We start from the raw sequence: 55026 nt of genomic DNA, 5'->3' as shown, positions 1-55026 counted from the left end.
ATGTGCGAAGGTGGCGGAATTGGTAGACGCGCTAGCTTCAGGTGTTAGTGCCCCCCGGGTGTGAGGGTTCGAGTCCCTCTCTTCGCACCATGCTTTTGTCAGACAGCATGTAAATCCAGACTGATAACCCGATGTGCGAAGGTGGCGGAATTGGTAGACGCGCTAGCTTCAGGTGTTAGTGCCCCCCGGGTGTGAGGGTTCGAGTCCCTCTCTTCGCACCATGCTTCTGGCATGTAAAACGCAGAAAATGCGCTCCAACCGCATTTAAAAACCAGCTGGAGAAAATCAGTGTGCGAAGGTGGCGGAATTGGTAGACGCGCTAGCTTCAGGTGTTAGTGTCCCACGGATGTGAGGGTTCGAGTCCCTCTCTTCGCACCATCATTCTGCAAAGGCCCGTTACGAGAGTAACGGGCCTTTTGTGTTTTCATGCCCCATGGCTATGCTGTTGAAGATGCTGCGCCACCACGGGGGTTTTCCCATGATCCTGGATACCGATATTCACAACTTCTATGAGCATCTGGTGCTCAAGGAGATAGAAAAACAGGGGTTGGCTCGAACATTGACCCCCTATCAGCTGGCAGACCTCTGCTGCCTGACACTCAACCAGCTTCCTTCCCACTACATCCGTCACGATGTCGACATGATCTACTTCACGACAGACGCCGAACGCAGCGAGATGGAGAAGAAGGTCATCGCCTCCCTGCGCCAGGCCTACGACAAGATCCAGGCCGTCCCCACTCGCCAGGCTTAATGCCAGCCCTGCTGCCAGAGCAGAGTGACGACCCCTGTCATTCCCGCAACCGGCAGCAGGATCAACACCGGTCTCAGCCTGGGTTCCAGCATGACCCAGGCAGCCAGCAAGAATCCCAGGCTCCAGAACCCGTATTCCTTCTCCTGACCCCAGACCAGCACCGCCAGAAGGGCGGCCAAGAGCAGAGCGCGTGCTATCCAGTTCATTGGCATTGGTCCGAAAAAGATTAATGATAACCATTATCATCCTTGGTGTTGTCATCTGCAATCGAACTTACCTATGGATCTCCGGCTATCAAACGGTGTCGATTGAACAGTGAAAAATGCCGATCAGATCAACTATTTTGTGGGATTTTAAAATTTTAAAGCTGTTTTGCCGAATGAGCAGGGATTTTACACCTCCGCTTTATGGTAGATTGCGCCCTCTTTTGGTAAGCCTCTCGGGATCGACGCATCCGCAGGACGAGAGGGGCTGACCTTGGCGAGCAAGAGTTTAGGGAGCGTCTATGCAAAACCAACAACACCACATCCGATTGCCGGGTATGTCGCAAGTATTTGCCTGCCTGGCCATTTTCCTGGCCCTGGCCTTCTCCTTCACCAGCGTGCTGGATCTGCCAATCCAGCTGGCACTGTTCATCGCCTGGTTCGTCATCATGGGGCTCGGCATCAAGCTCGGCCACGATTACAAATCCCTGGAGCAGGCGGCAGTCGACGGCGTCGCCAAGGGGATGGGGGCCATCCTGATACTGATCTCCGTCGGTGCCCTGGTGGGCACCTGGATTGCCGGCGGTATCGTCCCCAGCATCATCTACTTCGGCCTCAAGGTGATACACCCCTCCATCTTCCTGCTGGCGACCCTGATCATCTGCTCTCTCACCTCGCTGGCCACCGGCACCTCCTGGGGCTCGGCGGCCACCGCCGGCATCGCCATGATGGGTATAGGCCACAGCCTGGGGGTACCCGCGCCGCTGGTAGCCGGTGCCGTGCTCTCCGGCGTCTACTTCGGTGACAAGCTCTCCCCGCTCTCCGACTCCGTGGTGCTGGCCTCGACCATGTCCAACGTCGACGTGATGGAACACATCAAGGGGATGCTGCCCATCAGCCTGTTCTCCTACGTCATCACCGCCGCCCTGTTTACCGTGGTCGGCATGCAGTACTCCGGCAACGTCAGCCTGGAGCAGGTCAATCTGGTGATGGACGCCCTCGACAAGCAGTTCAACATCACCCCCATGGCCATAGTGCCCGTGGTGCTGGTGCTGGGCCTGTTGGCCAACCGCAAGCCCGCCTTCCCGGTGATCAGCTTCGGCGCCTTGCTGGGTCTTGTCTGGGCCATCGTCTTCCAGGACATGGATCCGGTGAAGGCAATGCACTCCGCCTACAGCCCGTTTGCCATCACCTCCGGCGTCGACTTCATCGACAACATCCTGGGCCGCGGCGGTATGGAGTCCATGCTGGGTTCCGTGGCCGTCATCATCTTCGGCTTGGGCTTCGGCGGTCTGCTGGAGAAGGTCGGCATCCTGGAAGTGATCGCCAGCGCCTTCGAGAAGCGCATCAACAGCGCCGGCAGCCTGACCAGCCACACCATCGGCACCGCCTTCCTGGCCAACGTGTTCGGTTCCGCCATGTATGTGTCCCTGATCCTGACCCCTAAGATCATGGCCAAGAACTACGACAGACTGGGGCTTGCGCGCAAGAACCTCTCCCGCAACGCCGAGTTTGGCGGCACCCTCACCTGCGGCATGGTGCCCTGGAGCGACAACGGCATCTTCATGGCTGGTGTCCTCGGGGTGGCGACCCTCGACTACCTGCCCTACATGTGGCTCAGCTTCACCTGCATCATAGTGACCATCACCCTCGCCTATCTGGGCAAGGGAGTGAACCGTGTACCGGTCACAGAGGCAGTGACAGCCCGCTAATTTCCGTAAAAACAACGACAAAGGCGCCATCACGGCGCCTTTTGTCTGGGCGCGATTCGAGGTTAAGCTGGCACTCACCTTGATCGCACGTGGCAGGACGCCCAGATGAACTTCACCTTTCGCCAGATCCGCTATTTCGTGGCGGTGGCCGACAGCTTCTCGGTCAGCCGCGCCGCCGCCGAGCTGCACATCTCCCAGTCGGCTGTCACCAGCGCCATCCGCGAGCTGGAGACCGAGCTCGGCGCCGCCCTGTTCGAGCGCAATCCGCGCGGGGTCAGCCTCACCACCCAGGGCCACCAGTTTCTGCTGCACGCCCGTCGCATCCTAAGCGCCATGACCGAAGCCAGCCAGTCCCTCAAGGCGGTAGCCCAGCAGGATCAGGGGCGGCTTACCATAGGCGTAACCACGCTGGTGGCAGGCTACTACCTCTCGGAGGCCCTCGGCCGCTTTCGCCGCGCCTTCCCGGCGGTACAGATCGAGGTGAAGGAGGATGAGCAGCCCTATCTCGAACACCAGATCGTCAACGGCGAGGTGGATGTGGGGATCCTGATGACCAACCGCACCATCCGCCAGGAGGCGTTCGATACCGAGCTGCTGACCCGCTCGCCGCTGCGGGTCTGGCTCGCCGCCAACCACCCGCTCTGCGCCGAGTCTACCCTCTCCCTCAAGGCGCTCGGCGAGGAGCCCATGATCTCGCTGACCGCCGACCAGCTGGACCAGATCATCGGCGGCGGCCTGCGCCGCTACGGTATCTCGCCGCGCATCGTGCTGCGTACCGCCTCGGTGGAAGCGGTGCGCAGCCTGGTGGCGAGCCAGCTCGGGCTCGCCCTGCTGCCGGACTTTGCCTACCGCCCCTGGTCGCTGGAGCAAGAGCGGGTCGAGGCCCGCGCCATCAAGGAGCCCATCCCCGCCATCGACATCGGTCTGGTGTGGCGGCGCGGCTCGCGCCTTGACTGGGCCGCACGCGAGTTCATCGACATCGCCAGAGATCAGAGCCGGCTACGGGCCCGCCAGCACCTCCCCCGCTAGGACTGAGCCTGAACAGCCGTGACTCCGGCAAAAAAATCAGATTCATCCGCACTCGATATCGATTTTACAGATACCCAAGCCGTTAAAAATTGAAATTCTCATTGCTCCCGGCTTCTCCTACGCTCATGACTGGTTAACAGGATGTTAATGCCTACTGTGGCGCCGCCACGGTTGCCAATCATGCAAGGAGAGCAAGATGAAATTGACCCCTCTGACCCTGGCCCTGATCCCGGCGCTGCTGGCAAGCCAGGTCCAGGCTGCCCCCACCACCCTCGGCAAGGGTGAAGGCCAGCTCAACATCGTGGCCTGGGCCGGCTACGTGGAGCGCGGCGAGACCGACAAGAACTACGACTGGGTCACCGGCTTCGAAAAAGAGACCGGCTGCAAGGTCAACGTCAAGACGGCCGCCACCTCGGACGAGATGGTGGCGCTGATGAACGAGGGGGGCTTCGATCTGGTGACCGCCTCCGGCGACGCCAGCCTGCGTCTGATTGCCGGTGGCAAGGTGCAGGCACTCAACCTGGCGCTCATCCCGAGCTACGGCAAGATAGACCCCCGCCTGCAGAATGCCCCCTGGCACACGGTAGACGGCAAGCACTATGGCGTGCCCTACCAGTGGGGCGGCAACATCTTGATGTACAACACCAAGGTGTTCCCCAAGGCGCCCGACTCCTGGAGCGTGGTGTTCGAGGAGCAGACCCTGCCGGACGGCAAGTCCAACAAGGGGCGGGTGCAGGCGTTCGACGGCCCCATTCACATCGCCGATGCCGCCCTCTATCTGATGAGCCACCAGCCGGCGCTCGACATCAAGGATCCCTATGAGCTGAACGAGGATCAGTACAAGGCCGCCCTCGACCTCCTGCGCCAGCAGCGCAAGCTGGTGGGACGCTACTGGCACGATGCCTTCGTCCAGATCGACGACTTCAAGAACGAGGGGGTGGTGGCCTCCGGCTCCTGGCCGTTCCAGGCCAATACCCTGATCGCCGACAAGCAGCCCATCGCCACGACGGTGCCCAAGGAAGGGGTCACCGGCTGGGCCGACACCAGCATGGTGCACAGCGAAGCGAAGAACCTCACCTGTGCCTATCAGTGGCTGGAGCACTCCCTCAACAACAAGCTGCAGGGGGATCTCGCCTCCTGGTTCGGGTCCGTGCCCGTGGTGCCGGCCGCCTGCGAGGGCAATGCCCTGCTCGGGAAAGAGGGGTGCAAGATCAACGGCATCGACAACTTCGATCGGGTTCACTTCTGGCGTACTCCCGTCTCCCAGTGCAAGAGCCAGGGAACCTGCGTGCCGTATTACCGCTGGGTCTCGGACTATATCGCTATTCTGGGTGGCCGCTGATGCTGGTAGAACAAGGCCATATCCCAGCGGCAGGGGACCTGCGTGTCCTCTGTGCTACCGCTGGGTTTCGGACTATATCGCCATCCTGGGTGGCCGCCAAGACCGGATAACCAGATGGGGCCGGACAGGAGTCCGGCCCGCTTCCCACACAGACAAGGACGTCCCATGAACGCCGTACAATTTGACCGGGTCAGCCGCCACTATGGCGAGGTGAAGGCGGTCGACGACATCTCCTTCCAGATCCCGGCTGGCGAGTTTTTCACCCTGCTGGGGCCAAGCGGTTCCGGCAAGACCACCTGCCTGCGGATGATCGCGGGCTTCGAGTACCCGAGCGAGGGGGAGATCCGGCTGTTCGGCGAGCCCTGCTCCACCGTGCCCCCCTACGACCGCAACCTCAATACCGTGTTTCAGGACTACGCCCTGTTTCCCAACATGGATGTGCGCGACAACATCGGCTACGGCCTGATGCTCAAGGGCGTCGCCAAGGCGGAGCGTTACCGCAAGGTGGACGAGATGCTGGAGCTGGTGCGCCTGCCCGGCGTCGGCAACCGCAAGCCGGGCCAGCTCTCCGGCGGCCAGCGCCAGCGCATCGCCATCGCCCGGGCACTGATCAACCAGCCGCGCATCCTGCTGCTGGACGAGCCGCTGGGGGCCCTCGACCTCAAGCTGCGCGAGCAGATGCAGCTCGAACTCAAAGCCTTGCAGCGCCAGCTCGGCATCACCTTCATCTTCGTCACCCACGATCAGCAGGAGGCGCTCTCCATGAGCGACCGCATCTGCATCTTCAATCAGGGCAAGATCGAGCAGATCGCCGCGCCGGATACTGTCTATGACGCCCCCGCCACCCCCTTCGTCGCCCGCTTTGTCGGCACCGTCAACCTGTTCGATGGGGAGCAGGCCCGCCGGCTGTGCGGCGATGCTCACCAGATGATGGTCCGCCCTGAGCGGATCCGCCTCGCCGAGGCCGGCACGCCCGGCTGGTCAGGGGAAGTGCGCGAAGTGGAGTACCTCGGCCCCTTCGTGCGCTATCGGGTCGATCTCGGCGAGCAGCTCGAGCTTATCGTCAACCACCCCAACGAGGGCCAGGCCCGCCTGCCCCGTGGCGCCCGGGTCAGCCTCAGCTGGCCGGAGCAGGCGATCCATCGCCTGCACACCGCCCCTCAGGGAGCTCAACCATGAGCGCCCCCCACAGTGCGAGCCTTGCCATGAGCCAACCCACTGCCCCCCTCTCCTATCGGCCGCTGCGGCGCCTCTCCACCCTGCTCTATGGCCGCTCCGGCCTGCTGCTGGCTATTCTGCTCGGGCCGCCCCTGCTGTGGCTCGGCATCATCTATGTCGGCTCCCTGCTGATGCTGCTCTCCAACGCCTTCTTCGGGCTGGACGAGTTCAGCGGCCAGATCCGCCACGAACTGGGGCTGCAGAACTTCGTCGCCCTGCTGCGGGCTGAGAACCTGGACGTGATCCTGCGCACCGTAGGCATGTCGCTGCTGGTGACCCTGGCCTGCGCCCTGCTCGGCTTTCCGGTGGCCTACTACATGGCGCGCTACACCAGCGGCAAGACCCGGGCCCTGTTCTACGTCGGCATCATGCTGCCGCTCTGGTCCAGCTATCTGGTGCGGGTCTACGCCTGGAAGCTGATCCTGGCCAAGGAGGGGGTCATCAGCTGGCTGGCAGATACTCTGGGACTGGACTGGCTGCTGGACGCCATCCTCTCGCTGCCGGTGATCGGGGGGCCGTCGCTGTCGTTCTCGCGCATCGGCACCTTCATCGTGTTCGTCTACGTCTGGCTGCCTTTCATGATCCTGCCCATCCAGGCGGCGGTGGAGCGGATCCCGCGCTCCCTGCTGGAAGCGAGCGGCGATCTCGGCGCCACCCCGGCCCAGACCTTTCGTACCCTGATCCTGCCGCTGGCCCTACCCGGCGTGGTGGCGGGCTCCATCTTCACCTTCTCCCTGACGCTGGGGGACTACATCATCCCCGGCATCATAGGCAACTCCACCATGTACATAGGTCAGGTGGTCTACATGCAGCAGGGCACGGCGGGCAACCTGCCCTTCGCTGCCGCCTTCTCGCTGGTGCCGATCCTCATCATCGCCATCTACCTCACCATCGCGAAACGCTTGGGGGCTTTCGATGCGCTTTGATACCCATATGTCACTCATCCACACACGTTCGCAGGTGCCCATCCTGATCATGGCTATTCACCTGACGACAGCGAAACGTCTGGGGGCTTTCGATGCGCTCTAATACCTCCATGAAACGGGACCATGGCAGCCAGGCCTCCGGCCTGCTCAAGTACGCGGCCATCGGCGGCCTCCTGTTCCTGCACTTTCCGATCCTGTTCATCTTCCTCTACGCCTTCACCAGCGAGAGCAAGAGCTACCAGTTCCCGCCCCCCGGGCTCACCTTCAAGTGGTTCGAAGTGACCCTCAACCGCCCCGACGTGTGGCGCGCCATCCAGCTGTCGCTGGAGGTAGCGGGGCTGGCGACGCTGGCCGCCATGGTGCTCGGCACCCTGGCGGCGGGGGCCATCGCCCGCAGCCGCTTCTTCGGCCAGGAGGTGGTGTCGCTCTTGCTGGTGCTGCCCATCGCCCTGCCCGGCATCGTCACCGGCATCGCGCTGCGCTCAGCCTACGGGGTGATGGAGATCCCCTTCAGCTTCTGGACCATCGTCATCGGCCACGCCACCTTCTGCGTGGTGGTGGTCTACAACAATGCCCTGGCACGCTTTCGCCGCACCAACCAGAGCCTCATCGAGGCGTCGATGGATCTCGGTGCCGACGGCTTCCAGACCCTGCGCTACGTGATCCTGCCCAACCTCGCCACCGCGCTGCTGGCGGGGGGCATGCTGGCGTTTGCGCTGAGCTTTGACGAGGTGATTGTCACCACCTTCACCGCCGGCCAGCAGACCACGCTGCCGATCTGGATGTATCAGGAGCTGATCCGGCCACGGGACAGGCCGGTCACCAACGTGGTGGCGCTCATCATAGTAGCCTTCACCACCATTCCCATTCTGCTTGCCTACTACCTCACCCGCGACGGCCAGGACGTCGCCGGCAGCGGCAAATAACGACTCAACGCGTGCGCAAGGATGCAACCATGAAACTCTCTACCCAACTCTTGATCGACGGCCAGTTCGTCACCGGTGACGGCCCGGCCGAGCCCATCCTCAACCCGGCCACCGGGGAGCTTCTCGCCTCGGTGCCCGAAGCCTCGTTCGAGCAGGTGAACCGGGCGGTGAACGGCGCCCAGCGCGCCTTCGCCCAGTGGAGCCGCACCACGCCAGCCCAGCGCAGTACCCTGCTGCTGCGCCTGGCCGATGCCATCGAACGCCACGCCGAGGAGTTTGCGGCGCTGGAATCCCTCAACTGCGGCAAGCCCTATCTGGCGGTGCTCAATGACGAGCTGCCCGCGGTAGTGGACTGCTTCCGCTTCTTCGCCGGTGCGGCCCGCTGCCTGCAGGGGCCGCTGGCGGGGGAGTATATCGAGGGGCACACCAGCATGATCCGCCGCGATCCCATCGGGGTGGTGGGCAGTATCGCCCCCTGGAACTATCCGTTGATGATGGCGGCCTGGAAGATGGCCCCCGTGCTCGCCGCCGGCAATACGGTGGTGCTCAAGCCCTCCGAGCAGACCCCGCTCACCGCCCTGCGCCTGGCGGAGCTGGCCAGCGAGCTCTTCCCGCGCGGCGTCATCAACATCGTCTGCGGCCGGGGCGAGAGCGTGGGGGCGCCGCTGGTGGAGCACCCGCTGGTACGCATGGTGTCGCTCACCGGTGACATCGCCACCGGCCAGAAGATCCTGCAGAGCGCCGCCCGCACCATGAAGCGCACCCACCTGGAGCTGGGCGGCAAGGCACCGGTCATCATCTTTGACGATGCGGATCTGGAGGCCGTGGTGGCGGGCATCCGCACCTTCGGCTTCTACAACGCTGGCCAGGATTGCACCGCCGCCTGCCGCATCTACGCCCAGGGCAAGATCTACGACAAGTTTGTCGCCGCCATGACAGATGCGGTCGCCTCCATCAAGGTGGGCGGTCCGCACGAGGAGGGGGTGGAGATGGGACCGCTCATCTCGGACCGGCAGCGCAACCGGGTGGCCAGCTTCGTGGAGCGGGCCCAGAGCAGCGGTCACGTGGAGGTGACGGCGGGGGGCAAGATCCGCCCCGGCAACGGCTTCTTCTTCGAGCCGACCCTGATCGCCCACGCCCGTCAGGAGGATGAAATCGTGCGCCGGGAGGTGTTCGGCCCGGTGGTGTCGGTGACCCGCTTCAGCGACGCCGAGCAGGTGGTGCAGTGGGCCAACGACTCCGACTACGGCCTCGCCAGCTCGGTCTGGACCCGGGATCTCGGCCTTGCCAGCAAGGTGGCCAGCCACCTGCAGTACGGCTGTACCTGGATCAACACCCACTTCATGCTCACCTCCGAGATGCCCCACGGCGGCATGAAGATGTCAGGCTACGGCAAGGATCTCTCCCTCTATGCGCTGGAGGACTACACGGTGCCGCGCCATATCATGGTCAAGCTCTAGGCTCCCGTCCCCCTGAAAACAAGATGGCCCCAAGGGGCCATCTTGTTTTGCATCAGGTCTGTGCATCCCTGCTGTGCACCAACGCAGCGTCACCATTCACCCAACCGCGACCCGCGTCAACGTCATGACAACCGCCACAGCCAGTGGTGATCCAGAATCAGCAGACCAAACAGCAGCATCAGGTGATAGACGGAGAAACGGAAGGTGCGCATCGCCTGGCCGGGGCGCTCCTCATATTTCAACAACCAGCCATGCCAGCAGAATCCAAGGTTCAGCCCCAGACTGCCGATCAGGTAGACAAGCCCCGACATACCGATCAGATAGGGCAGCAGGCAGACGAGCATCAGGATCAGCAGATAGAGCAGGATGGCTGTCTTGGTGAAATCGGTGCCGTGGGTGACCGGCAGCATGGGAATGTCGGCACCGGCATAGTCATCGCGCCGGTGGATGGCCAGGGACCAGAAATGGGGCGGCGTCCAGGTAAAGATGATCATCACCAGCAGCCAGGGCTCGGCCGAGAGCTGCCCCGTGATGCTGGTCCAGCCCAAGAGCGGTGGCATGGCTCCCGCCAATCCGCCGATGACGATATTCTGCGGAGTGGCCCGCTTCAGCAGCAGGGTATAGACGACCGCATAGCCGAACAGGCTGGCCAAAGTCAGCCAGGCAGTCAGGGGATTCACGCCCCAATGGAGCAGAACAAACCCCGACAGTGCCAGACAGATCGCGAAACTCATCGCCTGCCCCGGCGTGATCCGTCCCATGGCGACCGGGCGCCAGCGCGTTCTGCGCATCCGGGAATCGATGCCGCTATCCAGAGAATGGTTCATGGCCGCCGCCCCGGCAGCGAGCAGTCCAATCCCCGCCAGGCCCAGTATCATCTCGTCCAGAGAGGCGCGTGTCGGCTCGGCCAGCAGCATGCCCACCCAGGCGGTCAGGAGCAGCAGGGCGACCACCTTTGGTTTGGTCAATTGGCAATAATCGCGCACCCGGCGGAGGGCAAAGCGCTGTGCCCGCACTCTCCCATTCATGTCCGGCTCCTGACCATCCCAGGGGGTCGCAAGGGGTTGTGATGAGGCATAGAGAGTCTCCCGCGCGCCAGCACACAGCAGGCCAGCAGGTGGGCGGCCATCAGATTATGCGCAAGGGCGTTGGCCAGTGGCAGGGCCAGATGGACGTTCGCCAATCCCAAGGCAATCTGCACGGTCAGCAGACCCAGCAACAGCCAGCCAAATCCTCTCAGAGGCGTCCGCTGGCGGAGCAGCGCGAGGGCGAAAGCCCCCACCAGCAAGGCCGTGGTCAGCGCTCCCAGGCGATGGGCGATGTGAATGGTCTGGCGCGCCTCCTTGCCCAGCACGCCGAACTCATAGCTGGCGTGCCCCATAGGGAGATGAAAGGCTTGCGCCCAATTCAGCTCTGCCTGCCAGTTGCCCTGGCACAAGGGAAACTCCACACACGCCATGGCCGCATAGTTCGCCGATGTCCAGCCCCCCAACGCGATCTGCAGCAGCAGCACGCCACAGGCCATGCTGCCAAGCCAGGACACCCCCTGGTGTACGGGCGGGGATACAGTGAAGCCTGCCAATTCGGCCCGATAGAGCCAAAGCAAGGTCAGGATGGCGAAGCCACCCAGCAGATGAGTGGTCACCACCAGGGGATGCAGGGCCAGGGTCACCGTCCACATACCCAGCGCCGCCTGACCCGCAACCAGCACCAGCAAGATAAGCGAGAGGTGGCGCAGTCGGCCGCCTGTACGCCAGCCCAAGCCGGACAGGAGCACAATCACGCCTCCCAGCACCCCGGCGAAGTAGCGATGCACCATCTCGCTGCGCGCCTTGTGAGGAACAAGCGGGCTGGCCGGATAGCGCTGTGCCGCCAGTTCCGCATGCTCGGCGCGGGGAATGGCAAGGGAACCATAGCAACCTGGCCAATCGGGGCAAGCCAGCCCGGCATCCGTCAACCGGGTATAAGCACCGAGCGCGATGACCAGAACTGCCAGCGCAATGGCCGCGGAGGCCAGCCTCTTGTGCATCTTCATATGCCGCCTCGCTGACCGTGCAGTAACCAGAAGATGCGAGTCCCATGCCGGCTGCATCGTCACTGCACCCCACGCTGATACTTGAGCAGTTGCTGCAGATCCGACAGTACCGCCTTGCCAAGCAACGGCCAGGTCGTCGTGCTGCCGGGTACCTCGTAACGCAAGATGGCCAGCCCGCGGGCGTCTACCAGCAGTATATCCCCCTCCCTCATTTCACTGTTTGCCTCGTGAGGTGGCGTCAACTGGACCAGCTCCAGCTTGTCCAGATTACGGCCAAGTGCGGCCTGGATACGTGCCATCAGCGCGGGGACCTGCCGGCATTGCCCCTCGCAGCGAGGGGCCACCAGATAGACCAGTCGCCATTGGTGCTGATGGGCAGGAAGCGGTTGCAGCAGGTAGATCTCCTGGTGCAGCCAGTGCCCCTTGCTGCGCGTGCCGGGCTCATACCAGCCCTGGTGAAGAGTCAGAGCCGCCAGCACCACAGGCAGCAGGATCACCACAGCAAAGAGCGCTGGCACCCGCCAGCGTCGCCATCCGCTCATGGGGAGCACCTCCTCGTCAGCATGACCCCCCCTGACAGAACCACCAGCGCCAAGCCGAGCCATTGCACCGCATAGGCCCGGTGTTTTTCAGGAGGCATGACATTGTGCTGGTAGTGATAGAGGAATGGGGTTCGTCTTTGATACAACACGGCGTCTGCAAGCGGGGCTCCGATTGCCTGTCGCAGGGTCTCGACCCTGATGGATTGCAGCCGGTTCGGGTAGGGGCCTGGTTCTATGTTCTGTCCCAGCAGGAAGCTGCCGGGAGCCATGCGCAGAACACCTTCAAGGGTCATTGCGGCGGGGATGGCGGGATTGGGCAATTGCGACCTGTCGGATGGCGCGGGCACCCATCCCAGGTTGACCAGCAACAGTGAGGATCCCCCCTCTGCGCGTACCGGGATGAGCACGTCATAGCCAACCTCCCCGTTAACGATCTGGTTGTCCAGCAACCAGACATAAGGGCTGACCCACTCGGCTTTCCCTTGCAGAGGCTGGCCATCCAGTGACTCCGGGTGTTGCCAGTCGATCTGGGCCAATGTCCTTGGCCCGGCCTGCTGCATCTTTGCCATCTGCGCCAGCCAGGCCGTTTTTTCCATTCCGCGCTGCCACTGCCAGAACGCCAGCTTGCACAAACCGGCCGTCACCACCAGAGTGAACAACAAGACGAACCAGCGTCTGTGATGCCATGGTCGTCGCTTGTCTCGTGCAGCCGAATCGCGCATATCGAGGAGGATCCCAAGATGTTGATCAAGGTCGTTCTGGTACTCATGCTGCTGCTCATCATCGGTCAGCTGTTTCACGCCCTCTGGCTGATGCTCAGTGCAGGCAATACGCAAAAGATGTCGGTACCTCTGGGCCGGCGCGTCTTCTTCTCCCTGCTGGTGGTCATCATACTGCTGCTCTCTCTCGCGATGGGCTGGCTGGAGCCCAACCCGCGCCCCTACTGAGCACGGCATCAAAGCAGGTAGACAAAGACGAACAGACAAAGCCAGACCACATCGACGAAGTGCCAGTACCAGGCCGCAGCCTGGAAAGCAAAATGACGCTGTGGAGTGAAATGATCCCTCAGCATGATGCGCAGCCAGATGATGGTCAGGAAAAGGGTGCCCAGCAGCACGTGCAGTCCATGGAACCCGGTCAGAATGAAGAAGGTATTGCCATAGATGCCGGAATCCAGCCGCAGCCCGAGATCCCGATAGGCATGCAGATACTCATAGCCTTGAAACCACAGGAATGTCAGCCCGAGCACCACGGTGGCCAGCAACATCCCCTTGAGCCGCATGCGTCTGCCGTTTTCCAGACTCATGTGTGCAAACAGCAGGGTCACGGAGGAGCCAAGCAGGATCAAGGTATTGATGAGGGGGATCCCCTGCCAGGGCATGGCCTGGGTCGTGGCCCCGCCGGGCGTCTTGAGCAGGGGCCAGTGAGCGGTGAAATCCGGCCACAGCAGCTGGCCCGTCATCACCCTGTGGCCCGCACCATCCAGCCAGGGCACCGCAAGCTGGCGGGCATAGAACAGCACTCCGAAAAAAGCCAGAAAGAACATCACTTCGGAGAAGATGAACCAGACCATGCCCTGCCTGAAGGATCTGTCCATCTGGGCGCTGTAGAGCCCGGTCATTGACTCCCGGATGATGTGACGGAACCAGCCAAACAACATGAATGCCAGCAGGGCAACACCGGCCATCATCAGATACCGGCCGAAACCGGTCTGCCCACTCGCCACTTCATTGACCAGATGTCCCGCCCCCAACGCCAGGAAAAACAGTGCAATGGCACCAATGATGGGCCAGCGACTCTGGTCCGGGACATAATAGGTCTGGTTCACCTTGGCCATGGTCATTTCCTCTGTGCGAGTGCCGGTGCAGGTACGGACTCCGTGATGTCATAGAGCGAGTAGGAGATCGTGATGGTATTGATGCTGTCCGGTAGTGCCGGATCGATATAGAACTTGAGCGGCATCAGCTTGCTCTGCCCTGCCCTCAGCTCCTGGCGATTGAAACAGAAACACTCCACTTTCTTCAGATAGGCTGCGGCGGGACCGGGAGAGACCGACGGGACCGCCTGACCCACCATGGTCCGCTCCGTGGGATTGAACACCCGAAAGTTGACCATCTTCACCTCCCCCGGCCGCACCGACAGCCGAGCCGTCTCACCGTTGAACTCCCACGGCATCCGGGTATCCGCATGAGCAAGAAACTCGATCTGGATGCTCCGCTTGCTGTCGATCACCGCCCGCTCCGTACTGGCCGCTTGATCAGACGTCTTGCCATTGAGGCCGGTGATCCGGCAGAAGACGTCATAAAGCGGCACCAGCGCAAAGGCAAAACCAAACATGACGAGCACGACCAGAGCCAGTTTTCTGAGCAAGGGGGCATGACTGACCTGGGTCATATGACCTCCCTAACGCTCTTCCGACCGGATATCCGGCGGAGTCTGGAAACTGTGATAGGGAGGGGGAGAAGAGAGCGTCCATTCCAGCCCCTCGGCCCCCTCCCATACCCGATCGCTCGCCTTGGCTCCGCCTCTGATGCATTTGACCACGCCCCAGACAAACAGCAGTTGGGACAGGCCGAAGGCAAAGCCCCCCAGGCTGATCAGCATGTTGAAGTCGGCAAATTGCAGGGCGTAATCGGGAATGCGGCGAGGCATGCCCGCCAGCCCGACAAAATGCATGGGGAAAAACAGCACATTGACCGAGACGAGCGAACACCAGAAATGCCATTGGCCGAGCCGCTCGTCATACATGTGCCCCGTCCATTTCGGCAACCAGTAGTAGGCAGCGGCCAGGATCGAGAAGACGGCACCGGTCACCAGCACATAGTGGAAATGGGCCACTACGAAATAGGTGTCGTGATACTGAAAATCAGCCGGCGTCATGGCCAGCATCAGCCCGGAGAAACCGCCAATGGTGAACAGGGTGATGAAGGCGATGGCAAACAGCATGGGGGTCTCGAATGTCAGAGAACCACGCCACATGGTGGCAAGCCAGTTGAATACCTTTACCCCTGTCGGCACCGCGATCAGCATGGTGGTGTACATGAAGAACAGCTCCGCCACCACGGGCAATCCGGTGGTGAACATGTGGTGAGCCCAGACCATGAAGGAGAGCAAGGCGATGCTGCTGGTGGCATAGACCATGGAGCGATAACCGAACAGCTTCTTGCGGGAGAAGGTCGGAATGATGCTGGAGACGATGCCGAAAGCCGGCAATATCATGATGTAGACTTCCGGGTGCCCGAAGAACCAGAAAATGTGCTGAAACAGGACAGGATCCCCCCCACCTGCCGCATCGAAGAAACTGGTCCCGAAATACTTGTCCGTCAGCACCATGGTCACCGCAGCCGCCAGCACCGGCATGACAGCGATGAGCAGAAACGCCGTGATGAGCCAGGTCCAGACAAACAGCGGCATCTCCATCCAGCCCATGCCCGGCGCCCGCAGGTTGAAGATGGTCACGATGACGTTGATGGCCCCCATGATGGAGGAGATCCCCATGATGTGAATGGCAAAGACAAACAGGGCCGTGCTGTTGCCGCTGTACTGGGTGGACAGGGGGGCATAGAAGGTCCAGCCAGAACTGGGGCCGCCTCCCTCCATAAACAGGCTCGACAGGAGGATGAGGAAAGCAAACGGCAGGATCCAGAAGCTCCAGTTGTTCATGCGGGGCAGCGCCATGTCAGGGGCCCCAATCATGATGGGGATCAGCCAGTTGGCGAGGCCGGTGAAGGCGGGCATGACGGCACCAAAGACCATGATGAGGCCGTGTACCGTGGTCATCTGGTTGAAAAACAGGGGTTCCACCAGTTGCAGTCCGGGCTGGAACAGTTCTGCCCGGATCACCATGGCCATGGCGCCACCGGTAAAGAACATGGTGAGGGCAAAGCACAGATAGAGGGTACCGATGTCCTTGTGGTTGGTGGTGTAGAGCCAGCGCCTCAGACCGGCCGCCGGCTGGTGGACATGTTCGCTGTGCGGGGTATCCGTGATTCCATCACTCATGCCGACGCCTCACTTGTCCTTGTCCGGATTGGCCGGGTTGAGAAGGGACTGCACCTCGGCTGGCTGCACAAGGTCGCCGGTCTTGTTATCCCAGGCATTGCGTTCATAGGTGATGACGGCGGCGAGTTCCTGTGCCGTCAACTGTTTGCCAAAAGGTTGCATCGCCGTACCACTCCGGCCGTGCAACACCGTATACAGATGCTGGGCACGATGCTCCGCCTGTGTGGTCACCTTGCTGCCATTGAGCGCCGGGAAGATGCCGGGCAATCCGGTACCCGCGGGCTGATGACAGGCCGCACAGTGCCCCAGATAGACTTTCTCCCCCAGCGCCATGGCTTGTGGCAACGTCATGGTCTCCGCTGCCTGCGCCTGTTGTTGTGCCTTGGCGGTTGCCTGCTCGTCTCCCTTTCTGGCAATCCACGCCTCGAACTCCTCTGCGGATTTGGCCACCACAACCACGGGCATGAAACCGTGATCCTTTCCGCACAGCTCGGCGCACTGCCCACGATAGGTGCCCGGCTTGTCGATCCGCGTCCAGGATTCGTTGATGTAGCCAGGATTGGCATCTTTTTTCACGGCGAAGGCGGGAACCCACCAGGAGTGGATGACATCGTCCGAGGTCATCAGGAAACGGATCTTCTTGCCGACCGGCAACACCAGAGGGTTATCCACCTCCAGCAGATAATGGCCGCCCTTGGGGGCATCACCGGAGATCTGCTGTTTGCTGGTCGCCAGCAGGGAATAAAACGCCACCGGATACTCGAGGTATTTGTAATGCCATTTCCATTGCGAGCCCGTGACGAGGACGGTGAGATCGGCCTTGGAGGTATCCTCCATCTTCAACAGGGTCGAGGTTGCCGGTGCCGCCATCGCGATCAGTATCAACACGGGGATGGCCGTCCACAGCAACTCGATGCGGGTGCTTTCGTGAAACTGGGCGGCTTTGGCACCGCGCGATTTTCGATGGTGCACGATGGACCAGAACATGATGCCGAAGACGAGCAGACCGATGACGCAACAGATATAGAAAATCGTCATGTGCAGGTCATAGACCTGCTGGCTGATGGCGGTCGCCCCGCGCGTCATGTTGAACCGGATCTCATTGGCAAAGGCGCTGCTGCTGATGAACCACATCATCATTCCGGCACCTGCCTGAGCTGCATCGTTTCTCACATTGCACTCCCTGTGCACGTTGAAGAAGATGGCCTGCATTCCATACACCCAACGCTAACCATCTGAAAATAATGCATTTATTAAAATTCATTTCACATTCAAGTATTAGTCCATATTCAGAAAAAACCAAAATGCAGACAGCCCTGACCAGGCTCATCAGAGCAGTGGCAATAGGCAAAACGCGAGCAGGGAAGAGGGAGAAACGGGTCCCGGGGTGGCCACGTCTTGAACGGGGAGAGCTTTAGCCATGGTGAGTCGAATCGATGTGCAGAACCCGGGAGGGGCCATGGGTTCCTCCCGGGCTCCGCGGTTTTCTGCCGTGCCAGAGGCGGGTGTCAGCCCGCTGGTGCTTGCTGAGCCAGCAGTCTGGCCAGCAGGGAGCGCAATGCTTTTATCAGGGCGGGTTTGCCCGCGACACCCTGTCGGGCAGCCAGCTCGGACCAGGACGCATATTGCCAGATGGTGGCGATCAGCAACCGTCGTTCATCCTGACTCAACGCATCCAGCATCATCACTTGCCGGAGCAGCCAGCGTTGCAGTGTCGCCTGGCACAATTCGAATGGCTTGTGATGGTGGGCAAAGCAATCGAGTTCCTGATGCTCGAATTCATCCAGATCCGGCACATGAGTGACAGGTCCGCCCCTGAGGGATAGCCAGACCAGTTCGGTATCCAGCCTCTTGAGTTCACCCGCCAGCAGGGCCGGCAACTGGCTCATGAAACGCTGTCGCCATTGCGCCAGCTCGGCGTGATATTCCGATTGCAACGGCATCAGCAGCAAAGCTGCATGACTGCCGCTGGCCGCATCGCGCTGCAGACCAAGACGCAGCACCTTCAATCCCGCCTTGAGCCAGAATGGCAGCAGATCTGGACTGGCGGAGAAGGCAGATCCCAGATAATCGACCCCTAATGCCCGGTAATGTGATACCAGCTTGTCCAGCAACCTGGACCCCAGCCCGAGACGATGAAGGGCAGGATGGATGGCGATGCGCATCACCCTGGCATAAGAGCGCTCCCCCGCCGTCACGAAACCGGCGTGGGCCAGCAGCGACTGGGGCAGCAGATGTCCACGAGGGCGCCTTCGTCCGGCCCAGATCGCATGCGCCAGATCAGGGGGTATATTGCCCTCCCGCGCGACCAGCGCCACCCCGAGCAACTCCTGTCCCTGCTCCATCAGATGAATGTCGAGATCCGGCCCCTCCAGCAAATACCGCAGATCACTGGGGCTGGTCTGGTAGTGAGCCAGCACGAGCAGGCCGAACACCCGATTGAGCAGCGCGTCATCACGGGCCAGCTCATCTTGTCCGACCAGGCGCCAGGTCGGTGATGTCGGGGGATGAGGTGCCGATATGTCAGCATTCAGACCAAGGAGCCGGAAGATCAGAGGCTCCAGCGGATCGCTCAGGCTCCAGCGAATGGGCTCCACCAGGCGCAGCTCCTGCCAATCCGGGGTTTGCTCATCGAGTATCCGCTTGAAGCGCAGATGAAAGCCGCGCCCCGTCCCCTCATAGCCGTGCTCCGTTGTAGCGAAGACAATGCGACTGTGACGGGCCAGCATGGCCTCCAGCAGTGGGGTCGGGATGGCGGCGGCTTCATCTACCAGCAGCAGATCCGCCAGCACGTCTCCTTGAGCCACCCGATCAGGGGACACATAGCTCAGACCGGCCAGCCGCTCAGGCATCTCTGCCAGCGCGCGCTCTGCATGGGCAAAAAGTGTCGCCACTGTAGCGTGGGAAGGGGCTGTCACCGCTATCCTCAAGGCCGGATCCCGACTCAGCAAGTCGGCGCTCGCCAGCCCCAGCACGGCGCTCTTGCCACGACCGCGATCGGCGCTCAGCACCAGGGGGCGACGGCGATGGCCGTGCAACACGTTGTGGATGGCGGGTAGCGCACGGGCCTGATCCGCGCTCAGCGGCCGGTCCCCGTCGAGAGGCTGCCAGGTCATATCACAAGAGGCAGGCGTCAGATCTCGCGCCGGATCTTCTGCCAGCAACCGTACCAGACGGGAGATGAACCCCTGCCCGGCACGATCGGCCTCCTCTGGCTGAGCGACCAGCCTCTGACGATCAGGGTCTGGGTAGGTCGGCCATACCTCCCGCGGCGGGGTCAGCAGAAGCAAGAGCCCCCCAGCCCTCAATGTCCCCGCCAAGGCACCGAATGCATCGGGATGAAAGCCGCTGAAGGCATTGAATACCAGGGTGTCGCACTCCTGACCGAGCCGTTGAAGCGCCTTGGCGGCAGGCTGCGGAGCATGACGCTCAGGACCCTGCCCCAGCCAGAACACCGCCCCCCACAGCAAGGATTCGGCACGAACGATGCAGTCATCCTCCTCCCCTTCCAGCCAGATCAGACGCCGCTCGCCGGCAGAAGCGATAGCGTGGCGCAAGGCGAGCAGCTCGGCTGACATCATGGAGCTGGACTGGCGTCTGGCTTCACGCGGGGTTCAAACATGCGCTCCCCCATCTGGTCGATGAAGGTATGGGCCTTTTGCACCATGAAGCGCTCGGCATCCGCCGGGCTGGCAAAGAGATCGGAGCGGATGAAGCGATGGGTCTGTAATTGCCCGTCGATCTCCCTGGTGATGCGACCGGCCAGCCTGTATTGCCCCCCTTCCGCCATGGGCTCGGGATAGATGAGATAGCCCATGTATTCGATGGGCTCAACCTCGGGGCTCTGGGCGATCTCTCCCTTGAACAGGGCATTGAATAGATTTTTGAACATGTTCGCATCCTCTCTGATGAAGGCATTCTCCCCAAGGGTGGAATCACTGGCAAGCACGGGATCTTATTACCATTCGTTCTTTGCACTACGAACCATTCTCATTTAGATTTCATCTCATTCCAGCATGAGGTCCAGATTATGTACGTGTGTTTGTGCCGCGGCATCACAGATAACCAGATCCGCAAGGCGGTACAGGCAGGCAAGACTGAATTCCGACAGTTGAAACAGTCGCTGGAAGTCGGTGCTCAATGTGGTAAATGTGTGCGCATGGCGATGGAGATCATCGCTACCGAAATCGACAAGATGGAGTCAGAGCAGGCACCGCTCTATTACGAAGTGGCGTAAAACCGCCGACTTCTCGTCTTCATCTCTCCTTCTGCCCTCCAGGGGACGACTTTCCCCATCACGTTATGGTCATGTTTCTGGACTAAGCTCTAGTGATCGTTGCCTAGGCTCGAACACGAGGAGTAATGTCGATGAAAGGAGATCCCAAAATCATTGCCCACCTCAACAAGGTGCTGGCCAATGAGCTGGTTGCCATCAACCAATACTTCCTGCATGCCCGCATCTATGATGACTGGGGCCTCAAGGGGCTGGGGCACAAGGAGTATCACGAATCCATCGATGAGATGAAACATGCCGACGAGCTGGTCAAGCGGGTGCTGTTTCTGGAAGGGCTGCCCAACTTGCAGGATCTGGGCAAGCTGCGCATCGGTGAGACGGTGGAAGAGATGCTGCGCTGTGACTTGTCTCTGGAGATGGACGCCATCCCAGACCTGAAAGTCGCCATCACCTATGCCGAGTCCGTGCAGGACTACGTCAGCCGCGACCTGTTCCAGGAGATCCTGGAGGATGAAGAGGAGCATGTGGACTGGCTGGAAACCCAGCTCGATCTCATCGCCCGCATCGGTCTGGAAAACTACCAGCAATCCCAGCTCCATGCCGAGTCATCCTGAATCGCGATGACATCAAGAGACAATCCCAACCCGCCCAGGCGGGTTTTTTCATGGCGCCAGCGGCAGAGATCTTGCCCAACGATACGGTGGCCAACCTGGCTGCTGACAAGGCAGGCCAGAGTCTGTCAGGATGGCAGGCGCCAGATTGAACCACCTCAGGGATCACAGTTACGATGCATGGGGCAGCGGCAGGCGCCGCTTTCGATTAGGATACGACCCCATTCCCATCATTTTGCTACGGATGACCTCCATGGAACTGATTGCACGCGAGATGGCGCCCCACAAACGGGTTGCCCTGGTGGCTCACGACAACATGAAAGCCCCTCTGCTGAACTGGGTGCTGCGCCGCAAGGAGGAGCTCAAGCTCCACCACCTCTATGCGACCGGCACCACGGGCACCCTGCTCGGCAAGAAGGCGCAGCTGCCCATTACCTGCCTCTTCTCCGGCCCCATGGGAGGGGATCAGCAGCTCGGCGCCCTCATCGCCGAAGGGAAGATAGACGTGATGATCTTCTTCTGGGATCCCCTCAATCCCGCCGCCCACGATCCTGACGTCAAGGCCCTGCTGCGCCTCGCGGCCGTCTGGAACATCCCGGTCGCCACCAACGAGGCGACGGCGGACTTCATCATGGACAGCCCGCACATGCAGCAGGCATTCAGCGTCCAGGTGCCCGACTACGCCGGCTACCTCAAGGCCAGAACCGAATAAGCAACGCCAGACAGCAAAGAGCCGGAACAGATGTCCGGCTCTTTTCTTTCATGGGGGGAGAAGGTCAGCGCTGGAGGCTTTTCTGCGCGAATTTGGGCCTGGCATTCATGATCTGCTCCACCTGCTCGTCGCTCATCTTGCCCCGCGACAGCCCCAGAACCTTGTAGGTCAGCAGAGGGCGCGCTGGCAGGGCGATCATCAGGGCGCGGATCTGGTTCTCGTCCTCCTTCTCTCGCGTCGGCTTGCCGTAGGCGTAGGTGAGCACGCCGGCATCCATCAGGTTTTTGACGGCGGGTTCGGTGATCGGCAGGTTTATGACGCTTTTCCGTTGCAGTACGAACTCCCGCAGCACCGCCTTCTCGTTGAAGTCGAGGAAGCCAATCATCTGGGCCAGCTGATCCTGCTGGCGGCGGGACTGCCACTCGTCACAGGCCCACTCCCAGGCGATCAGGAAGCCCTGACTGCAGAAATAGGAGATGGCGATCAACATGCCGACTCCAAGCCAGGCCGCATGAGCCGTGGCCCACTGGCTCACGGCACCTTTCATCAATCCGGCCGGAAACAGCAGGATGATGCTGCAGCAGAGCAGCAGCCAGACCATCAGCCAGTTGAGGCGATTAAGCTGGTAAAAATGTTGGATCCACCGTTTCATCGTTCACCCTTCCCAAGTCAATGTGGACAGTAGCCAACTCGTAGCAATCGCTGTGCCAGCACAAGGATCCCCGTAAAAAGATCAGGATCCCGGACGGGAGAGTCGAGGGGGTTGTCACATCCTTTTACAACTTGTCGCGCGGATCATCCCCTGTTGGCCTTGCGCCTCACCGAGCCACTTGGTAAAAAGCCCGCACTGTCACTGGGGAGTAGCAACCCGCCCGAAATCCGGGCAGGGCCCATGCCAACACTCTTGGATCCGCAGATCCATGGCATGGGCGGCGATAGCACCTGTCGTCCTGCAAGACCTTTGGCCTCGATATGCACGCCAGCCGGGCGAGCCGTATCGGGTCCATCGGTTGTTCTGCTCGCCTGGCGGTTACTCATCATGCTGATCACCCTGCTGTTATTTCTGATCTCTGCCGTCACCATCTATCTGGCCTGCGGATACTTCGTCAACGGCATCGAATGGACCGGCCATCATTTCAAACTGTCCCAAAGCGCCACCGGTTCTCTGCTGGCCGCCCTCGGCACGGCCCTGCCCGAATGTATCGTTACCCTGACCGCCCTGCTGATGGGGGATGCCCCCGCCCAGCAGCAGATAGGCATAGGTGCGGCCCTCGGCGGCCCGCTGGTGCTGGCTACCATAGGCTATGCTGCCGTCGGCGTGACCCTGCTGCTGTGCATGAGCCGGGAGCACAGAGCCATCAATGGCGAGGTGCAGCGCGAAATAGGCCGCGATCAGACCTGGTTTGCTGGCATCTTCCTGCTGGCCGTGCTGCTTGGCATGGTGGCCTTCACCGGTAAAACCTGGCTGGCCCCCCTGTTCGTGCTGATCTACCTCCTCTATGTGCGACGTGAGCTGAAACAGACCGACAGCCACGATGCCGAATTGCCCTCCCCCCTCAAGCTGGATCCGCACGCCAGGATCCCGGCGCTCGGCAAGGTGCTGCTGCAAACCCTGGTGGCGCTCGGTGTGGTGGCGCTGGCGGCTCAGCTGTTCGTTCACCAGCTGGAGAGCATGGGCGAGCTGCTTGGCCTCTCCCCGGTGCTGGCGGCCCTGCTGCTGAGCCCGGTGGCCACCGAAATGCCCGAGCTGATGAACGTGCTAATCTGGGTGCGGCAGGGCAAACACCGGCTGGCGCTGGCGAATATCTCCGGGGCCATGATGATCCAGGGCACCATTCCCAAGGCGTTCTGCCTGCTGTTCACCCCCTGGCTGCTGGACAGCACCATGATGTTCTCCTCGCTGGTGACGCTGCTGGCGGTCGCGCTGCTGTGGTGGGGGTTCAGTCGGGAGCGGATGACGGCGGGCAGGCTCGCCCTGGTGGGACTGGTTTACCTGGGTTTCTGCGGCTGGCTGATGATGAGCTGAGGGCCGGCCTCTGGCGCAACAAGAAAGGGCAGGATCCCATCCTGCCCTTCATCTCACGGGGTAGTGTCAATCAGGCCGAGCCGAGGTCTTAGAACTGCTGGAACCAGCGCTGGATCTGGGCCGGATCCTTGCTCTGGGTCAGGGCGAGCATCAGCAGCACCCGCGCCTTCTGCGGGTTGAGGGTCTCGGCGGCGACGAAGCCGTACTTGGCGTCATCGATCTCCGCATCCAGGGTGGTGGAACCGGTCGGCACGCGGGCGGAACGCACCACGCGAATGCCGTCCTTGCTCGCCTTGGCCAGGGTGTCGAACAGGGTGTGGTAGAGGTTGCCGTTGCCCACCCCGGCACTGACGATGCCGTCAAACTTGGCATCCACCAGGGCCTTGGCCGGCAGGTCCGAGGCGTTGGCGTAGCTGTAGACGATGCCGACCTGGGGCAACTTGTCGAGCTTGCTCACGTCGAACGGGGTCTTGCTGGTATGCAGACGGGCCGGGCTGCGCTGGTAGTCGATCTTGCCGTTGTGGATGTAGCCGAGCGGGCCGAAGTTGGGGGAGGCGAAGGTCTGCACTCCTGTGGTGTTGGTCTTGGTGACGTCGCGGGCATCCAGCACGGTGTCGTTCATCGCTACCATGACGCCACGTCCCTTTGAGGCGGGGTCGGAGGCGGTCACCACGGCGTTGTAGAGGTTCATCGGGCCGTCGGCGCTCATGGCGGTGGAGGGGCGCATGGCGCCCACCAGCACCACCGGCTTGTCGCTCTTGACGGTCAGATTGAGGAAGTAGGCGGTCTCCTCCATGGTGTCGGTGCCGTGGGTGATGACGATGCCGTCCACATCATCCCTGGCCAGCAGCGCGTTGACCCGCTTGGCGAGCGTGAGCCACACCTCGTCGTTCATGTCCTGGGAGCCGATCTTGACCACCTGCTCACCCTGCACGTCGGCCACGTTTTTCATCTCGGGCACGGCGGCGATCAGCGTCTCGATGGCCACCTTGCCGGCCTCGTAGTTGGACTGGGTGGCGGACTGGCCCGCCCCGGCGATGGTGCCGCCGGTGGCCAGAATGTGCACGCTGGGCAGCGCCATGGCCATAGGGGAGAGGGTCAGGCCGAGCACGGCGGCGATCAGGGTCTTGCGAATGGGAAGGGTCATGCTGCAATCCTTTTGGATGAGGGAATTGCAGCATTTTTATTCTTTTTAAACGGGATTTAAGTGATCATTCTCACCAATAAAAAGAAGTAAACAGAATATTAGTCTGATTTATACCAATTAAGTGATAATTCACTCTACCTGAAAGCCTCTCGCCTCGATCAGGGCGATCAACTCGGCTTTGCTCAGCTCGCTCTCGATGACGGCCTGGCGGCTGGCAAAGTCGACCGTGGCGGTGCGGACTGCTGGCTGGGCCATCAGGGCCTTTTGCAGGCTGGCAGCGCAGCCGCCGCAAGACATGCCGGTAACGGTGAGTTCGATGGTCATGGGCTCTCTCCTCTGTCGATGTGCAATCAGCCTAAAGCTGCCGCCTCCGGCAAGGTCAAGGGTGAATGCCGATCCCGTCAACCCCGGGTCGTGCATCATGGCGGCGCCCCATCACCCCATCAGTCCCAGGTAGTTCATCAGGGCGGCCCCCAGGCTGGTGGTGACGAGCGAGCCCAGGGTGGTGGTGGCGATGATGTTGGCCGCGAGGGCACTGTCACCCCCCATGGCACGGGTCATCACATAGCTGGCGGCGGCGGTGGGGGTAGAGCTGATGAGAAACAGGATGCCGAGGGCCTGCGGGTTGAAGCCGAGCGCCCAGGCCCCCAGCACCAGCAGCACGGGGATGCAGCACAGCCGGTTGACCGTGGCCCAGCCGGTCAGCATGGCGCCGCCGCGCAGGGCCTTGAGGTTGAGGCTGGCGCCGGTGCACAGCAGGGCCAGCGGCAGGGTCATGTTGGCGAAATAGTTGCCCGTGGTAATGACCAGTTGGGGCAGTTCGATGCCGAGCAGACCGAAGGGCAGGGCCGCCAGAATGGCGATGATGAGGGGGTTTTTGACGATCCCCTTGAGTATGGGTGTGAGCCCCTTTCCGCCCCCCAGGCTGCGGGTCAGGGTGATCACCGCGAGCACGTTGTAGAGCACTGTGATGGAGCCCACCAGCAGGGCGGCGGCCCCTATCCCCTCCGGGCCGTAGGCGTTTTGCACATAGGCCAGCCCCATGATCCCCATGTTGCCGCGAAAGCTGCCCTGCACGAAGATGCCCCGCAATTTCTGCTCGCTGATGAAACGGGCCGCCAGCACCTCCAGCACCAGGAAACCGGCGAGGGTGCCGAGCAGGCCGTAGAGGATGAGCCAGGGGCTCGGCATGGTGGAAAAATCGGTGCGCACCATGCTTAGAAACAAGAGAGCTGGCAGGGTGACCTGGAACACCAGACGGGAGGCGGACTCGACGAAGCTGTCGGGCAAGAGACCCAGCCGCTTGAGCCAGATGCCGAGTACCAGCACCAGACAGATGGGGCCCGTGATGGAGAGAGAGAAGTGCAGACTTGCCAACAGATCCATGATGCGCGTCCTGTGCAACGGCGAAGAAAGTCGCCTGGGAAAGGGCATTCTAACGCCATGGGCTTGTATTCACAGGAGTTAATCACAACAATGTCTGCATCCCGGTTGTCGCCCTCCCCTGTCACGGATCCCCCATGGAAAAGAAACTGACCATCCTCGATATCGCTCGCCTCAGCGGGGTCGGCAAGTCGACCGTCTCCCGGGTGCTCAATCAGGATCCCAAGGTCAATGCCCAGACCAGGGCCAGGGTCGAATCGGTGATCGCCCAGCACGGTTTCGTCCCGAGCAAATCGGCGCGGGCCATGCGCAGCCAGAGCCAGCAGGTGGTCGGCATCGTGGTGTCGCGCCTCGACTCCAGCTCCGAGAACCAGGCGGTGCGCGGCATGCTGGAGACCCTCTACCAGCGTGGCTACGACGCCGTGCTGATGGAGAGCAAGTTCTCCCCCGCCAAGGTGAGCGAGCACCTGGCGGTGCTGGAGCGACGCGGAGTGGATGGCATCATCCTGTTTGCCTTCAACGATCTGGACTATGCCGCCATGGCGCCGCTCAGGGAGAAACTGGTGCTGATGGCCCGCGAGCGCCCCGGCTTCTCGTCGGTCTGCTTCGACGATGACGGGGCGGTGCGCGCCGTGCTCGCCCACCTCGGGGAGCGTGGCCTGACCGAGGTCGCCTATCTCGGGGTGGAACGCAGCGATCTCACCACCGGGCTGCGTCGGCATCAGGCTTACCTCGACTACTGTCGGGAACAGGGGCGCACGCCCCGCAGCGCCCTCGGGGATCTCGGTCTGCAAAGCGGCTATCGGCTCGCGGCCGAGCTGCTCACCCCCACCACCCAGGCCATGGTCTGTGCCAGCGACACCCTGGCCATCGGCGCCGCCAAATACCTGCAGGAGCAGGGTCGCACCGACATCCTGGTGAGCGGCCTTGGCAGCAATCCCATGCTGACGTTCCTCTTTGCCAACACCCTCAGCCTGGATTTCGGCTACAAGGATGCCGGCATCCTGGCCGCCAGACAGCTGCTCGACCAGATTGAAGAGGGGCAACCCCCCAGAGCGACCATCGCCCCCTGTCAGCCTCTGTAGTCTATCTTTTCCTCCATTCCCGGCGTTTTGCGCTTTTTGTGACCAGCGCCACGAATTGGGAACGTTCCCATTGCCGATGCCAGCCACTGGCTTCATGCTGATTGGGAACGATACCAATAAACGGGCGGTCCTTGGCCAGCCGGTAAAGACACGACCATTATTCATGGAGTCACAGAGGGAAGGCTCATGTCAAAAGTCAACACACAGCATCTGGCGCAGCTGATCGAGCGGATCGGCGGCAAAGAGAACATCACCACTGTCAGCCACTGCCTGACCCGGCTCAGGTTCGTGCTGGCCGATCCGGCCAAGGCCGATCCCAAGGCCATCGAGACCATCCCTTCGGTGAAGGGAAGCTTCACCCAGGGCGGCCAGTTCCAGGTGGTGATCGGCAACGAGGTGGATCAGTGGTACAAGGCGCTCACCCAGGAGATCGGCGTGAGCGGCGGCAGCAAGGAGGCCGCCAAGCAGGCCGCCCGCCACAACATGAATCCGTTGGAGCGCGGCATCTCCCACCTGGCGGAGATCTTCGTCCCCCTGCTGCCCGCCATCATCACCGGTGGTCTGATCCTGGGCTTTCGCAACGTCATCGGCGATATCAAGATGTTCGACGACGGCACCCACACCCTCACCGAGATCAGCCAGTTCTGGGCCCAGGTGCACGCTTTCCTCTGGCTGCTGGGTGAAGCCATCTTCCACTTCCTGCCGGTGGGTGTCTGCTGGTCTGCGGTGAAGAAGATGGGCGGCTCCGAGATCCTCGGCATCGTGCTGGGTATCACGCTGGTGTCGCCGCAACTGATGAACGCCTATGGCATCGGCCAGCAGACCCCGGAAGTGTGGGACTTCGGCCTCTTCGTCATCCAGAAGGTGGGGTATCAGGCCCAGGTCATTCCGGCCCTGCTGGCGGGTGTCTTCCTCGCCTGGGTGGAGACCAGCCTCAAGCGCATCATCCCGGCCTATCTCTACCTGGTGATTGTGCCCTTCATCTCCCTGCTGCTGGCGGTGATCGTGGCCCACGCCCTGATCGGTCCGTTCGGCCGCTGGATTGGTGACGGCGTCGGCTTTGCCGCCAAGGCGGCCATGACGGGTTCGTTTGCCCCCATCGGCGCCGCCCTGTTCGGCTTCCTCTATGCGCCCCTGGTCATCACCGGCATCCACCACACCACCAACGCGGTGGACCTGCAACTGATGCAGAGCATGGGCGGCACCCCCATCTGGCCGCTGATCGCCCTCTCCAACATCGCCCAGGCGTCTGCGGTCGTCGGCATCATCCTGATCAGCCGCAAGGAGAACGAGCGGGAGATCTCGGTCCCGGCCGCCATCTCCGCCTATCTCGGGGTGACCGAGCCGGCCATGTACGGCATCAACCTCAAGTACAAGTTCCCCATGCTGTGCGCCATGGTGGGCTCAAGCTGTGCGGCTCTCATCTGCGGCTTCGCCGGTGTGATGGCCAATGGCATCGGGGTGGGCGGCCTGCCGGGCATCCTCTCCATCCAGCCGCAATACTGGGGCATCTACGCCATCGCCATGCTGGTGGCCATCGTGGTCCCCGCCCTGCTGACCCTGCTGGTCTACAAGCGCCAGCAGGCTGCCGGCAAGCTGGATCTGGCCACGGCCTGATCCACACAACCTCGGCGGAGCCCTGGCTCCGCCCTTTATCGTTGCCCTGTTCCAACTAATCCGGTTTCAACCAATGAGCGAACCAACCATGACACAGACACCCTGGTGGCAAAGCGCCGTGATTTACCAGATCTACCCCAAAAGCTTTCAGGATTCCGGCGCCCGTGGCACCGGTGATCTCAAGGGGATCATGGCCCGCCTCGACTATCTCAAGACCCTCGGCGTCGATGCCCTCTGGCTGACCCCGGTCTATGTCTCCCCCCAGGTGGACAACGGCTACGACATCGCCGACTACCTGAATATTGATCCGGCCTACGGCACCATGAGCGATTTCGAAGCGCTCCTGGCCGCCGCCCATGATCGCGGCATCCGCATCGTGATGGATATCGTGGTCAACCACACCTCCACCGAGCACGCCTGGTTCAAGTCGGCGCTGGGGGACAAGCACAGCCCCTATCGCGACTACTACATCTGGAAAGATTCGGTGGACGGCGGCGTGCCCAACAACTGGCAATCCAAGTTTGGCGGCAGCGCCTGGGAGCTGGACCCGGCCACCGGCCAGTACTACCTGCACCTCTTTGCCCGCGAGCAGGCGGATCTCAACTGGGAAAACCCGGCCGTGCGCGCCGAGGTGAAGAAGATCATCCATTTCTGGGCGAAGAAAGGAGTCGACGGTTTCCGCCTCGACGTCATCAACCTCATCTCCAAGGATCAGGCATTCCCTGACGACGAGGTGGGGGATGGCCGCCGCTTCTACACCGACGGGCCGCGCATCCACGAATTTTTGCAGGATGTGAGCCGCGACGTCTTCGCCCCCGTGGGGGCCATGACGGTGGGCGAGATGTCTTCCACCAGCCTGGAACACTGCCAGCGCTATGGCGCGCTGGATGGTTCCGAGCTCTCCATGGTGTTCAACTTCCATCACCTCAAGGTGGATTACCCAGGCGGCGACAAGTGGACCAAGGCCCCGTTCGATTTCCTCGAACTCAAGCGCATCTTCAACCACTGGCAGAGCGGTATGCATGGCAAGGGGTGGTCGGCGCTCTTCTGGTGCAACCACGATCAGCCGCGCATCGTCTCCCGTTTCGGCGATGAGGGCGAGCATAGGGTGGTCGCCGCCAAGATGCTGGCCAGCACGCTGCACGGCCTGCAGGGGACGCCCTACATCTATCAGGGGGAGGAGATCGGCATGACCAACCCCGGCTATCAGTGCATCAACGACTATCAGGATGTGGAGAGCCGCAACATCTTCGCCATCAAGCAGGCGGAAGGGATGAGCGAGACCGAGATCCTCGCCATTCTCGGCGCCAAGTCCCGGGACAACTCGCGCACCCCGATGCAGTGGAGCGCCGCCTCCAACGCCGGTTTCACCAGCGGGACGCCCTGGCTCAAGCCTGCCGCCAACTACCCCGAGATCAACGCCGAAGCGGCGCTCGCCGACCAGCACTCGGTGTTCTGGCACTATCGGGATCTCATCGCCCTTCGCAAGGCGCACCCCATCTTCACTCAGGGGGATTATCAGGAGCTGCTGGCAGGGCACCCGCAGATCTGGGCCTATGTCCGCCGCGCCGACGGTCAGACCCTGCTGGTGGTGAGCAACTTCTACGGCGAGCCGGTGGAGTTTGCCCTGCCTGCCGAGCAGCAAAGCGGGGAGGGGCGACTGCTGCTTGGCAACTACCCGGATAGCCCGGTCCGCCCGCAATCCTGCAAGCTGCGCCCTTACGAATCCCTGATCTGGCTGATGGAGCAATGATGACTGACGCAACAACAGTGCAGCGGCCCGCCGTGCGTGGCCCCGAGTGGCAGAAGATGGTGGCGGGAGCGCCCTATGATGCAGGGGACCCCGAACTGCGGGCTGCGCGGGAGCAGTGCCGCGCCCTGCTGGGAGAACTGAACCGGGAGCGAACCGATGCCCCTGGTTGGGATGAGCGCCTCACCCGCCTGCTGGGTGGCCGCGCAGAACGCTGTTTCATCACGCCCCCCTTCTTCTGCGACTATGGCGCCAACATCTTTGTCGGCGAGAATTTCTACGCCAATTTCAACTGCACCATCCTGGATGTGTGCGAGGTACACATAGGCGACAACGTGCTGCTGGCCCCCGGAGTGCAGATCTACACCGCTACCCACCCGGTGGCGGTAGCGCCGCGCATCAAGGGGGTGGAGTTCGGCAAGCCGGTGCGCATCGGCAACAACGTCTGGATTGGGGGCAGCGTCGTCATCTGCCCGGGCGTCACCATAGGGGACAACAGCGTCATCGGGGCGGGGTCAGTTGTCACCAGAGACATTCCGGCAGGCGTGGTGGCGGTCGGCAATCCCTGCCGGGTCTTGCGCCCCATGACGGCAGAGGAGCTGGCGCCCGGGGAACCTGGCTGACACAGAAGGGGCAGGCCGTACCTGCCCCTGTTCCTTTCCCTGACGGCGCTCCCGCAATGCCGGCAAGGCTTCGGCGCAACCCCCTCTTTACCCGGGCAGCAAGGCGCCGCAACGCTTGTGCTGTCCCATGACCACCAGAGTCTTGAAACTGCGTACCTGATCCCTGGCATGGAGCACCCGACGAGTGAACTGCTCGTAACTTTGCATGTCCCTGGCGGCCACTTGCAGCACGAAGTCCTGCTCCCCCGTCACATACCAGAGATCCATCACCTCGGGTTCCCGCTGCAGGCTGGCGATCATCTCATCGACGATGCGGCCATGATCCCGCTCCAGGGTCACCAGCACCAGCATGGTGATGGGCCAGCCCATGGTGGACGGTGCCACCAGCGCCACTTCCCGCTCGATGAGACCCGACTCCCGCAAGGCGCGGACGCGGCGGTAGCAGGCTGGGGCGGAAAGACCGACCCTGTGGGCCAGCTCCGGCGTGGGCAGACGGGCATCCTGTTGCAGCTCGGCGAGGATGAGCAGATCAAATTTGTCGGTCATGGGGTTCATTAGATAAAAATTATCGCACAAAGCCAGTATTAGACCGGTTTTACCCAAGTATCCAGATATATTTTATTGCTCATCGTCCTGCCCGGTATGAACACCATGCAACCCAATCCCAATGCCCTCTCCTCTCTTCTGGCCGTCCTGCTCGCCATGTTGTCGATCACCCTCGGCGCCTCCCTGGCCAAATCCCTGTTTCCCTTGCTGGGTGCCGCAGGTACGACCCTGTTCCGGCTGGGGTGCGCCGCCCTCCTCCTCTCCCTGGTGTTTCGCATCTGGCGTGCTCCCCTCGACCGACGCACCCTGCTGGGCGCCATCCCCTACGGCCTGTCGCTTGGGGCCATGAACCTGCTTTTCTATCTCGCCATCGCACGCATTCCCCTCGGCGTAGCCCTGGCCATCGAGTTCATCGGCCCCCTGACGGTGGCCCTGCTCTCCTCACGCCACCGGGCAGACTTCATCTGGCTGATACTGGCCATCGCCGGGCTGCTGCTGCTCTTGCCCCTGCGGGCAACACAGCAGGCCATCGATCCCCTGGGGGCCGCACTGGCTCTCGGGGCTGGCCTCTTCTGGGGGCTCTATATGCTCACCGGAAAGCGGGCAGGAGCCTTGCTGGGCGCACAGGCTCCGACGCTGGGCATGTGGGTGGGCACCCTGCTGGTATTGCCCTTCGGGCTGGAGGGTGCGATCGAGGCGTCATTCACCGTCCCCGTGATCCTCACCATCATCGGGGTGGGGCTGCTCTCGAGCGCCATCCCCTACTCTCTCGAGATGTTTGCCCTGCGCCGCCTTCCCCTCAAGAGCTACGGCATTCTCACCAGCGGTGAACCGGCCATGGGAGCCTTGATGGGACTGGTATGGCTGGGCGAGCAGTTGCCCCCGTCCCAATGGCTCGGGATAGCCGCCATCATCGCCGCCTCCATGGGCACCACCTGGCAGGCGGGTCGTCGACAAGCCGGCTCCGCCTGAACCAAAAAAACGGGGCCGGCGATGACCGGCCCCGGGGATGGCATGAGCGCGTCAGGACGAGTAGTCGTAACAGCGTTTGAGCTCGCCGAAGTCATAGAAGAAGCTGCCCACCGCAATGGGGGCGCAACCTGCCTTGAAGGCGAGCTCCTTTTCGTTGTAAAGCATCTTCACCAGCACCCGGCCGTCCTCGTTGCGGTAGACATCCCACTGGATGTTGGCCGCATAGGGAGAGACCCAGCCGCCACGCCATTCGTTGTTTTCCTGGCTCATCAGCACGCCAGGCTGGGCGCTCTGACGACTCCCTTCCAGCTCCATCAGGGCCGCCAGCGGGATCAGGGTCTCCGCATGGGCGAAGCGCAGCTTGGCGACATGCTCGCCCGCCTCTTCCACCACCTGGGTCTGTACCTCGTTGAAGAGGCCGTCAAGCAGGGGCTGGGCCACGGCGTAGGTGGCGCTCTGGCTGGCAAGACTCGGCCCCTTCTCGTAGAAGTCCTCGGCATCGGAAAGGTAGGAGAACCAGGCAGATTCCTCTGGCGTGATGAACTGCTCGAGATCCCAGGATCCGCCTTGTGCCTGCGCCTCCCGGATCATCCCCGGGCCGATGATGAAGAGGTTGTAGAGCATGAGGGCGGCGTCCACCTCGTCGCGCACATGGGTCTTGCCGCCATCTTCAGGGTTCACCGCCACATAATCCACCCCGGCGGCCAGCTCGTCGACGAAGGCCTTGCTGTAGAGACGCTCGAGCATCTCGCGGGCCATCACCCGGGTCCTGGGCAGGGCCTTGAGCGCATCGAGGGCCTCGGTCAGCTCGGGAGCGGGAGCCACCCCGTTCTCTTCGTCCCCGACAAAGGCCTGATAGGCCTGGAAGGTGGGCAGATACCGGGTGTACTCCCCCTGCGGCTCGGTCTTGTGGAAGTAGAGCTCGAACTTGTTGCGCAGCCCCTTGTCGATCTCGGAAGGGTTCTCCTGGCTGACGTAACAGTCGGGGCTGTCCGTCACCAGAGAGACCCTTTTGGCCAGGCTCTGCATGAAGAAGTAGGCGCTTTCGTTGGCGCGATCCTTGCCCGATGTCTCGACCTTGAGGCAGAGGGGAGTCGATTCAGTGGTCAGCAGGGTGGGCAGCCGTTCGGCGAGCCGGGTCGCCAGGTTGGCGTGCTCCTCCTTGCCGAGCGCACTCAGCAGGCCATAGCCGAGGGTCTGGTTGGCGGCCGTGACGGCGTCCACCTTGGCGCCGAGCCGTTGGCCCAGCTCGGTCAAGGCCCCCTGTCTCGCGGCCTCCTCCCACACCAGCTTGGTCAGCACGTCGTATTTGGGGCTGGACAGCGAGCGGGAGCCGTGGCGTGCGACCAGCTCGGTGAAGACGGGACTAAAGCCTTCAGGGGCAACCTCATAGCTGTTCATTGCCTGACGGGCGGCATAGACCGCCTTGGTGCTGTATTGATAGTCGCCGACGGCGGGCGAGGAGGAGTCATTGCCCGAATGGCAGCCGCTCAGCAGGGTGGCCGCCACGCAGGCGGCAAGGGAAGAGACGCGAAACATAGTCATCCTTGAACCAGTGTGAAAATGAAGCCGCACAGTACGCACCGGATGTGACAATCCGGTGTCAGGTCTGGGACATGCACCTCTCTCCGGAAGGGTGAACACCCTCCAACCCGTCTATGTCCCCCCACAAAAAAATCATTCATATTTTTTGAACGTGTAGGCCAGTTTATCTCGCTAACAATGACCGGGTGAGGCGCTTAATATTCACACATCGCTTAGGCAGGAGCGCCAAGCCGCAAAACAACTGGTCGTTCATGGCAGTCCCCCATACACATGGGTGACAAACATCCGTGACAAAACAACACACCATTTGAATGACCTCTTGCAAGGATGCATTGATGCAGGCCTGTCAGGCCTTGCCAATGACATAAAAACCAAGAGAGTGAATGAACATGAAAAACGTGATCAAGATGCTGGCCGTTGCAGGCCTGATGAGTGCCGGTGTTGCCCAGGCTTCCGTCCCCGCCGACTTCAACGCCACCCCGGGTGTGCTGTTCGTGAACTGGCATGCCAGCGCCGCCATGGCTGGCAAGGCCAACCCCATGCTGGAGGTGCGCGATGAATCCGGTGATCTGGTGGCCTCCGTCCACGCCAACCTGATGGGTACCCAGCAGGTACAGATCCCGAGCCGCGCCCAAGGCAACCTGACCGTCAGCCTCGGCGATCAGAGCAGCGATTACCGCATCCCGTTCGGCATCGGCAGCGGCAATCCCCGCTGATCAACGCAGACGACGTCCCTCCCGGGTCTGGCAAAGACACGCCGACCAGGCGAGAGATCAACGACAAGGGCGCCATCAAGGCGCCCTTGTCGTCGTTGCCGTCGGCACGCACGGCTACTGGGTGAAGACGGGACCGAAGCCGGATCCCCACAGGATGGCCGTGGCAGCCAGCACGCAGACCAGCAACACCAGGCCGACAGTCACCACTGAGCTGGCGTAGATGAATCCCTGCTCCTTGGTGATGTGCATCAGGATGGGCACGCCGATATAGAGCAGGTAGACGGAATAGGTCAGCCCGACCAAACCGATGAGCATCACGAACCAGAGATGCGGGAAGAAAGCGGAGAAGCCCACCATGAAGAGTGGCGTGGAGGTGTAGGCCGCCAGCTCCAGCGAGGTCGTGTAGCTGGGATCCGAGCCGAAGGTATGCCCCATCCAGTGCACCAGATAGGAGAGTGCCAACACGCCGATGATAAGGGTCACGTACATGGCGACCGACAGCTTGAATGCGCTGTTGGCGGTCAGGGTGATGGGATCGCCGACCCCGATGCTCCAGCCGATGTGAACGGCGGAATAGTAGGCGCAGATGGGAGGGATAAGGGCCACGAGCAGGATGTGGGTCAGACTGTTTCTGAAGCTGTCGTGCCGCTCGTCTATGGTATGCCATTCGGTGTGGGGATGGGCATACAATCCCCATAAGTGATTCAATATCATAGCGTTATTCCTTCTCTACATCGGTGGTTGGCGGATCGATACCGGGCTTTCTCCTCTGATTGCGTCATGTCCGGGCGCTGGTGGCGCCATCGCTTGCCATGGCATGCGATGACTTTAAATAAAGTCGCTCGACCGCCGCTGCGTCAAGCAAGGTCGCCGGGCCAGCCGGGAGGGATGGCAAGACAGCAGGAGGGCACCGGAGGCGGGCACTGATGGCACCCGCCGTCGGCGCTCCCGTCAATACTGCTTGGTTTTCGAGGCAAAACCCGCGAGGAAGAGACCGGTCAGGAACATGCCGCAGAAGGCTTCGATGGCCGACAGCAGTTGCAGCGGCGAGGAGGTCTGGGAGATGTCCCCATAACCCAGGGTCACGAAGGTGACGATGCTGAAATAGAGAGAGCGCCCCAGATGGCCGTGGGTTGCAGACTCCGGCGCCAGGAAATAGGTCAGGGTCGCCAGCAGGATCACCCCCATCGACATCAGCAGGCTTCTGATGGGACGCTCCCCAAACCCCCAGGTGATGAAGCTGATGAACTTGCCCGCGCACTTGAGATAGCACAACAGGGAGAGCCAGCACTTCGTCATCGGACCACTGCGCAACCAGCGCTCCCGGAACAGCTCCCGCGGGCTCGCCAGGGACTTCATCTCGTGCAGCTTCTCCTTGTAGTAACACTCGCCTGCGTCGACGGTGTCACCCACGCTGGAGAAGAGGCGCTTGGCATTGCGATAGAGTTTGCTCGCCTCGTTGTGGTCGATCCGCCCATTGTCGTTGTAGACCACCTCCACCTTGTCCAGGTTGGTGTGCTCCATGGTGGCATCGAAGTTCTTGGCGCTGACGCTGAAGTTTTTCAGCACCGCCCGGGAGGAGTGGAAGCGGATCTCCTCGCACTCTATGGTGAAGTCCTGAAAGACCCCGTCCTCCAGCGCCAGCTCCCGTTTCTTGGCCCAGGCCCTGTGGTCCCACAGCAGAGAGTCGAACAGATCGAGCCCGATCACCCCGCCATTGACCCTGACCCCCTTGGCCGAGCAGTGCCACAGATAAACCTTGGAGTTATTGACGGCCCCATCGAGAGAGAGCTCGTCGAGACAGGTGAAATCGAGCAACCGGCCGGAGATGATGGGGCTTTTGAGGGCAACACCGCCGATGTTGAGCAGACGATGCTTGCCCAGCACCTGGGCCTCCCCCTTGTTGTTCTCCGAGACCGAGAGCAGGCTTTGCACCCGTTTCACCTCGTCATTGCCATGTTTTCCCGCCAGCCACATGCTGTAAGGCTCGAAACGGGTCTCCGAGCGGATGAGGCCGCTCTTGCGCAGGGATTCCAGTGCACTCGAGGCGCTCTCATACAGGCGGACCTTGTCGTCGCTCATGTAGACACAAAGGCTCAGCACGCAGCGGGAGCTGATGAAGCGGGCGATGCCGATCTGGAAGATCACGCTTTTTTCTATCTTCTGCTCCGCCATCCAGTCGTCGAAATGGGGCAGCGACGCCACCAGCAGCGCCCAGATACGGGGATAATCGTTCTCACGCCGCCACTCGTTGAATTGCTCGGGGGAAAGCTGCCAAAGCTCTGTTGCATTCATGCATGACCTCACTCAAGAAACCGATCCCGTCTTGCCGGGCCGGGGTGACGGCAGGCGTCGATCACGACAGGGTGATCCGGCGGGCACAGCATAGGGACTCACCACGCCATCATACTCGGCAGACGGGCCAAGTCACTGGGAGGAAAGATTCAAGAGGGGCGCTGCGACAGCTTTGTCACCGGACAGGACGCTTTTCGAACAGCGGGAAGCGGAACATCGAAAAACGGGAAAAGAAAAAGCCCAGCATTGCTGCTGGGCTTTTTATTTGGCTCCTCCTGCTGGGCTCGAACCAGCGACCTGCGGATTAACAGTCCGTCGCTCTACCGACTGAGCTAAGGAGGAATTATTCGTGGTGCCCAGAGACGGAATCGAACCGCCGACACGGGGATTTTCAATCCCCTGCTCTACCGACTGAGCTATCTGGGCAAATGGTGCCGGCTACCGGAATCGAACTGGTGACCTACTGATTACAAGTCAGTTGCTCTACCTACTGAGCTAAGCCGGCACACTTCAAACCATTGTGCATGAACACGTTTTTATTTCATGGCACCAAAATATGGTGCCCAGAGACGGAATCGAACCGCCGACACGGGGATTTTCAATCCCCTGCTCTACCGACTGAGCTATCTGGGCGTGGGCGCTATTAAACGGATTTTAGGGCAGGTGGTCAACGGGAAATTTCACTTTTCGTCTCGTTCGTCTCTTTTTTGCGCAGCATCATCCATTTTCATCACTTCTGCTGGTGGGACCGCTCCCCGGCGCCCCCAGAGGCGGGACTCCTCCCCCTTGAGCAGGCGGGTAATGTTCTCGTGATGACGGATCAGGATGAGACAGGAGAGCAGGGAGACCGGCAACGTGTATTCCGGTTTGAGCAGATAGGTAAAGAGCGGAGTCAGCAACACGGTCACGATGGACGCCAGTGACGAATAGCCGCTCACCAGCAGCACCAGCAGCCAGGTGGTGATGACGGCACCGCCCATGGCAAACCCAATGGGCAACATGGTACCGAGGGCGGTGGCGACGCCCTTGCCACCACGGAAGTGGAAGAAGAGGGGGTACATGTGGCCCAGACAGGCGGCCACCCCGATAAAGCCGAGGTAGACGGGCTTGATCTGCAGATACCAGGCGAGGTAGACGGGGGCCATCCCCTTGAGCACGTCGAGAAGCAGTACGATCAGCGCCGCCATCCGGCCGCCGAGGCGCAACACATTGGTCGCCCCCGGGTTATGGGAACCATGGTCACGGGGATCCGGCAGACCCGTGATGCGGGAAACCAGCACGGCACTGGACAGCGAGCCGCCCAGATAGGCCAGAATAATCATCAAAATCGTCAGGGCCGTCATCTTGGTCGTTTTTACCACGATATGAATGGGGTATGATGCGGGCCACATTCCCAGGCCCGGGCTTGCCCGAAAGCGTGTCGCCCAAACCGGCCGCCAGCGGCAATCTGCTTGCCGGGCCTGCATCCCTGCGCTGTTTTCACAGCCCATCAAGAGTAAAGAAGAAGTACTGTCATGGACAAGGTGTTTATTCGCGGACTCGAGGTTTTGACCACCATAGGGGTATATGAGTGGGAGAAGGGCATTCGCCAGAAGCTCTGTTTCGACCTCGAGATGGGGTTTGACAATCGCCCAGCCGCCGCAACCGACGATATCAATCTGGCGCTGGATTACGCCACCCTCTCTCGCAAGATCTGTGATCACGCCCAGGGCAAGATAGTGGAGCTGGTCGAGACCATGGCCGAGCAGGTCGCCGCCCTGGTGCTGGAAGACGAGCGGGTACAGTGGGTCAAGGTGACCCTGACCAAACCGGGTGCCGTGCCCAATGCGGCAGGCGTCGGGGTCGAGATCCTGCGCCATCGCACGCCGGCTGCGAGCGCCAGCTGATGACCCGCATCTATATCAGTCTGGGATCCAACATCGATCGGGAACGCCATATCCGCGCCGGCCTCGATGCCCTGCACGCCGAATTCGGCGAGTTGCAGGTCTCCCGGGTATTCGAGAGCGAGGCAGTGGGCTTCAACGGCCGCCCCTTCTACAACCTGGTGGTGGGTGCCGATACCGAGCTGCCCCTGGCGACCCTGTGCCAGCGGCTGCGCGCCATGGAGTTCGCTCACGGCCGCGAGCCGGATGCCAAGAAGTTCGCCCCGCGCACCCTGGATCTCGATCTGCTGCTCTACGGCGAGCTGGTCTGCGAGACGCCGCTGGTGCTGCCCCGCGGCGAGATCCTCACCAACGCCTTCGTGCTCTGGCCGCTGGCGGAGCTGGCTCCCACATTCCGCCATCCCATCGATGGTCGCACCATCGCTGAGCTGTGGGCAGGTTACGACAAAGCCTCCCAGCGCCTTGACCCCATTCCCTTCCACTGGAAAGCGGGCGAATTGCAGCATCACTGAACGACAAGGGCACCCTCGGGTGCCCTTGTTGATGACTCCGCTGATGACGGATAAGAAACGGTGATTGGGCCTGCGCCGGTGCAAGTGGCAGGATGACCGCCATCACAGGAGAACCCCATGCCACTCGATACCATCCACGACTTCAACCGTCAGTTGCTCACCGACCTGCCCTACCAGCGCTTCGAGCACGAACCCATCCTCGATTACGCCACCGACGAGCGGGTCAAGGCTCACCTCGGCTGGCAGGCCGAGTTCAGCAAGACCCTTTTCCTCAAATTCAAGGATGGTCGCTTCGCCCTGCTGCTGACCCACAGGGACGGCCGGCTCGACAGCAAGGCGGTCAAGGCGGCGCTCGGTGCCAAACCCTCCATCTGCACCGCCGACGAGATGCAGACAGAGATTGGCTGCCTGCCGGGAGCCGTCTGCCCCTTCCTGCCCCGCGCCGACATCCCCCTGCTGGTGGATCCCGTGCTCATGAATCACCACGCCTTTACCTGGACGCCGGGCCACCCCGAGCAGACTTTCCTGCTGGAGACCACCCACCTGGCCGGACTGCTGGCCCGATTGCCCTGCGACGTGAGCTACCTGCCCGCCCCCTGAGCCTGGGACTCAGCGCTTTTCCCGCGCCAGCTGGGCGAAGATCAGCGCCGCCAGCATGGACATCAGGCCGATGCACAGATAGGTGAGGTGGAACCCCTCCAGCCAGCGGCCACTCTCCTCGGGCTGGCCGATGGAGAAGAGCCCCAGCAGGCTGGCGGCGATGGCCACCCCCAGGCTCATGGAGAGCTGCATCACCACCGACAGCAGACCGTTGCCGCTGCTGGCGTGCTCGCTGCTGAGATCCTGCAGGGTCAGGGTGTTCATGGCGGAAAATTGCAGGGAGTTGATGGCACCAAAGACCGCCAGCCACACCAGCAGTACGCCGTGGGGCACCTGGTTGTCGATGAAATAGAAGCTCGCGATCATGGCCCCGAGCGCCAGGGTGTTGCCGATGAGGATGCGGCGATAACCGATGCGCGGAATGAGCTTGTTCACCAGCGTCTTGGTCAGCATGGCGCCGATCACCGTGGGGATCATGGTCATCCCCGCCTTGCTCGGGGAGAAGCCGAGCCCCAGTTGCAGGAAGAGCGGGGTGAGAAACGGCATGGCGCCGCTGCCGAGGCGGGCAAACAGATTGCCCCAGATACCGATGGCGAAGGTGGACGTCTTGAACAGCGCCAGACTGAACAGGGGCTGCTCAGCCGTGGCGGCATAGAGCCAGTAGCTCGCCATGGCGGCCAGGCCGAACAATACCGCAAACAGGGCCCAGCCGGTTGAGATGCTGTGCTCCCCCAGGCCTTGCAGACCGACGGATACCAGCACCATGCCGACACTGAACAGCACAAACCCCTGCCAGTCAAACCTGGCGGTGTGCTGGCGAAGGTCGGGCATGAAGTGCCAGCTCGCCACGAAGCCGAGCAGGCCCACCGGCAGGTTGATGAGGAAGACCCAGTGCCAGCTCGCCACCTCCACCAGCCAGCCCCCCAGGGCCGGACCGATGAGGGGGCCGAGCAGACCGGGGATGGTGACGAACGACATCACCCTCAGCAGCTCATGCTTGCTGTAGACCCGCAGCACCGCCAGACGCCCGATGGGCATCAGCAAGGCCCCCCCGACCCCTTGCAACACCCGGGCGATCACCAGCATGGGCAGGGTGTTGGCGATGGCACAGGCCAGGGAACCCAGGGTAAACAGCAGGATGGCGACCAGATAGACCCGGCGGGTGCCGAATCTGTCCGCCAGCCAGCCGGAGGCGGGAATGAGCAGGGCCACCGTCAGCATGTAGGCGATGATGACGGACTGCATCTGCAGCGGACTCTCGCCCAGGGCCTCGGCCATGCTGGGCAGGGCAGTGTTGAGGATGGTGCCATCCAGGGTCTGCATGAAAAAACCGACCGCCGTCAGCCAGGGCAGCCATTTGCGCTGGGCGGGCGTCACCATCGGGGAGCTGTCAGGCATGGTTCTGTCTCTCCTCATCACATAAGAAAAGACCCGCACGAGCGCGGGTCATATCAGCATATCAGGCATCCGGCTGGCCGAGCATGGCCTTGAGGTGCTCTTCCAGGCTGGGTTCGGGGGCCTTGAGGGTCGAGAGGAACAACTGCTCTATGCCTACCCTGTCCTGGCTCTTCACGATGAACACCAGCCGGGACTGGGCCTTGCCTTCGGGCCACTCCCCCAGCGCCTGCAACGGATAGAGCTGGCCGTGCACGCCGTGGATCACCACTGGCTGGCTCTCCCCTTCCAGTTGCAATATCCCCTTGAGACGCAGCAGGGCATCGCCGTATTGTGCCTGCACCGCGTCGATGGCGGCCAGCAGGCGGGAAGGCTTGAGCGGCTCGCCGATGCGCAGGGAGAAACTTTCGATATTGCCGTGCTCGAAGCGAGTGGGCGCGACCGTCCCCACCTTGGCGGCAAACGGCGTCATCTTCGGCTGCATGGGCGAAGCCAGCCCCTGTTTCGGGGACTCGGTACGCAGCCAGGCCAGCAACTGGCGCACGTCGCGCCCCGCCGCCTCGTTGTAGGCGCCGAGCTTCTCCAGCACCGCGGGTGAGAGCACCCCATTGCTGACCCGCTGGATGGGGGCTGCCGGATTGAGGGCCGCCAGTTGGGCTTCCACCCGAGCAAGGGTCTCTTCATCCACCAGATCCCCCTTGCTCACCACCAGCAGATCCGCCAGCGCTACCTGTTTGACCGCCTCATATTGAGCCGCAAGCTGCTGCTCGATATGGCCGGCATCCACTACGGTGACGGTGCCATCGAAGCGGTAGCGCTGGGCGATAAAGCCCTCTTCCCTCAACGTGAACAGCACGGGGGCCGGATCGGCCAGACCCGTGGTTTCGATGATCAGCCGTTTGAAGGGCTTGATTTTCCGTTGGATGGCCTTCATGAAAAGCCCCTGCAGCGCCTCCACCAGGGAGCCCTGCACCGAGCAGCAGATGCAGCCAGAATCGAGCAGCACCACCTGCTCGTCCACCTGCTGTACCAGATGGTGATCCAGCCCCACGGAGCCGAACTCGTTGATGAGCACGGCGCACTCCCCGAGCTCGGGCTGCTTGACCCAGTGATTGAGCAGAGTGGTCTTGCCGCTGCCGAGAAAACCGGTCAGCAGGGTCACGGGGATGCGGGTGTCTTGCATGTCTGTCATCGGGATGCCCCCCCTCTGATCGGCAGGAGGATGAGTAAGCGAGTGTCTTGCATATCGGTCATGTCAGATCCTTACCGGTTGGCGAACAGGTCGCCGAGCCAGCGGTTTTCGAAACGGCCATGGGGGTCAAGCTCCCGCTTCAGGGCCAGGAAGTCGTGCCAGCGCGGCAACAGGGCCGGGAAGTCGTAGAGGTCCATCGCCAGGTGCTTGCCGAAATGGGGAATGCCGCCAAGCGGCACCAGCAGTTGCTGCAACTCGCGCATCTGCTCCATGGAGCCCCCGACGAAGGTCCCGTCTGCCGCCAGATAGACCAGAAAACCTATCCAGCACACCGACTTGTCATGGGCGGCACTGAGCCAGGCCACGGAGGGACCGGTGCAGCGCAGGATGAAGGGGTAGTGCAGCACGCCGGGGTTCGCCTCCTGCCATGCCTGCAGGATTTCAAGGGCCTCCCCCATGCGTTCGAGGGGCACGGCCACCTCGCAGTTGATCTGGGGAGCAGGAATTCCCTTGCAGAGGATCTGATAGACGTTGCCCACCAGATCCGAGGCGTCCTTGAAGCGGCGTACCGTCTCGAAGTGCTCGCCTGCCCTGGCCTCGTCCTTGGTGTCTCTGGCCATCTTCTGCAGGGTCGCGTCTATGGTGGCATTGAGCGCCAGGTTCATGCGCTCGTCCATGTCTCCCTCCAGCACCAGCGGCTCGCTGCCCCCGGCGCGGTAGCGGGCCACCTCGTCATCGGAGGCGGGATCCACCAGCCAGATGTGACTCTCGCCGGTCCAGGCGAACCACCAGCTCTTCACGAAGGCGTGCTCCCGGTTGAGACGCTCGTTGTGTTCCAGCAGGAAGGGGTAGTCGGTGGTGAACTTGGTGCAGCGCATGATGCGGTTGGGCACGGTGTTGAGGGTCACATCCAGCAGGATGCCGAGCATCCCCATGCCCATCACGAAGGCGCCGAAGCGCGGATCGGTGCGATCCACACGGATGATGTCGCCGCTCGCCAGCATCACGGTCAGGGCAGCCACCGCATCGCACAGGGCGGACTGGTGCAATCCCTGCCCATGGGTGCCGGTGCTGAGCGCGCCACCCAGGGTCTGGATGCCGATGACGCCGGGGGACGCCGGCAGCATGCGATCCATGGCGATGAGGTCGGCATAGACGGTATCAAGCGGCGTCCCCGCCAGGTAGGTCACCGTATCGGCAGTCTTGTCCAGCTGGCCGCGCAGGTGGTGCAGGTCCACCAGCAGCGCCTGGCTGCCTTCCGCGTAGACGCTGTGGATGGGTTCGAAAGAGAGGCCGGAGCCGATGAGCCGCAGCTTGCGCTCGGGGTATTCCCGCAGCAATTGCTGCAGCTCGTCACGGGTCGTCGGGCGCCACACCTGATCAAGGGCGCCGAGGGGGTTGGTTCTGGACCAGTTGAACAGCACCTCCCGATTGCCAATCGCCTTGATGCTGTGAAATGCCTGGAACCTGACCGTCATACCGCGCCTCATCTGACTTCAAAATGAGCGCCAATTCTACCGAAAAGTGGCTGCCAAGGCATGAAAAACAAGACCCTACAGTCGGGGGTGGATAGGGGGAGCCCCCCTCCCCGCCTCAGCGCGTCTGCTGGGTAAATGCCAGCAACATGCCGAATCCCACCAGCAGGCCCCCGAACACCCGATCGATCCAGTGGCGTACCGCCAGCAGTCGGTCCCGCACCGCAGGGGTGGAGAAGAAGAGCGCCACCGCACCAAACCAGAGGGCGTGCGCCAGCGCGATGAAGGCGCCATAGCCGATCTGGACCGCCAGCGGCGTCTGCGGCTGCACCACCTGCATGAAGAGGCTGACGATGAAGATGGTGGTCTTGGGATTGAGCACATTGGTCAGAAATCCGGTGCGCAGCGCACCCAGACTGGAGAGGGCAGGCTGACAGATGCTCTCTTCATCGGCAGCCGGTTTGGCCCGCAGCATCTTGATGCCGAGGAAGATGAGATAGGCGGCCCCTGCCAGCTTGATGAGGTTGAACAGCCAGAGGGATTGCTGGATCAGCAGGCCCACCCCCAGCAGGGTGTAGGCCACGTGCACGCAGACCCCGGCCGCGATGCCGATCGCCGTCAGCACGCCGGTGCGGCGCGAGAGCAGCAGGCTGTTGCGCGACACCATGGCAAAGTCGGGCCCGGGGCTGATGACGGCAAAGAGAGTAATGGCGACAACGGCTAACAGTTCGGTCATGAAAATAGTCCTGATTAGAGGGGATATCGGCTATTTTATTTGCCAACAACACCAATAACGAACGATGATTTCTGACATGAATGGTGAAAAAAACTCACAAAAAGACCTCTCGCTTCCCTCCCTCACCGCCCTGCGCTGTTTCGAGGTGGCTGCCCGCACCGAGCATTTCGGCCGCGCCGCCGACGAACTGCACCTCACCCATGGCGCCATCAGCCGGGCGGTACGACTGCTCGAGGAGGATCTGGGGGTCATGCTGTTCGAGCGGCGCCAGCGCCGGGTCTTTCTGACCGACGCGGGTGAACGGTTCTATCAGGCGGTCAGAGAGGGGCTGGGCAGCATCCGCCAGACGGCGCAGGCCCTGCGCCAGCAGAGCCGCCCTCAATCACTGGTGCTCTCCTGCGAACCCACCCTCCTGATGCGCTGGCTGATCCCGCGCTGGCCCGCCTTCCAGGCCCTGCACCCGGAGCTGGACGTACACCTGATGGCGGGCGGCGGCGCCCTCAGCTTTGGCAGCGGCATCGATCTCGCCATCCGGCGCAACGACTTTCACTGGCCTGCCGAGCTCTACAACCAGTTGCTGTTCGAGGAGCGGACCGGCCCTGTCTGCCCGCCGGGCAAGGTAGCGCACTTTTTTGAATCCAGGGGGGATGTGCAGGCCCTCAGGCCAACGGCCCCTCGTCTGCACACCAAGACCCGTCCAGGCGCCTGGTTGGAGTGGCAGCAGCACGCAGGCATGTCCGCCGACGAGGAGGTGCCGGGTCAGACCTTCGAGCACTTCTATTTCAGCCTGCAGGCGGCAGTCGCCGGGCTGGGAGTCGCCATCGGCCCCTACCGCCAGGTGTGCGACGATATCGAGGCCGGTCTGCTGGTGGCACCGCTCGGCTTCGTCCCCGACGGCACCGGCTATCACCTGCTCGCCCCCGCGCCACCCGAACCCGGCAGCCCCGACGACATCCTGGTGAACTGGCTGCACAGCCTGGTGGGCGCGGCCTAGCCCTGGGCGGTGCGCCCGGCGGCGACCTGTATCTCTCCCGCCGTCAGCTCCCGGCAGAACTGGCGTATCGGCATGGGGCGGGCAAACAGGTATCCCTGCAGATACTGGACCCCCTTGCCTCTCAGATAGGCGGCCTGCTGCTCCGTCTCCACCCCTTCGGCCACCAGGGACAACCCCAGCCGTCCCCCGAGGTCGATGACGTTGTCCACGATGTGCTCGGAGAGGGACTCCGTCCCGATGCGGCCGATGAAGGAGCGGTCGATCTTGAGATAGTCCACGTGGAATTGCTGCAGATAGATGAGGCTGGAGTGGCCGGTGCCAAAGTCATCGATGGCGAGCTGCACCCCCATCTCGTCGAGCTGGCGAAACAGGGAGAGGGTCTGCGGGCTGGTCACCAGCAGCTCCCGCTCCGTGAGCTCCAGCACCAGCACCACCCGTCCCGGAACGAAGTGGCCGAGGAAGTCGCGGCACTCCGCCACCAGGGAAAGGTCCCGGCAGTGGATGGCACTGATGTTGAAGCTGATGTGAAATGCCTCGGGCAACTGCTCCTGTACCGGGTGGAGTGTCTTGGCCACCGTCTTCATCAGGTTGACCGTCATGGGCACGATCAGGCCAGACTCTTCCGCCTGGGGGATGAAGAGATCGGGGCGGATCAGCCCCTCGGTGGCATGTTGCCAGCGCATCAGTACCTCGGCTCCCACCATCTTGCCGCCCTTGCTGGCGATCAGCGGTTGCAGATAGGGGACAAATTCCCTGGCTCGCAGCCCGCGTCTCATCTCGTCCGTCAGGGCCCCCGGCCGCCCAAGCAGCCACCACACCAGCAGTGAGAGCACCAGCGAACTGACTCCCAGCCAGATCAGTTGCAGATGGCGAGCCTCCCACAGGGCACGCCAGTAGATCGGCATGGCATAACCGGCGTGGATGGTGAAGGGGTAACGCTGGGAGGCGAGTATCAGGGCAAACTTGCTGTGCAGTTTCGGCGGATCGCTTTGGAAGTGGCCGGACTCATCGAGCCAGGCGGACCCCACCTGCAAGAACAGCTCGCTGGGATCGCTGCTCAGGGTAAGCATGAAACTGAGCTGACTGCTGTCAATGGCGCTCAGTGCCGCATCACGCCCCCGCTCCTGACGCACCACCAGCAAGGGGTGATTCTTGCGCACCAGGTTGCCGCTCATCAGCAGCAACTTGCGATCCGTGTAGCGGGAGCCGTCATCCACTTCCCTGGCAGGCCCGAACAGCGAGGTGCAGTTGATGATCCCCTGTCGCACCAGATTGATGGAGCGCAGGAACGGCTCCAGCGCCACTCGCTTGCGCAGCAGCAGCAGGTTGTCGCTGCAAGGTCGACCGGCCAGCGGCAATACCTCGAGGTTGGCCCGTTCGGCCTGATCCAGCATGCGCTCCAGCAAGGTTCTGGCCTTGCTGGCTGACGCACTGGCATCGTTTTTCAGCTCCTGCTCGTAGCTGTCGTGCACCATCCACCCTCCCACCACCAGGGGCAGGGCCAACACCAGCAGGGCACAACCAAGGCGCCACTTCATGCGGGCCAGATCAATCCGGAACAGAAACATAGCAACCACGCCGCAATGCGCGGGCCCGCTTCGCAGGTACCGCGGCATAAAAGTGCCCACCAGGAAACGGTGGGGCCATCATGGCCAGACAACGAACGCGCAACGCGCGTACCAGGCAGATCGACGACGCCGTTGCTGGGCATGGCGGGTCATTATCGCGCAGCCCCCTGAAATGGAAAATGCCGCGTCGAGACGCGGCATTGTTATTTTCAGTGGTCAGACCGGCGAGTCTCAGACCGCTTGCTGCAGGATCACCGCATCGGCCTTCTTGGTGTAGGAGGCGATCTCGTTGAAGTTCAGGTAGCGGTAGGTGTCGGCCGCAGTGGCGTCCAGCGCCTTGGCATACTGCAGATACTCTTCCACGGTCGGGATCTTGCCGATGATGGCGGCAACCGCAGCCAGCTCCGCAGAGGCCAGATAGACGTTGGCCCCCTTGCCCAGACGGTTCGGGAAGTTGCGGGTGGAGGTGGAGACCACGGAGGCCCCTTCCGCTACCCGCGCCTGGTTGCCCATGCAGAGGGAACAACCGGGTATTTCGATGCGAGCACCGACGCGACCAAAGATGCCGTAGTAGCCCTCTTCGGTCAGCTGATCCTTGTCCATCTTGGTGGGCGGGGCGATCCACATGCGGGTCGGCAGCTCGCCCTGATACTTCTCGAGCAGTTTGCCGGCGGCGCGGAAGTGGCCGATGTTGGTCATGCAGGAACCGATGAACACCTCGTCGATCTTGTCACCCGCCACGTCGCTCAGCAGACGGGCGTCGTCCGGATCGTTCGGCGCGCACAGGATCGGCTCCTTGATGGTGGCCAGATCGATCTCGATGATTTCGGCGTACTCGGCGTCCTTGTCCGCTTCCATCAGTACCGGGTTGGCCAGCCACTCCTCCATCCCCTTGATGCGGCGGGTGATGGTGCGCACGTCGCCGTAGCCTTCAGAGAGCATCCACTTCAGCATCACGATGTTGGACTTCAGATACTCGATGATCGGCTCTTTATCCAGCTTGATGGTGCAACCGGCGGCGGAACGCTCGGCGCTGGCGTCCGCCAGCTCGAATGCCTGTTCCACCTTCAGGGCCGGCAGACCTTCGATCTCGAGGATGCGGCCGGAGAAGATGTTCTTCTTGCCCGCTTTCTCGACGGTCAGCAACCCTTTCTGGATGGCAGCGTAGGGGATGGCATGGACCAGGTCACGCAAGGTGATACCCGGTTGCAGCTCGCCCTTGAAGCGCACCAGCACGGATTCCGGCATGTCCAGCGGCATCACGCCGGTGGCGGCGGCGAAGGCCACCAGACCGGAGCCCGCCGGGAAGGAGATACCAATGGGGAAACGGGTGTGGGAGTCACCACCGGTACCCACGGTATCCGGCAGCAGCATGCGGTTCAGCCAGGAGTGGATGACGCCGTCGCCTGGACGCAAGCTCACACCGCCGCGGTTCATGATGAAGTCCGGCAGGGTGTGGTGAGTCTGCACGTCGATGGGCTTGGGATAGGCCGCGGTATGGCAGAAGGACTGCATGGTCAGATCGGCAGAGAAGCCGAGGCAGGCCAGGTCTTTCAGCTCGTCGCGGGTCATGGGGCCCGTGGTGTCCTGGGAGCCGACCGTGGTCATCTTGGGCTCGCAGTAGGTGCCTGGGCGAATGCCCTTCACGCCGCATGCCTTGCCCACCATCTTCTGGGCCAGGGTGAAGCCCTTGCCGGTGTCGGCGACAGGCTGCGGACGACGGAACACGGTGGAGAACGGCAGACCCAGCGCTTCGCGGGCCTTGTCGGTCAGGCCGCGGCCGATGATCAGCGGAATGCGGCCACCGGCGCGCACTTCGTCGATCAGCACCTCGGTCTTCAGTTCGAACCGGGCCAGCACCTCGTCGGTGCCGTGGCGGGTGATCTTGCCCTCATAGGGGAAGATGTCGATGACATCGCCCATCTCCAGTTTGGAGACGTCCACTTCGATGGGCAGAGCGCCGGCATCTTCCATGGTGTTGAAGAAGATGGGGGCAATCTTGCCGCCGAGGCAGACGCCGCCGGCACGCTTGTTCGGCACGAACGGAATGTCGTCGCCCATGAACCAGAGCACGGAGTTGGTGGCGGATTTACGGGAAGAGCCGGTACCGACCACGTCACCCACGTAAGCCAGCGGGAAACCTTTCTCTTTCAGGGCATCGATGGTCTTGATGGGGCCGATGACGCCATCCTTGTCCGGGGTGATGCCGGGACGGGCGTTCTTCAGCATCGCCAGGGCGTGCAGCGGAATGTCCGGGCGGGACCAGGCGTCCGGCGCCGGCGACAGATCGTCGGTGTTGGTTTCGCCGGTCACCTTGAACACGGTGACGGTGATCTTCTCGGCCAGGGCCGGGCGGTTCAGGAACCACTCGGCGTCAGCCCAGGATTGCAGTACCTGTTTGGCGTGGGCATTGCCCGCCTTGGCCTTCTCTTCCACGTCGTGGAAGGAGTCGAACATCAGCAGGGTGTGGGAGAGGCCCTTGGCGGCAAGAGGTGCCAGGGTCGCATCGTCCAGCAGGTCGATCAGCGGCTGAATGTTGTAACCACCCTGCATGGTACCGAGCAACTCGACGGCTTCGGCGGCAGTCAGGATGGGGGAATGGGCCTCGCCCTTGGCGATGGCGGTGAGGAAGCCGGCTTTCACATAGGCCGCTTCATCAACACCCGGGGGAATGCGGGAGGACAACAGTTCTTTCAGAAAGTCCTGTTCGCCGGCGGGCGGATTCTTGATCAGCTCAACCAGGGCGGCGACCTGCTCTGCGTCCAGAGGTTTGGCAACCACGCCTTCGGCGGCACGTTCTGCGACGTGTTTACGGTATGTTTCAAGCACGACTAATTCCTCTTTGGTCTTTTTTTTGGGGTTCGCCCAAGCTCGCGGCGATCGTCCTTGCGGGACACCCGTAGGGTGCCCCCCACTATATAAGTTTTAACGACTAATTAAAATCCAAACCCTGTGCAGTTATTCATCAAACCAGCATAACCATATAAACCCATTAGGTTTTTTTAGAGTGACAAGCCGCCCGCCCAAGGTGAGTTAACAAAAAGGCAGCATTTCGCCCTTATTGGAACGTAGTGCCCAATTGCAGATAGAACATGTCGTGTCCCCCCTCCGCCACGCCATAGCCGAGGAAGATGGGACCGAGGAAACTCTCCACCCCCATATAGAGGGAACCCGAGGTATAGGAGGATTCGATGCTGATGTCCTCTCCCTTGTCCCAGACCCCCCCTTGCTCGAGGGAGCCCCCGAGGAACAGGGGCGCCTTGAAGGCACCGAAGTCGTTGTCCGCCACCCGGTAGATGTAGCGCAATCCGCCGAACAGGCTGTATCGACCGCTCAACTGGTAATGCTGGAAGCCGGACATGCGGAACAGCCCCCCCAGATCCTGCACGAACAGCGGTACCGTCTCCTGGGAACTTGAGCCGCCCCCTTCCAGCATCAGGTTGAGGCTGTGCCTGTCCCAGGACCAGGGCTTGATCATCACCAGCCGGTAATTCACCCCCTCGGCCTGCTCGGAGGGGCCGTCCGAGGGGTCGAGATCGACGTAGGAGTAGCCCCCCTTGATGTCCCAGTAGACCCCCTGATAGGGGAAGTAGCGGCTGTCGAGGGTGTCGTGCTCGAAGCGGATGTAGGGTCCCCAGGCGGAGGCATCGGCATCCGCGTTGGTAAGGTTCTGGATCTCCACGCTGCCGATCTTGCCCTCCAGTCCAAGGGAGAAGCGGCTCCAGGGCTGGCGATTCCAGCCGACGGCGAGATCCACGCTGGTGAAGCTGTACTCGGAGTCCAGATAGCTGACCCCGGACGACGACCTGCTCTCTTCCGGGAAGAAGACGCGTCGCTGGGTCTTGTCGTAGGCCAGGCTCGTCTCGCCGAAGTAGGTCTGGGAGGGCTCCAGCGGGGTGTAGAAGTCGGTCTTGAGGTGCTTGGCGGTCCCGAGGGACGCCTCGGTCAGCCACTCGCCTCCCCAGTCGTTGACGTTGGTGAGGGTGTAGGACATGCCGACGTTGTAGTTGGAGCTGCTCTCGAAGTCATCGGAGAAACCGAGCTGGAAGTTGAGATAACCCGGCCCCCAGTTCTTCTCGCTGGCGTCCACCACCAGCACGTTCTCCCCGTCCCGCTCCTCCACCTCGTAGGTGATGCGATCGAATGACTCCAGGGCGTAGAGGCGACGGATCCCCGCCTCCAGGCTCTCGTAGGTCTGCACCTTGTCCGGACGCACGTTCAGCATGGCCCGCACCGTGTCGTCGGAGAGGCGCGACTTGTTGATGATCTCCACCTTGTCGATGTAGTAGGCGGGCTGGCCGCTGCGCTCGGCGCGCCGGCTCAGCTTGCCGTTGCGATAGTCGGCGTAGGCCGCAGGCGAGAGAGAGAGTGCATCGAGCCGGGCCGCTGCACTGTTGGCGACCGCCTCCCCGATCTTGATCCCCTCCGGCATCAGGGCGAAGTCGGCGATCCCCATGTTGCCGAACTCGGGGGTCAGCAGGATGTCCTTGGGGCCGAGCAGCGCCTTCTGCTTTTCGGTCCCCACCTGGGTCATGTAGGTGGTGAGCTGATCGATCATGGCCAATCCCGACTTGAGGGACTCCCGGGTACGCAGCTTGGCGCTGATGTCCACCGCGATCACCACGTCGGCCCCCATGGCCTTGGCCACGTCCACCGGCATGTTGTTGACCGTGCCGCCGTCGGCCAGGATGCGGCCGTCCCAGTCCACCGGCTTGAGGGCACCGGGAATGGACATGGAGGCCTGCATCGCCTTGGCGAGGCTGCCGTGATCCAGCACGAAGGGGGTCACCGTCTCCATGTCGGTCGCCACCGCGCGATAGGGGATAGGCAGGTTGTCGAAGCTCTTTTGCGCCGGCAGGTTGGAGGTGGCGTGGCGCAGCAGGCTGGCCATGGACTGTCCCTGGAAGAAGCCGTCCGGCAGCTGGGTCTGGTCACCGTTGACCCCGATGTCGGTGCGCAGCTGGTACTTCTCGGTCTGCTGCTTCTTGCGCAGGGAGAGCTCGTCCCGCCCCACCTTGTCCTGATAGCCCTTGTTCCAGTCGATGGCCAGCGTCGTGCGCTCCACCTCCTCGGCGCTGAGCCCCATGGCATACATGCCCGCCACATAGGAGCCCATGCTGGTCCCGACGATGATGTCCACCGGGATGTGCTTTGCCTCCAGCACCTTGAGCACCCCGATATGGGCCGACCCCTTGGCCCCGCCGCCGCTCAGTACCAGGGCTATCTTCGGACGATCCATCTTGGTTGCCCCCGGGTTTCTGGCCGAAGGCGCGGGATCATTGGCTCCGGCCGCCGCCATGAACGGCAGGGTCGCCAGCAGGAGCACGAGCAGGTGGGTCCATCCCCGATGAAAGATGCGCATATGAAAGTCCATAAATCCGGTGCGAGTCGAGCGGGCAGGCCGCCAGTCAGGTGCAGCCTACTATAAGTGCAAGCACTTTAACCGCAAGCCGGGGTGCTGGCGAGGGGTCGCCCCGCTTGCGACGATGTCTCGGCAAAATCGGGCGCCAATCCAGTCCAATCCGGGTGTGAGCGCAAACGTTAATCGACAATAAACGCCCCCGCCGCCTCAAGAGCGCGCCAAATCAGCCGCTATTATGAGTTCAACCCTGGTTCACACTTCCGAGTCACCCTTATGTTCGCAAGCCTGACACTGAAACAGAAAATTCTGGCCACCGTCATCCTCGCCGTGGCCCTCTCCTGCCTGCTGGTGGGCTATTTCAGCCAGCGTTCTGCCCAGCAGCTGATCGAGAACCGCATGTTCGAGCAGGAGCTGCCCAACCTGACCCAGCGCATCGGCAAGGAGATCGAGAAGGATCTCACTTCGGTCGCCAATGCCGCCAGACAGCTTGCCAACGACCGCTTCGTGCTGGACTGGGTCGAGCGCGGCATGCCAAAAGAGCAGGAGTCCATCCTCATCAACCAGCTCAAGGACATGACGAGCCAGTATGGCCTGGTCACCGCCTCCTTCGCCGATCGTCAGAGTGCCGCCTACTACAACCAGGACGGTTTTCTGCGCATCCTGAACCACGAGCAGGACAACTGGTTCTATGACTACACCAAGAGCCGCCAGGATCTGATGCTCAGCATCTTTCGGGAGAGCAACGGCGAGGTAAAACTGTTCGTCAACTTCCAGCAGCTCGACGGACGCGGCCTCGCCGGCCTCGCCAAATCCCTCGACAGCATGGTCAGCATGCTCGCCAACTTCCGCATCGGCGACAGCGGCTTCGTCTTCATGACAGACGGCAGCGGCAAGGTGAAGCTGCACCCCGACGCCGCCCGCATCGATCGGGACAACCTGACCCAGCTGGCCAGCGGCAGCAGCACCAACCTGCTCAACAAGCAGCCCTTTGCCGCCACCCGTGCCGAGGTCGACGGCCAGCCCGTGATCCTGGCCAGCAGCTACATCCCCCTGCTCGACTGGTATCTGGTGGCCCAGGTGCCGGAGGCCGAGATTTATGCCGAACTGGACAGAGCGCGCCTGCACATGGTGCTGGTCAGCCTGGCCATCGCCGTCGGCATGGGGCTGCTCGGCGTTCTCCTGGCGGGCTCCGTGAGCCGCCCCCTCAACGAACTGGCCCGCCTGTTCCGCGAACTCGGCAGCGGTGATGGCGACCTCACCCATCGCCTCAAGGTCGATGGCCGTGACGAACTGGCCCAGGTGGCGACCGGCTTCAACAACTTTGTCGCCAAGATCCACGGCTCCATCGAACAGGTGGCGAGCAACTCCCGCCAGCTCGCCGCCACCGCCAACGAGGTGGCCGCCAAGGCCCAGCTCACCCAGCACAACTGCACCGCCCAGCGGGATCGCACCGTCCAGGTCGCTACCGCCATCCACGAGATGGGAGCCACCGTCAGCGAGATCGCCGGCAATGCGTCTCTCGCCGCCGACGTTGCCAAGCAGGCCAACGAGCAGGCCGATGCGGGGGCCCAGGTGGTCGCCCAGGCCCGTCACGGCATCGTCGGCCTCTCCGGTGAAATCGAACAGGTCGCCGGGGTCATCGAGTCCCTGGCGAGCCAGACCGACTCCATCGGCAGCATCCTCGACACCATCCGCAGCATCTCGGAGCAGACCAACCTGCTGGCCCTCAACGCCGCCATCGAGGCCGCCCGCGCCGGCGAGCAAGGCCGTGGCTTCGCCGTGGTGGCCGACGAGGTGCGCAACCTCGCCAGCCGCTCCGCCGCCTCCACCGCCGAGATCCAGGGCATGATCAACAGCCTCCAGGAGCAGAGCGCCCGCGCCGTCAGCGCCATGGCCCAGGG

At 62.2% G+C, this 55026-nt stretch carries 51 protein-coding genes, 7 tRNA genes and 1 riboswitch; of the genes, 27 read left to right on the top strand and 31 right to left on the bottom strand.

What is annotated here, in order from left to right; genetic code table 11:
• Nucleotides 1-4: 4 nt before the first annotated feature.
• The 4 genes from AB5Y51_RS04360 to AB5Y51_RS04345 all read left to right on the top strand — a co-directional run bounded on the left by AB5Y51_RS04360 (nt 5) and on the right by AB5Y51_RS04345 (nt 751).
• A tRNA-Leu gene (locus tag AB5Y51_RS04360) sits at nt 5-90 on the top strand.
• 45 nt (nt 91-135) lie between these two features.
• Nucleotides 136-221: transfer RNA gene (locus tag AB5Y51_RS04355), tRNA-Leu, on the top strand.
• Between the two features lie 71 nt (nt 222-292).
• Nucleotides 293-378, top strand: a tRNA-Leu gene (locus AB5Y51_RS04350).
• A gap of 100 nt (nt 379-478) precedes the next feature.
• Nucleotides 479-751: a late competence development ComFB family protein gene (locus tag AB5Y51_RS04345; RefSeq protein ID WP_029314828.1), complete on the top strand. Its 273-nt coding sequence runs from the start codon at nt 479-481 to the stop codon at nt 749-751.
• Here AB5Y51_RS04345 and AB5Y51_RS04340 read toward each other — a convergent pair.
• Entirely contained in the window at nt 748-957 is a 210-nt protein-coding gene (locus AB5Y51_RS04340) for a hypothetical protein (protein ID WP_010675758.1), read from the bottom strand. The two genes, AB5Y51_RS04345 and AB5Y51_RS04340, sit on opposite strands and share 4 nt — an antisense overlap.
• Nucleotides 958-1256: 299 nt before the next feature.
• On the opposite strand from AB5Y51_RS04340, the gene nhaC reads away from it, so the two are divergent.
• From nhaC to AB5Y51_RS04305, 7 genes are all read left to right on the top strand, one after another.
• The gene (nhaC, locus tag AB5Y51_RS04335) at nt 1257-2666 is read left to right on the top strand and encodes a Na+/H+ antiporter NhaC (protein WP_010675759.1); all 1410 of its coding nucleotides are present in this window, start codon (nt 1257-1259) and stop codon (nt 2664-2666) included.
• 105 nt (nt 2667-2771) lie between these two features.
• Complete coding sequence (locus tag AB5Y51_RS04330) at nt 2772-3695, top strand: LysR family transcriptional regulator (RefSeq protein ID WP_042864894.1); 924 nt, start codon at nt 2772-2774, stop codon at nt 3693-3695.
• Nucleotides 3696-3891: 196 nt separating this feature from the next.
• Nucleotides 3892-5037 (top strand): ABC transporter substrate-binding protein, encoded by a 1146-nt coding sequence (locus tag AB5Y51_RS04325; protein ID WP_103259503.1) that lies wholly within the window; start codon nt 3892-3894, stop codon nt 5035-5037.
• 165 nt (nt 5038-5202) lie between these two features.
• Complete coding sequence (locus AB5Y51_RS04320; protein ID WP_103259502.1) at nt 5203-6216, top strand: ABC transporter ATP-binding protein; 1014 nt, start codon at nt 5203-5205, stop codon at nt 6214-6216.
• Nucleotides 6213-7181, top strand: coding sequence for an ABC transporter permease (locus tag AB5Y51_RS04315; RefSeq protein WP_103259501.1), 969 nt, complete (start codon nt 6213-6215; stop codon nt 7179-7181). Before AB5Y51_RS04320 ends, AB5Y51_RS04315 begins: the two co-directional genes overlap by 4 nt.
• Nucleotides 7182-7291: 110 nt before the next feature.
• Nucleotides 7292-8107, top strand: a complete 816-nt coding sequence (locus AB5Y51_RS04310) for an ABC transporter permease (RefSeq protein ID WP_048208516.1) — start codon at nt 7292-7294, stop codon at nt 8105-8107.
• A gap of 29 nt (nt 8108-8136) precedes the next feature.
• Nucleotides 8137-9567 (top strand): gamma-aminobutyraldehyde dehydrogenase, encoded by a 1431-nt coding sequence (locus AB5Y51_RS04305; protein WP_048208517.1) that lies wholly within the window; start codon nt 8137-8139, stop codon nt 9565-9567.
• Between the two features lie 122 nt (nt 9568-9689).
• Here AB5Y51_RS04305 and cyoE read toward each other — a convergent pair whose 3' ends face one another.
• From cyoE to AB5Y51_RS04285, 4 genes are read right to left on the bottom strand one after another with little or no spacing between them, the layout of a single operon-like run.
• Nucleotides 9690-10595 (bottom strand): heme o synthase, encoded by a 906-nt coding sequence (cyoE, locus tag AB5Y51_RS04300; protein WP_279987275.1) that lies wholly within the window; start codon nt 10593-10595, stop codon nt 9690-9692.
• Nucleotides 10592-11602, bottom strand: coding sequence for a heme A synthase (locus AB5Y51_RS04295; RefSeq protein WP_368178092.1), 1011 nt, complete (start codon nt 11600-11602; stop codon nt 10592-10594). The genes cyoE and AB5Y51_RS04295 overlap by 4 nt, the downstream gene beginning before the upstream one ends.
• A gap of 59 nt (nt 11603-11661) precedes the next feature.
• Nucleotides 11662-12144, bottom strand: a complete 483-nt coding sequence (locus AB5Y51_RS04290) for a hypothetical protein (protein WP_048208520.1) — start codon at nt 12142-12144, stop codon at nt 11662-11664.
• Nucleotides 12141-12806: an SURF1 family protein gene (locus tag AB5Y51_RS04285; protein ID WP_223929781.1), complete on the bottom strand. Its 666-nt coding sequence runs from the start codon at nt 12804-12806 to the stop codon at nt 12141-12143. The genes AB5Y51_RS04290 and AB5Y51_RS04285 overlap by 4 nt, the downstream gene beginning before the upstream one ends.
• Nucleotides 12807-12884: 78 nt before the next feature.
• Here AB5Y51_RS04285 and AB5Y51_RS04280 point away from each other — a divergent pair, with 78 nt between their 5' ends.
• Nucleotides 12885-13091 (top strand): DUF2909 family protein, encoded by a 207-nt coding sequence (locus AB5Y51_RS04280; RefSeq protein ID WP_039039709.1) that lies wholly within the window; start codon nt 12885-12887, stop codon nt 13089-13091.
• Nucleotides 13092-13099: 8 nt separating this feature from the next.
• On the opposite strand, the gene AB5Y51_RS04275 is transcribed toward AB5Y51_RS04280, so the two are convergent.
• From AB5Y51_RS04275 to AB5Y51_RS04250, 6 genes are all read right to left on the bottom strand, one after another.
• On the bottom strand, nt 13100-13981 hold the full coding sequence (locus AB5Y51_RS04275; protein WP_042864889.1) for a cytochrome c oxidase subunit 3: 882 nt from the start codon (nt 13979-13981) through the stop codon (nt 13100-13102).
• A 2-nt stretch (nt 13982-13983) separates the two neighbouring features.
• The gene (locus tag AB5Y51_RS04270) at nt 13984-14538 is read right to left on the bottom strand and encodes a cytochrome c oxidase assembly protein (RefSeq protein ID WP_368178091.1); all 555 of its coding nucleotides are present in this window, start codon (nt 14536-14538) and stop codon (nt 13984-13986) included.
• Nucleotides 14539-14547: 9 nt separating this feature from the next.
• A complete protein-coding gene (gene ctaD, locus AB5Y51_RS04265) occupies nt 14548-16146 on the bottom strand; it encodes a cytochrome c oxidase subunit I (protein ID WP_041211746.1) in 1599 nt (532 codons plus the stop codon).
• Between the two features lie 9 nt (nt 16147-16155).
• A complete protein-coding gene (gene coxB / locus AB5Y51_RS04260) occupies nt 16156-17286 on the bottom strand; it encodes a cytochrome c oxidase subunit II (protein WP_368178090.1) in 1131 nt (376 codons plus the stop codon).
• A gap of 368 nt (nt 17287-17654) precedes the next feature.
• Nucleotides 17655-19727, bottom strand: a complete 2073-nt coding sequence (locus AB5Y51_RS04255) for a tRNA(Met) cytidine acetyltransferase TmcA (protein WP_368178089.1) — start codon at nt 19725-19727, stop codon at nt 17655-17657.
• Entirely contained in the window at nt 19724-20038 is a 315-nt protein-coding gene (locus AB5Y51_RS04250) for an HlyU family transcriptional regulator (protein WP_182956662.1), read from the bottom strand. The genes AB5Y51_RS04255 and AB5Y51_RS04250 overlap by 4 nt, the downstream gene beginning before the upstream one ends.
• Before the next feature lie 138 nt (nt 20039-20176).
• Between AB5Y51_RS04250 and AB5Y51_RS04245 the strand changes: the two genes are divergently transcribed.
• From AB5Y51_RS04245 to AB5Y51_RS04235, 3 genes are all read left to right on the top strand, one after another.
• Nucleotides 20177-20383 carry a bacterioferritin-associated ferredoxin gene (locus tag AB5Y51_RS04245; protein ID WP_010675777.1) on the top strand — a complete coding sequence of 69 codons (207 nt, stop codon included), beginning with the start codon at nt 20177-20179 and terminating at the stop codon, nt 20381-20383.
• 131 nt (nt 20384-20514) lie between these two features.
• Nucleotides 20515-20994, top strand: a complete 480-nt coding sequence (gene bfr / locus AB5Y51_RS04240) for a bacterioferritin (protein WP_010675778.1) — start codon at nt 20515-20517, stop codon at nt 20992-20994.
• Between the two features lie 250 nt (nt 20995-21244).
• The gene (locus tag AB5Y51_RS04235) at nt 21245-21703 is read left to right on the top strand and encodes a methylglyoxal synthase (RefSeq protein WP_041211864.1); all 459 of its coding nucleotides are present in this window, start codon (nt 21245-21247) and stop codon (nt 21701-21703) included.
• 64 nt (nt 21704-21767) lie between these two features.
• Here AB5Y51_RS04235 and AB5Y51_RS04230 read toward each other — a convergent pair whose 3' ends face one another.
• Entirely contained in the window at nt 21768-22355 is a 588-nt protein-coding gene (locus AB5Y51_RS04230; protein WP_010675780.1) for a superinfection exclusion B family protein, read from the bottom strand.
• Nucleotides 22356-22546: 191 nt separating this feature from the next.
• Nucleotides 22547-22653: riboswitch (yybP-ykoY riboswitch) on the top strand.
• Between the two features lie 89 nt (nt 22654-22742).
• Between AB5Y51_RS04230 and AB5Y51_RS04225 the strand changes: the two genes are divergently transcribed.
• Complete coding sequence (locus tag AB5Y51_RS04225) at nt 22743-23729, top strand: sodium:calcium antiporter (RefSeq protein ID WP_368178088.1); 987 nt, start codon at nt 22743-22745, stop codon at nt 23727-23729.
• 88 nt (nt 23730-23817) lie between these two features.
• Here AB5Y51_RS04225 and ansB read toward each other — a convergent pair whose 3' ends face one another.
• From ansB to AB5Y51_RS04210, 3 genes are all read right to left on the bottom strand, one after another.
• On the bottom strand, nt 23818-24876 hold the full coding sequence (gene ansB / locus AB5Y51_RS04220) for an L-asparaginase 2 (protein WP_010675782.1): 1059 nt from the start codon (nt 24874-24876) through the stop codon (nt 23818-23820).
• 129 nt (nt 24877-25005) lie between these two features.
• A complete protein-coding gene (locus tag AB5Y51_RS04215) occupies nt 25006-25200 on the bottom strand; it encodes a heavy-metal-associated domain-containing protein (RefSeq protein WP_103259492.1) in 195 nt (64 codons plus the stop codon).
• A 111-nt stretch (nt 25201-25311) separates the two neighbouring features.
• The gene (locus AB5Y51_RS04210; protein ID WP_336573754.1) at nt 25312-26262 is read right to left on the bottom strand and encodes an AEC family transporter; all 951 of its coding nucleotides are present in this window, start codon (nt 26260-26262) and stop codon (nt 25312-25314) included.
• 134 nt (nt 26263-26396) lie between these two features.
• Here AB5Y51_RS04210 and treR point away from each other — a divergent pair, with 134 nt between their 5' ends.
• The 4 genes from treR to AB5Y51_RS04190 all read left to right on the top strand — a co-directional run bounded on the left by treR (nt 26397) and on the right by AB5Y51_RS04190 (nt 31334).
• On the top strand, nt 26397-27344 hold the full coding sequence (treR, locus tag AB5Y51_RS04205; protein ID WP_041211765.1) for a trehalose operon repressor TreR: 948 nt from the start codon (nt 26397-26399) through the stop codon (nt 27342-27344).
• Nucleotides 27345-27530: 186 nt separating this feature from the next.
• Complete coding sequence (gene treB / locus AB5Y51_RS04200) at nt 27531-28961, top strand: PTS trehalose transporter subunit IIBC (RefSeq protein WP_039039721.1); 1431 nt, start codon at nt 27531-27533, stop codon at nt 28959-28961.
• Between the two features lie 88 nt (nt 28962-29049).
• Nucleotides 29050-30714, top strand: coding sequence for an alpha,alpha-phosphotrehalase (gene treC, locus AB5Y51_RS04195; RefSeq protein WP_368178087.1), 1665 nt, complete (start codon nt 29050-29052; stop codon nt 30712-30714).
• Nucleotides 30714-31334: a sugar O-acetyltransferase gene (locus AB5Y51_RS04190; RefSeq protein ID WP_029314833.1), complete on the top strand. Its 621-nt coding sequence runs from the start codon at nt 30714-30716 to the stop codon at nt 31332-31334. The genes treC and AB5Y51_RS04190 overlap by 1 nt, the downstream gene beginning before the upstream one ends.
• A gap of 87 nt (nt 31335-31421) precedes the next feature.
• Here AB5Y51_RS04190 and AB5Y51_RS04185 read toward each other — a convergent pair whose 3' ends face one another.
• Entirely contained in the window at nt 31422-31880 is a 459-nt protein-coding gene (locus AB5Y51_RS04185) for an Lrp/AsnC family transcriptional regulator (protein WP_039039724.1), read from the bottom strand.
• 96 nt (nt 31881-31976) lie between these two features.
• Between AB5Y51_RS04185 and AB5Y51_RS04180 the strand changes: the two genes are divergently transcribed.
• On the top strand, nt 31977-32852 hold the full coding sequence (locus tag AB5Y51_RS04180) for a DMT family transporter (protein ID WP_368178086.1): 876 nt from the start codon (nt 31977-31979) through the stop codon (nt 32850-32852).
• 51 nt (nt 32853-32903) lie between these two features.
• On the opposite strand, the gene AB5Y51_RS04175 is transcribed toward AB5Y51_RS04180, so the two are convergent.
• Nucleotides 32904-34397 carry a histidine-type phosphatase gene (locus tag AB5Y51_RS04175; protein ID WP_368178085.1) on the bottom strand — a complete coding sequence of 498 codons (1494 nt, stop codon included), beginning with the start codon at nt 34395-34397 and terminating at the stop codon, nt 32904-32906.
• 383 nt (nt 34398-34780) lie between these two features.
• Between AB5Y51_RS04175 and AB5Y51_RS04170 the strand changes: the two genes are divergently transcribed.
• Entirely contained in the window at nt 34781-35113 is a 333-nt protein-coding gene (locus AB5Y51_RS04170; RefSeq protein WP_039039727.1) for a hypothetical protein, read from the top strand.
• A gap of 114 nt (nt 35114-35227) precedes the next feature.
• Here the strand turns inward: AB5Y51_RS04170 and AB5Y51_RS04165 are convergent, their stop codons facing one another.
• The 7 genes from AB5Y51_RS04165 to plsY form a co-directional block, all read right to left on the bottom strand.
• Nucleotides 35228-35827: a Yip1 family protein gene (locus AB5Y51_RS04165; RefSeq protein WP_029314835.1), complete on the bottom strand. Its 600-nt coding sequence runs from the start codon at nt 35825-35827 to the stop codon at nt 35228-35230.
• 237 nt (nt 35828-36064) lie between these two features.
• Complete coding sequence (locus tag AB5Y51_RS04160; protein ID WP_010675794.1) at nt 36065-37408, bottom strand: potassium channel family protein; 1344 nt, start codon at nt 37406-37408, stop codon at nt 36065-36067.
• Between the two features lie 266 nt (nt 37409-37674).
• Nucleotides 37675-37750: transfer RNA gene (locus AB5Y51_RS04155), tRNA-Asn, on the bottom strand.
• Nucleotides 37751-37758: 8 nt separating this feature from the next.
• A tRNA-Phe gene (locus AB5Y51_RS04150) sits at nt 37759-37834 on the bottom strand.
• A gap of 3 nt (nt 37835-37837) precedes the next feature.
• A tRNA-Thr gene (locus AB5Y51_RS04145) sits at nt 37838-37913 on the bottom strand.
• 52 nt (nt 37914-37965) lie between these two features.
• A tRNA-Phe gene (locus AB5Y51_RS04140) sits at nt 37966-38041 on the bottom strand.
• Nucleotides 38042-38088: 47 nt separating this feature from the next.
• A complete protein-coding gene (plsY, locus tag AB5Y51_RS04135; RefSeq protein ID WP_029314836.1) occupies nt 38089-38751 on the bottom strand; it encodes a glycerol-3-phosphate 1-O-acyltransferase PlsY in 663 nt (220 codons plus the stop codon).
• Between the two features lie 171 nt (nt 38752-38922).
• Here plsY and folB point away from each other — a divergent pair, with 171 nt between their 5' ends.
• The 3 genes from folB (at nt 38923) to AB5Y51_RS04120 (ending at nt 40403) form a co-directional block, all read left to right on the top strand.
• On the top strand, nt 38923-39294 hold the full coding sequence (gene folB / locus AB5Y51_RS04130) for a dihydroneopterin aldolase (protein WP_113069559.1): 372 nt from the start codon (nt 38923-38925) through the stop codon (nt 39292-39294).
• Nucleotides 39294-39803 (top strand): 2-amino-4-hydroxy-6-hydroxymethyldihydropteridine diphosphokinase, encoded by a 510-nt coding sequence (folK, locus tag AB5Y51_RS04125; RefSeq protein WP_041213984.1) that lies wholly within the window; start codon nt 39294-39296, stop codon nt 39801-39803. Before folB ends, folK begins: the two co-directional genes overlap by 1 nt.
• Before the next feature lie 117 nt (nt 39804-39920).
• Nucleotides 39921-40403, top strand: a complete 483-nt coding sequence (locus tag AB5Y51_RS04120; protein WP_368178084.1) for a YbaK/EbsC family protein — start codon at nt 39921-39923, stop codon at nt 40401-40403.
• 9 nt (nt 40404-40412) lie between these two features.
• On the opposite strand, the gene mdtD is transcribed toward AB5Y51_RS04120, so the two are convergent.
• The 4 genes from mdtD to AB5Y51_RS04100 all read right to left on the bottom strand — a co-directional run bounded on the left by mdtD (nt 40413) and on the right by AB5Y51_RS04100 (nt 45201).
• Nucleotides 40413-41840 carry a multidrug transporter subunit MdtD gene (gene mdtD / locus AB5Y51_RS04115; protein ID WP_223919390.1) on the bottom strand — a complete coding sequence of 476 codons (1428 nt, stop codon included), beginning with the start codon at nt 41838-41840 and terminating at the stop codon, nt 40413-40415.
• A 22-nt stretch (nt 41841-41862) separates the two neighbouring features.
• A complete protein-coding gene (locus AB5Y51_RS04110) occupies nt 41863-42990 on the bottom strand; it encodes a GTP-binding protein (RefSeq protein ID WP_167826512.1) in 1128 nt (375 codons plus the stop codon).
• A gap of 71 nt (nt 42991-43061) precedes the next feature.
• The gene (locus AB5Y51_RS04105; RefSeq protein ID WP_048208545.1) at nt 43062-44468 is read right to left on the bottom strand and encodes a D-arabinono-1,4-lactone oxidase; all 1407 of its coding nucleotides are present in this window, start codon (nt 44466-44468) and stop codon (nt 43062-43064) included.
• Nucleotides 44469-44583: 115 nt separating this feature from the next.
• Nucleotides 44584-45201 (bottom strand): LysE family transporter, encoded by a 618-nt coding sequence (locus tag AB5Y51_RS04100; protein WP_368178083.1) that lies wholly within the window; start codon nt 45199-45201, stop codon nt 44584-44586.
• Between the two features lie 76 nt (nt 45202-45277).
• On the opposite strand from AB5Y51_RS04100, the gene AB5Y51_RS04095 reads away from it, so the two are divergent.
• Entirely contained in the window at nt 45278-46195 is a 918-nt protein-coding gene (locus AB5Y51_RS04095; RefSeq protein WP_368178082.1) for a LysR family transcriptional regulator, read from the top strand.
• Here AB5Y51_RS04095 and AB5Y51_RS04090 read toward each other — a convergent pair.
• From AB5Y51_RS04090 to AB5Y51_RS04080, 3 genes are all read right to left on the bottom strand, one after another.
• Nucleotides 46192-47763: an EAL domain-containing protein gene (locus AB5Y51_RS04090; protein ID WP_368178081.1), complete on the bottom strand. Its 1572-nt coding sequence runs from the start codon at nt 47761-47763 to the stop codon at nt 46192-46194. The genes AB5Y51_RS04095 and AB5Y51_RS04090 overlap by 4 nt on opposite strands.
• A 231-nt stretch (nt 47764-47994) precedes the next feature.
• The gene (gene acnB / locus AB5Y51_RS04085; RefSeq protein WP_368178080.1) at nt 47995-50592 is read right to left on the bottom strand and encodes a bifunctional aconitate hydratase 2/2-methylisocitrate dehydratase; all 2598 of its coding nucleotides are present in this window, start codon (nt 50590-50592) and stop codon (nt 47995-47997) included.
• A gap of 229 nt (nt 50593-50821) precedes the next feature.
• Nucleotides 50822-53125, bottom strand: coding sequence for a patatin-like phospholipase family protein (locus tag AB5Y51_RS04080; RefSeq protein WP_182976101.1), 2304 nt, complete (start codon nt 53123-53125; stop codon nt 50822-50824).
• Between the two features lie 273 nt (nt 53126-53398).
• Here AB5Y51_RS04080 and AB5Y51_RS04075 point away from each other — a divergent pair.
• Nucleotides 53399-55026 (top strand): methyl-accepting chemotaxis protein (locus tag AB5Y51_RS04075; protein ID WP_368178079.1); only part of this gene is annotated, 1628 nt, incomplete at its 3' end.

The sequence above is a fragment of the Aeromonas sp. R7-1 genome (assembly GCF_040908115.1).
In the GTDB taxonomy this organism is placed as follows: domain Bacteria; phylum Pseudomonadota; class Gammaproteobacteria; order Enterobacterales; family Aeromonadaceae; genus Aeromonas; species Aeromonas caviae.
Note: the sequence above shows the minus strand (reverse complement) of the source record. Positions and strands in the feature narration are given on the sequence as shown.

Excerpts from the sequence above, each read along its gene's own strand:
- AB5Y51_RS04345 (WP_029314828.1), top strand. The coding sequence starts at position 479 with ATGATCCTGGATACCGATATTCACAACTTCTATGAGCATCTGGTGCTC.
- AB5Y51_RS04340 (WP_010675758.1), bottom strand. The coding sequence starts at position 957 with ATGAACTGGATAGCACGCGCTCTGCTCTTGGCCGCCCTTCTGGCGGTG.
- nhaC (WP_010675759.1), top strand. The coding sequence starts at position 1,257 with ATGCAAAACCAACAACACCACATCCGATTGCCGGGTATGTCGCAAGTA.
- AB5Y51_RS04330 (WP_042864894.1), top strand. The coding sequence starts at position 2,772 with ATGAACTTCACCTTTCGCCAGATCCGCTATTTCGTGGCGGTGGCCGAC.
- AB5Y51_RS04325 (WP_103259503.1), top strand. The coding sequence starts at position 3,892 with ATGAAATTGACCCCTCTGACCCTGGCCCTGATCCCGGCGCTGCTGGCA.
- AB5Y51_RS04320 (WP_103259502.1), top strand. The coding sequence starts at position 5,203 with ATGAACGCCGTACAATTTGACCGGGTCAGCCGCCACTATGGCGAGGTG.
- AB5Y51_RS04315 (WP_103259501.1), top strand. The coding sequence starts at position 6,213 with ATGAGCGCCCCCCACAGTGCGAGCCTTGCCATGAGCCAACCCACTGCC.
- AB5Y51_RS04310 (WP_048208516.1), top strand. The coding sequence starts at position 7,292 with ATGAAACGGGACCATGGCAGCCAGGCCTCCGGCCTGCTCAAGTACGCG.
- AB5Y51_RS04305 (WP_048208517.1), top strand. The coding sequence starts at position 8,137 with ATGAAACTCTCTACCCAACTCTTGATCGACGGCCAGTTCGTCACCGGT.
- cyoE (WP_279987275.1), bottom strand. The coding sequence starts at position 10,595 with ATGAATGGGAGAGTGCGGGCACAGCGCTTTGCCCTCCGCCGGGTGCGC.
- AB5Y51_RS04295 (WP_368178092.1), bottom strand. The coding sequence starts at position 11,602 with ATGAAGATGCACAAGAGGCTGGCCTCCGCGGCCATTGCGCTGGCAGTT.
- AB5Y51_RS04290 (WP_048208520.1), bottom strand. The coding sequence starts at position 12,144 with ATGAGCGGATGGCGACGCTGGCGGGTGCCAGCGCTCTTTGCTGTGGTG.
- AB5Y51_RS04280 (WP_039039709.1), top strand. The coding sequence starts at position 12,885 with ATGTTGATCAAGGTCGTTCTGGTACTCATGCTGCTGCTCATCATCGGT.
- AB5Y51_RS04275 (WP_042864889.1), bottom strand. The coding sequence starts at position 13,981 with ATGGCCAAGGTGAACCAGACCTATTATGTCCCGGACCAGAGTCGCTGG.
- AB5Y51_RS04270 (WP_368178091.1), bottom strand. The coding sequence starts at position 14,538 with ATGACCCAGGTCAGTCATGCCCCCTTGCTCAGAAAACTGGCTCTGGTC.
- ctaD (WP_041211746.1), bottom strand. The coding sequence starts at position 16,146 with ATGAGTGATGGAATCACGGATACCCCGCACAGCGAACATGTCCACCAG.
- coxB (WP_368178090.1), bottom strand. The coding sequence starts at position 17,286 with ATGATGATGTGGTTCATCAGCAGCAGCGCCTTTGCCAATGAGATCCGG.
- AB5Y51_RS04255 (WP_368178089.1), bottom strand. The coding sequence starts at position 19,727 with ATGATGTCAGCCGAGCTGCTCGCCTTGCGCCACGCTATCGCTTCTGCC.
- AB5Y51_RS04250 (WP_182956662.1), bottom strand. The coding sequence starts at position 20,038 with ATGTTCAAAAATCTATTCAATGCCCTGTTCAAGGGAGAGATCGCCCAG.
- AB5Y51_RS04245 (WP_010675777.1), top strand. The coding sequence starts at position 20,177 with ATGTACGTGTGTTTGTGCCGCGGCATCACAGATAACCAGATCCGCAAG.
- bfr (WP_010675778.1), top strand. The coding sequence starts at position 20,515 with ATGAAAGGAGATCCCAAAATCATTGCCCACCTCAACAAGGTGCTGGCC.
- AB5Y51_RS04235 (WP_041211864.1), top strand. The coding sequence starts at position 21,245 with ATGGAACTGATTGCACGCGAGATGGCGCCCCACAAACGGGTTGCCCTG.
- AB5Y51_RS04230 (WP_010675780.1), bottom strand. The coding sequence starts at position 22,355 with ATGAAACGGTGGATCCAACATTTTTACCAGCTTAATCGCCTCAACTGG.
- AB5Y51_RS04225 (WP_368178088.1), top strand. The coding sequence starts at position 22,743 with ATGCTGATCACCCTGCTGTTATTTCTGATCTCTGCCGTCACCATCTAT.
- ansB (WP_010675782.1), bottom strand. The coding sequence starts at position 24,876 with ATGACCCTTCCCATTCGCAAGACCCTGATCGCCGCCGTGCTCGGCCTG.
- AB5Y51_RS04215 (WP_103259492.1), bottom strand. The coding sequence starts at position 25,200 with ATGACCATCGAACTCACCGTTACCGGCATGTCTTGCGGCGGCTGCGCT.
- AB5Y51_RS04210 (WP_336573754.1), bottom strand. The coding sequence starts at position 26,262 with ATGGATCTGTTGGCAAGTCTGCACTTCTCTCTCTCCATCACGGGCCCC.
- treR (WP_041211765.1), top strand. The coding sequence starts at position 26,397 with ATGGAAAAGAAACTGACCATCCTCGATATCGCTCGCCTCAGCGGGGTC.
- treB (WP_039039721.1), top strand. The coding sequence starts at position 27,531 with ATGTCAAAAGTCAACACACAGCATCTGGCGCAGCTGATCGAGCGGATC.
- treC (WP_368178087.1), top strand. The coding sequence starts at position 29,050 with ATGACACAGACACCCTGGTGGCAAAGCGCCGTGATTTACCAGATCTAC.
- AB5Y51_RS04190 (WP_029314833.1), top strand. The coding sequence starts at position 30,714 with ATGACTGACGCAACAACAGTGCAGCGGCCCGCCGTGCGTGGCCCCGAG.
- AB5Y51_RS04185 (WP_039039724.1), bottom strand. The coding sequence starts at position 31,880 with ATGACCGACAAATTTGATCTGCTCATCCTCGCCGAGCTGCAACAGGAT.
- AB5Y51_RS04180 (WP_368178086.1), top strand. The coding sequence starts at position 31,977 with ATGAACACCATGCAACCCAATCCCAATGCCCTCTCCTCTCTTCTGGCC.
- AB5Y51_RS04175 (WP_368178085.1), bottom strand. The coding sequence starts at position 34,397 with ATGACTATGTTTCGCGTCTCTTCCCTTGCCGCCTGCGTGGCGGCCACC.
- AB5Y51_RS04170 (WP_039039727.1), top strand. The coding sequence starts at position 34,781 with ATGAACATGAAAAACGTGATCAAGATGCTGGCCGTTGCAGGCCTGATG.
- AB5Y51_RS04165 (WP_029314835.1), bottom strand. The coding sequence starts at position 35,827 with ATGATATTGAATCACTTATGGGGATTGTATGCCCATCCCCACACCGAA.
- AB5Y51_RS04160 (WP_010675794.1), bottom strand. The coding sequence starts at position 37,408 with ATGAATGCAACAGAGCTTTGGCAGCTTTCCCCCGAGCAATTCAACGAG.
- plsY (WP_029314836.1), bottom strand. The coding sequence starts at position 38,751 with ATGACGGCCCTGACGATTTTGATGATTATTCTGGCCTATCTGGGCGGC.
- folB (WP_113069559.1), top strand. The coding sequence starts at position 38,923 with ATGGACAAGGTGTTTATTCGCGGACTCGAGGTTTTGACCACCATAGGG.
- folK (WP_041213984.1), top strand. The coding sequence starts at position 39,294 with ATGACCCGCATCTATATCAGTCTGGGATCCAACATCGATCGGGAACGC.
- AB5Y51_RS04120 (WP_368178084.1), top strand. The coding sequence starts at position 39,921 with ATGCCACTCGATACCATCCACGACTTCAACCGTCAGTTGCTCACCGAC.
- AB5Y51_RS04110 (WP_167826512.1), bottom strand. The coding sequence starts at position 42,990 with ATGACAGACATGCAAGACACCCGCATCCCCGTGACCCTGCTGACCGGT.
- AB5Y51_RS04105 (WP_048208545.1), bottom strand. The coding sequence starts at position 44,468 with ATGACGGTCAGGTTCCAGGCATTTCACAGCATCAAGGCGATTGGCAAT.
- AB5Y51_RS04100 (WP_368178083.1), bottom strand. The coding sequence starts at position 45,201 with ATGACCGAACTGTTAGCCGTTGTCGCCATTACTCTCTTTGCCGTCATC.
- AB5Y51_RS04095 (WP_368178082.1), top strand. The coding sequence starts at position 45,278 with ATGAATGGTGAAAAAAACTCACAAAAAGACCTCTCGCTTCCCTCCCTC.
- AB5Y51_RS04090 (WP_368178081.1), bottom strand. The coding sequence starts at position 47,763 with ATGTTTCTGTTCCGGATTGATCTGGCCCGCATGAAGTGGCGCCTTGGT.
- AB5Y51_RS04080 (WP_182976101.1), bottom strand. The coding sequence starts at position 53,125 with ATGCGCATCTTTCATCGGGGATGGACCCACCTGCTCGTGCTCCTGCTG.